Genomic DNA, 57,671 nt, shown 5'->3' with positions numbered 1-57,671 from the left:
TCTTGCTCGTTATCCAAAATATAGTCTTCAACCTGTTTGACCGATTCAAGGGTACGCCCAGCTGTCGCGCCTGGCGGCGTGCTTACTAGCACCATCATACGGCCTTGGTCTTCATCAGGTAAAAAGGCACCCGGCAATTGATTAAAAATCACAACCATACCGCCCACAAGTAACCCGTATACCACAAAGTAACGCTTCAAGCGGCCAGCCATATGTGTTGTGGTGCGCTGATACGCATCTCGACCTTTGTTGAAATTGCGATTAAACCATCCAAAGAAACCTTTGTTTTTGTCATGATCTTCTGGATGTTTCTTTAGCAGTGTTGCGCAAAGTGAAGGTGAGAGCACAATAGCAACCAATACCGAAAACCCCATTGCTGAGACTATGGTGATAGAAAACTGTCGATAAATAGCCCCTGCCGAGCCGCTAAAAAATGCCATCGGAATAAACACAGTAGACAGCACAGCGGCTATACCGACTAATGCCCCGGTTATTTGGCTCATCGACTTTTTGGTCGCTTCAGCAGGCGATAACCCCTCTTCTTCCATGATGCGTTCGACGTTTTCAACCACCACAATCGCATCATCTACCAACAGGCCAATGGCAAGCACCATGGCAAACATGGTTAACACATTAATACTAAAACCAAAGGCGAGCAGTACTGCGAATGTACCCAGCAGTACTACAGGAACAGCGATGGTAGGAATAAGTGTTGCGCGCCAATTCTGTAAGAACAGCAGCATAACTAAAAATACCAATACGACCGCTTCAATAAGCGTATGTACAACCGACTCTATCGACAGCTCAATAAAGGGGGAGCTATCTAGCGGATAGACAACTTTTACGCTGTCGGGCAAGTTTGCTCGGAGCTCTTCTACCCGCGCTTTTACTGCCTCAATGGTGTCCAATGCATTTGCACCTGAGGCCAAACTAACCGCCATACCCGACGCAGGATTTCTGTCGTAGCGAACTATGACATCGTAACTTTCAGCACCAAGCTCTACACGTGCCACGTCGCGTACACGCACCTGCGAACCGTCAGTATTTACCCGCAATACAATGCTTTCAAAGTCGTCTACAGTCTGAAGCCTACTTTGCGCCTGAATGGTTGCGTTTATTTGCTGGTTTTCTATTGCCGGCATACCACCTAACTGACCCGCCGACACGTCGGTGTTTTGCACTTGAACCGCAGCTTGTACGTCATTAGGTGTCAGGTTATAGCTATACAATTTATCGGGGTCTAACCAAATACGCATTGAACGCTGCGCACCGAATACCCTTACGTTGCCAACGCCATTCACACGGGAAATGGGATCCCTAAATTGTGATATCAGCATGTCGCTCAAATCGTATTGAGTCATAGTGTCATCTTCAGAATAAAAGCCAATTACCAGCGCAAACGCACTGTTTGACTTAGTTACCGTGACACCTTGTTGCTGAACTTGATTAGGTAACAGAGGTAATGCGCCTTGTACTTTATTTTGCGTTTGTACCTGCGCAATGTCCGGGTCTGTCCCAGGTTCAAAGGTCAAATTAATCGACATACTGCTGTTGGAGCTACTTGCTGAAAAGTAGCGCAGGTTGTCAATACCTGACAGGTTCTGCTCGATAACTTGTGTTACTGAATTTTCGACGGTCTCGGCGGATGCACCTGGGTAGGCGGCGCTGATACTCACCGTTGGCGGTGCAACCTTAGGATATTGCTCAATAGGCAAAGTGGAGATGGCGAGCACGCCTGCCATCATGGTAATAATTGCCAGTACCCATGCAAACACGGGCCTGTCTATAAAAAAACGAGCCATAATACGTAATTCCTTGTTTGCTTAGCGAGAACCGCGTGATGAAGGTTGCCAATCTGAAGGGTTCACTTTTGCCCCCGGTTTCACTTTTTGATAGCCGGTAACAATTACGCGTTCGCCCTCACTCACGCCGCCTTTTACCACGTATTTATCACGGTAAATTTTTCCAATATCTAGCGTGCGACCTTCCACTTCATTGTTTTGATTAACCACGTAAACCGATAGTGAACCGTCAGGCTGACGGGTTGTAGCGCGCTGCGGAACTAACAGCGCGTTTTCTCGCCCCGTAATCACATGCCCTTTTACAAACAAGCCTGGTAATAGCACATCGTCGGGGTTTGGCATTTCTGCGCGCAACGTCACCGAGCCGGTAGTTTCATCGACGGTAACTTCAGAAAACTTAACACTACCTGTTTGCCCGTAACGCTCACCAGTGGCTTCATCGACGGTAAGCTCAACGTCCATGGCACCTTGCTTGCTCATTGCTTGACGTAACGTCAAAATTGCAGAGCCAGACTCCTGCATATCAATGAAAACAGGGTCGAGTTGCGTTATGGTTGCCAACTGTTGAGCTTGATTGGTGGTTACAAGCGTACCCTCGGTTACAAATGAACGACTAATACGCCCACTAATAGGCGCATACACCTTGGTGTAGCCCATATTAACCTTTGCAACATCAACCGCTGCTTCAGCAACACTAATAGCGGCTTGCGCTTGGTCTTTTTGTGCTATCACATCGTCATATTCTTGCTTACTCACCGCATTTTGTGCCACAAGGTCGTCATAGCGACGCGCCTTTGCTTCTAGTGTTTTCAAATTAGCTTGCGCACTTTTTAAGTCCGCTCTTGTGCTATTGAGCTGTGCTAGATAACGCGCCTCGTCAATCTGATAAAGCTGCTGACCCTTTTCAACATAGGCACCTTCTTCAAACAAGCGCTCTGTGATAACACCATCTACTTGCGGCCTAACTTGAGATTGTCGAGATGGACTTACTCGACCTGGCAATATCATTTCATGCACTACAGGTTGCTTTGTGAGTGTAACAACCGACACCGCAGGTGCAGGCATGCCTTGCGGCGCCTCTTGCGCTTGCTCGCTTTCATTAGAACAAGCGGCTAAACCAAACAGCGCAACAAATGCTGCAGTGACATAAACTATGCGACTCATAGACTTTCTATTTCCCAATAACGAATGACAGCAGGAAGCGTTGCCTCCTGCCTACCTAAGAATAATGTGCTTTTAGCTACGCGCTTCCAATGCCCTAACATGCGTTTTGTCGGTAAAACCCGATAACGAAATAGGTAATGATAAGATTGAGTAAACGCCAACTGCTTATACGCTTTACATCGTATATAGCTCATATTGTGCGCATATCTTTACACTAATGATAGTGAAGCTAGCCGAAGTTGCGTAACTTATCGGTCAGTAACGGTTAACGGTAAAAATGGTGCTTAAAATATACGAATAGACAGGAGTACCTAATGCGTTCTTATCCTATTTTTACGAATAGTGCTGCCTGAGTGTTTGAAATGCGCGAATAATGGATTGTGCTTCAGCTTGACTCCCACCTTTGTCAGGATGAGCCTGTAACAATGCTTTCTTGTAATGCTTTTTTAGTGTGGGTAATGGCATATCGCCATTTTCAACAGAAGGCAACTGCAACAGTGTATGCGCCTCTTCTATATCCTGCGGTGAGAACACACAGGCACTACCTTTTGCCATACTCTGCCAAAAATCATCAAGCAAGCTTTCTACTTCATTGCGATTTGTTTGCTGAAAGTTGTCCCAGTTAAGGTAATACTCAGCAAGTTTGTCTTTGTTTTGAAGCCCACTTGCGCCATGCGATGCGTGTGATATCTCGTGCAGTTGTATATTAAGCGTATGTATATCTAGATTGCCTGTTCCCGTTTGCTGCCAATGCGCCTTTAAACGATAAAGCGCATGAAAGAGTACAAAATGGGTTTTAAACAGCATGAGGGGGTCGCGCAGTGCGTCGTCGTCAAAAAAGTAGTAAGGGGGTTGTTTCAGACGGCTAATAAGTGAAAATTCGCTGGTGCCAGCAGCGAATGCTTCACGCATAGTAGAGAGTATATCTATTAACAGTTCGACATTAAGTTCATACCCCTTTATGGCTTCACTGTTGTTATTCAAAGACATTACTCCATGTTATTCGCGTTCAACTATTCAATGCGCTATGTTAAAGGTGCAATCAAACACTATCAATGTAGGATAGTAAGTTGAGATGGTAGCTCATGTTTATTGCCAAGGTGGCGATAGCATTTTTTATCATGCAAAAGTAAACCAAAAGTCATTTTAGACTGTTAAAGTAGCACCTTTACTAACGACAACAATAAATTTGGAGTTCTCTTGAAAGCACTCATTGCCCTTGCCAGTATTCTTGGCTTCTTTATGGTCGTTTTGCCCGGCCCACTTTATCAATATGCAGGTGTTAGCCTTGGCACTGCTTTCACATCATTACGTTTTGGTGTGTATGTAGGTGGCGCAGCGCTTATTCTTATTATCTTGCAAGTACTCATTAATCGTAAAAACGTTAATTGGGGTAGCACATTGGTGTACGCCATTCTCGCGCTCGTTGCGGTTGGCATGCCAGTAAGCATGATGAGTAAAGCAAGCGCAGTGCCGCGTATTCATGACATTACCACCGATGTAACCAATCCACCTGAGTTTGTGGCTATTGCACCACTTCGCGAGGGTGCACCAAACCCTGTGAGCTACAAGGGCGGAGAAGTCACTAAGCAGCAATTAGAGGCGTACCCAGAAATTAAAACCCAATTGCTCCCTCAGAAGCCTGAAGAAGTGTTTGCAGCAGCTGAAAAAGCCATTGAAGCTATGGGTTGGGAGCGGGTAACGCAAGGCGCGCTTCCCAATACACTAGAGGCGACTGATACAACGGCATGGTTTGGCTTTAAAGACGACGTAGTTATTCGCTTAACCGCTAAAAACGACGACACCTTGGTCGATGTGCGCAGTAAATCTCGCGTCGGTGAAAGCGACTTGGGTAAAAACGCTGAACGCATAAACGCCTTTATGGCAGAGCTACGCAAACAATTGGGCTACAACTAGCGCCTGAATAAAAATACGCAAAAGCCCGCTTTACGCGGGCTTTTTAAGCAAATGAGCTGTCTACTTTACGCAAGGCTAGCTAGGGCGTAATTACAAGCTGGCTAATTGCAGACTTACCATCCCCAATACCGCCGCATTCAGGCGATTGAACCAACGCCAGAAATTAGGACGCTGCATATGATGCGCAAAACGAGCCGTAAGCGTACTCAAACCGACAAACCACACAACCGAAGCACCAATGGCACCGCCCACGAACCACCACTTGTTTTCTTGCCACTGACTGGCCAAGTTGCCCATTAACAACAGCGTATCAAGGTAAAAATGCGGGTTAAGCCATGTTACTGCCAAAGCGATAAGAAAGGCTTTTTTAAACGATAATTGCTTTTTTGCCATCTCTAACACTAAGGCATCGTTTGCCATCGAAGACTTAATTTTGTTGTAGGCAATCCAAAGTAAAAAGGCGACACCTGCCCACTTGGTAATTGTCACTAGCGTCGGGTACTCCTGTAGCAACAACCCAAAGCCCATTGCACCTAGGCTTATTGAAATGGCATCGCTAAGAATAAACAACAATACAAATAGGGTTGTCCATTGTCGCTTCATCGATTGCTCTATTAGAAAGCTATTTTGCGCTCCTACCGCAATAATTAGGGTACCGCCCATTACAAAACCGCTTGTTGCCGCCGCCAACATAACCTACGCCTCACACACTCTATATTTACAATTTATGTTAGCCCGCTCTCTGAAATGCAAACGGCTAACACCAAGCTTTTCTCTACAACTGACTTGATTTTATACAGCTTTTGAAACTAAATTAAATTAATGATATTTGTTTTTAATTAACAAAATTAATAGTTATAACGGTTTTTTCACAGAGGCTTGAATATGCTGGACTACGATGCATTGCGTTGCTTTCACGAGGTATTGCGTTATGGCGGTTTCGAAAAAGGTGCGCAAGCGCTAAGTCTTACTCAGTCTGCCGTTTCTCAAAAAATTAAGCGCTTAGAGCAGAGTGTTGGCGGGCCAGTATTAGTGCGCACCAAGCCACTACGCCCAACACCTCTGGGCAACGAGCTACTTGCCCACATTCAGAAAGTCAGTGTGTTGGAAGAAGCATTAAATATACAAAGTGGTTTAACCGCGAGCGCAGCGCCGCTTAGTGTCGCTGTGAACAATGATGTGTTGGCTACGTGGTTTTCGCAAGTTCTGGCGAAGTTTAGCGACACTCGGGCAAACCCCGTGCATATCGTTAATGCCGACCAAACACAAACCCGCGACATACTACAGCAAGGCCGTGTTATGGCGTGCATAAGCCAAACTGGAACACCTGTTACGGGCGGTCAATCACTTCGCTTGGGAACAATGAAGTATCAACTTTATGCTTCCCCCCGTTTTATTGAGCGTTACCTTTCAAAAGGCATTGACGCTGAAGCGGTAATGCAAACCCCTGGCTTATTGTACGACGAATACGATGTCACCCTACTGACCGACTATCAACGAGAATGCTTAAACATGGCGCCGTCGTTTACCACCTGCCATTGGTACCCGTCATCACACGGCTTTGTCAAAATGGCGCTAGATGGCGTGGTTTGGGCGCTACTTCCTACACTACAAGTGACCCAAGAAGTGAATGAAGGCAGCCTCGTTTCCCTCTTCCCAGACAAAGAATTAGGCGTACCGCTTTTCTGGCACTGGATAACATTAGATTCTGCGGCTTTAGGCGACCTCACCAAAGCCGTAAAACACGTTGCCAAGCAACAACTGAAATAAGCCAATGATTGATGCTTCAAAGAGTGATGCGGGAGGTCGCTATTACGCAGTGCTTCATCGCAGACCGATTGACCGAGCAAAAAACACACTACACTATGTAGATTGTTGTAGTTAAAACGAAATCAAATTAAAAAAACAACAAGGAAACACACATGCAATCTATGAAAAAGTGGTTTTTACTACTGCTGAGCGTCGTGGTTTTACCCGCCCACTCCGCAGTATTAATGAAACCTATCGACGACCCAGACTTAGCGTATTCTGGCGAACTCTTGTCGGGTAGCTACAATAGCCAAATAACCCATCCAGATACGTTACTTGGCTTTCCAATAGGTTCTAGAGTTGCCACACCAGAGCAAATCCATAACGCGGTGGTTACATGGGCATCGCAGTCAGATAAATTACACGTTGTAGAATACGCACGCACACACGAAGGCCGCCCATTGCTTGCGGTCTTTATTTCAACACCAAGTCGCTTAGCATCGCTTGATGAGGTTCATGCTGATATTCAAAAGCTTGCCGACCCACTTTCAACAAATGACACCCAGGCGAAGGCAATTATTGATAGACTCCCTGCCGTTGCGTGGATGGCTTATTCAATTCACGGCAATGAAACCTCTGGCGCAGACGCCGCGCTTACCGCTATTTATCATTTAATTGCCAGTGAAAGTGGCGAAGTCGATGCGCTACTTGATGACATGATTGTTGTTATCGACCCTATGATGAACCCTGATGGCAGAGCGCGCTTTGCCAAGTCGCTAGAGCAATATCGCGGTACTGCACCAAATGTTGATGATCAGTCGTTATTGCACCGAGGTGACTGGCCTTACGGTAGAACAAATCATTACTTTTTTGACTTAAATCGCGACTTTTTCTATCTCACACAACCCGAAACGGTAGGACGCGTTGGCCTGATTAATCAGTGGCGACCACAGCTAATGATTGATGGTCATGAAATGGGTAGTCAAGATACCTATTTGATGGGTCCGCCACGCCAACCATTAAACCACAACATCGACCCTAACTTACAAAAATGGGCACGTACCTTCGCAAAAGACCAGTCTTCAGCGTTTGATGAAAAGGGCTGGCGTTACTACACCGGAGAATGGTTTGAAAACTGGTACCCCGGTTACTCCAACTATGCCGAGTATCGCGGCACCATGCATATTTTGTATGAACAATCTCGCATGGCAGAAGATGGCGTTAGACGTCCAGAAGGCACGGTTCAAACGTATATCGAGTCAGTACACCACCAATTCGTATCGACTATCGCCAACCTTAAGACACTCGATAAACACAGCAAAGCGATGTATCAAGACTACTGGCAAGGCAGAAAGAATAATGTTGCCGCAAAGGGTAAGTTTGCTAACCGTACCTATGTGATCCTTGCAAACGATAATGTGGGTAGAACTAATAATTTGGTAGCCAAGCTACTCGCACAAGATATTCAAGTTTATGTTGCCGATAAAGCCATTAAGGTAAGTAAGGCCGTTACGCAACAAGGCACAACCGAAAAGGATTTTGTGATCCCTAAAGGCAGTATTGTCGTGCCTAACCGTCAACCCGAAGCGCCTTTAATTGCCGCTATATTAGAGTTTGACGCTGGAGTAAATGATGCTGTGCTACTTGAAGAGCGTCAACGCACGCTGCGTGATGGTTCATCGCTAATGTACGACACAACAGCATGGAACCTAACTATGATGTACGGCTTAGAAAGCGTTACCGTACCTGAGGACTTAACGCGAAATCTAACACCATACTCTACGTCAACACCACAAAGTCAGTTAAACGACAACGCCATTGCATGGTTAGTCGATGGTGCAGACGACCGCTCTGTCGCCTTCGCAGCGCGATTAATGGAGCGTGGCGTTTATGTGCGATTTGTTGATGAAGTCTCAGAGTATGAAGGGAAACGATTTAATAGAGGCTCTATTGCCGTTACTGTCACCGACAACCCAAGGGTTGATGATTTAGCCGGCGCTATCGCGCAAACCGCTGCCGAGTTAAATATCGCCGTTTATTCAACGGCTACCGGATTTGGTGAAGGTGATTTACCTGAATGGGGCGGTGAGCATTTCGCGCTACTTGCAAGGCCACAAGTCGCTCTTTTGAGTCATGGAAACGTGTCAAGCTACGACGTAGGTGCTACGTGGCACAGCATTGACTCTCACTTGGGTATTCGCCATAGCCAACTTGATATTAATGCGCTAAACCGCACCGACTTGCGACGTTACAATGTACTTGTGCTACCTACCAGCTACGGGGCTCTAGATAAAAAGGCTCAAGCCACGCTCAAGGACTGGGTAAATGACGGCGGAACATTAATTGCTCACAGCCGAAGTGCCGCTGCCTTGGCCGGTAAAGACGGCATAGCAAAGGTTAAAACGCTTGAAAACAGTTTCGATAAAGCCTTTGACTACGATGTATCTTTAATGCGCGAAATGATGGCCCTTGATAATGAGGTGGCCACCAAAGCAACCATGTCACATACATTGGATACCGAATTTAACTTCCCATGGGATAACGCCCCTAAGCCGTTAAGTGAAGAAGCGCTTAAACGCAGAGACAAATGGTTGAAAATCTTTATGCCAAGCGGTGCTTTTGTCGCTGGCCGCACAGATCAAAAGCATTGGTTAACGGCAGGTACGCCTGACGTGTTACCGCTGCTATATAGTAGCCAGCCTTTGCTTATGTCAGGCGATGACAGCCAAGCTATAGTGCGCGCAGGAGTATACACAGATGCGCCAAAGGCAAAAGAAGACGATAAGAAAACCGCCTCGCATTGGTTCAGCTTGCCAGAAGGTAAGACGCTTAACGTGAGAATGAGTGGTTTGCTGTGGCCTGAAGCGCAGCAGCGCGTGGCCAACACAGCGTATCTCACCCGTGAACAACACGGAAAAGGGCAGATCATTCTGTTTTCAGGTCAGCCTAATTTTAGAGGTGCTGCCCATGGTACTAACCGATTGCTGCTTAATGCCATTGTGTACGGGCCAGGCCTAGGCAGTCGAGCACGTATCTCGCTTTAGCACTTTATCAGGTAGTGGCGTTTCACGCGCCACTACACACCTAAAAGGTTCCTTGAATACCTTCTGTAACCAATGTTTTTTTGTGCCTTGCTTTGGTGACATACATAAGGGCATCAGCCTTGTCCAATAGCTCATCAACACTTTTACACTTTTCGTTAGTAATATAGGTACCAACACTTGCGGTGATAGGAATGGAATAGTTATCTGTGCGTATGTCGCGTTCCAGCAAACTGTCTTCGATGCGCTCGGCAAGGCGCTTTGCTTGCTTTTCGCTGTAACAGTGACTTAATACTACAAACTCATCACCGCCTAAGCGTCCAACTACATCTTGGTCTCGACACCGACTTTTAAGTATTTTGGCAATGACTCTTAAAATGTCGTCGCCTGTAGCATGACCATAAGCATCGTTGACAGCCTTAAAGTCATCAAGATCGATGAAAAGCAGTGTTAGAAAACCGCCTTCTTTATTGAATGTATCCAATACATTGCGCGCTACCCCTTCCCAACCACTGCGATTAAGCACTGCGCACAAAGCATCGGTAGATGCCCGTTTAAACGCGGCCAGCCTATCGTCGTCTAGCTTCTTCACTTTTCTTGAAGTGGCAACCGCAAAAATAAACGCTTCCAACGTAATACCGATGATAAGCCCGTATCGATATAGGAACACAGACGTTTCACCCAAAATTAAACGAAACGACATGGCACTAACCATGATGGCAATGCCACTCATTACCAAATAAGAGCAGTGCACCTTTCTTACGCACGCGTAAACGCAACTTGAGAAAGTACACACCATAGTAATAAGGGTTATCAGGCTAAGTAATTCATTTACTTTCATGGCATTTGCCGATGATAAAAACACCTGCAAGAAAGCCAAAAACATCGCAAGATAAGCCATACTAATAATGAAATTTCGTTGCCAATGGCGCAGCAATGCTTTGAAGTCCAATAGCTTGTCTAGAAAATTCACCGCAGCAAAAACGGTTATACCAGCAAAGAATAAGTGGAACTGAAAGTCGTTGAAGAAGTTAACGCTTGGGAAAACGATATTCATCAGCCCTTCTTGAAGCAAAAAGAAGATAGCCGCGTTTAGCACGTAAAAGCTGTAAGAGTAAAAACCGTTATTTTTTATGCTGTTCCCTAAAATACCCACGTAGACGGTAAGCGCAAGGCAAAAGCCAATGAATACACTCAGAGTTAAGGTGTGCACCGACACCAATTTTTGATATTCAAAAAGCGAACTTACTTTGATGTTAAGCGGTACACTTACTTGAGCGCTAACGTCTAGCACAAAGGTGTGCTGACCTTGGGGAATAACGAAGCTTGCTCTACTGCTTCGTAGCGATTGTACCTGCTGCATTTTGTCGTCGTATAGCTGAGCAAATGCAATGTAATTGCGTTCGAAGTGAAGAATAGAAGGCTGAGAAACATTACATGATAAGGAAATACGCTGAAGGCCTTCGGCCAATACTAGTCGGTCGACAGGTGTTTCAACGGTTTCTGGTGCTAATTCATTGGACGTTAAAAGGCAATCTGCAAACACGGTGGAGCTTGCCACGAGCAAGGCCACTGAAAACCAAAAACGAATCAAATGCCGCGTTACTTGCACTGTCATAGATTTGCCTTGTCATTACCACCATACCAAATCCGTCTGACACATCTCTCCTTTCAAATTATTGCCATATACCTTGCCGTATTGACGAGAAAGGCGGAAACACGATTACTAAAGGGTAGTCCAAAATTGTAGATTCAGAGAACTAATCAATCGTTATCGATGAATTCTCACTTCCGTTATTTTATAAAACTTTGTTCACCCTATATTCACTTTCAGTCTATTAACCTTTGCGCTGTTCTCAACCTAATACGGACATTGTTATGAAAAAGTTATTAATTCTTCCAGCGCTACTTAGCGTTCCTTTATGCTTTAGCGCTAGCACGTTTGGCCAAACCACGCCGCTATCCTACGATTACGTGCAACTTGGTGCTGTGCAAACCGATTTTGCTGACATTCCTGAATTTGATGCTAAAGGATTTCAGCTAAAGGCAAGCAAAGAGTTGGGCTACAACCTTTTTGCAGAAGCTATGTATTTTGACGCTAGTGACGACGCGAGTAACGCAGAGTTTGATTTCGATTTTGATGTAGAGAAGTGGGAGGTCTCACTAGGCTATATCCACCGCTTTTCTGCCGCTACTGCTCTTGATGCACAAGTTGGTTATGGTGATATTGAGCTGGGCTTAAGCAATGGACAGGAGTCTGCATCAACAGGTACGAATTACTATATGTTAGAAACCAATATTCGCCATATGGTAATGAAAAACTGGGAGCTTTTCGCCGGCCTTGAATGGCAATTCTGGGACGAAGGAAGCGACCAAAAGGCATACAACCTTGGTACTCAGTATTCATGGAGCAACCTTGCGGTTGGTGCAGAATATACGAAATACTCAGATTCAGAAGTATTCGGCATTTATGCCCGCTATCAGTTTTAGGAGTCTTTTTGCACAAAAGGGGGCTCGCCCTCTTTTGTGCGCTTTATCAAATACCTAAGGAAAATAGCTGGCAAATTGAAGAGGCAGTTCAACCAAGCACTTTGCACTATGGTTTAATTTTGATGACTAAAAGGTAAGCATAGTTGAATATTTTCACCTACGATTATAAGAGTCATAACAAAACTGAATACGTGCTATATTAACAGTGTTAACTCGCTATGCTTAAAAGTGTAAGTATTTTTGCCACCTTTAGTCTTCTACTTGGATATCATGCACATTCTAAGGCAACGCCCCATGATTGGCATGATTCACCACACCATGTTTCAGTGTTACTGGCATCGACGGATGTAGATGAAGCTGGCAGCGCATTTACGGTTGGTTTTGACTATGAATACCGCGTGAGTGATTTCTTAGGACTTGGCGTAGTGGCGGAATATGCGTTTGAAGATATTGACGCCTATACGTATCTACTTGTTGCCGATTTACACATTACTAATAGCTTTATCGCCCAAATAGGTCTAGGTATAGAGTTTCATGGCGGCGATAAAATAGAAGTGGCACGTTTAGGCTTACTCTACGAGTTTGAAATATCTGGTCTCACCCTTTCACCACAGCTTCATTACGATTACCACAAAGACCATGCCGACGCGATTGTGGCAGGCGTCGCCATTGGCTTTGCTTTTTAGAGCGTATCACTATCACCCTTGTTGGCTATAAGAAACTTAGCCAATGCATGATAAGCAGGCAGTGAGGTTGGGTCGATATAGCCGTTTTTCGCCTTGGGATGAGATGCGAATCTCACAAGAACCATATTGGCTGTAGGATCGATATAGATGGTTTGCCCATGAACACCTCGTGCGGCAAACGCATTGTGTTCATTGTGAAAAACCCACCACTGGCTTTTATAACTGGCCCCAGGAAGCGTAGGAAATGCATTGGTGAATTTTGCGCGGTCCCCGCCTTTTTTTATGCTTTGCACTACCTGTGAAGGAAATACTTGCTTAGCGTTTATCGCACCTTCATTAAGTACTAATAATCCCAGCCGCCCTAAATCACGTAAACCCGCTGATATACCTCCACCAGCAAAAGCCACACCTTTTCCATCAACAGTTTGATACGCACTTTGCTCTGCCCCCATGGGCTGCCAAAGCAACTCGCTGGTTAGTTCAGTGACAGAGCGCTTAGCAACTTTACTAATGATCCAACCCAACATATCTGAATTTATTGTTTTATAGTGAAAGTATTCACCGTGTTTGCCCTCTACTTGAACCGTTTGTAAGTATTCCCAATAGCCGTTCGGACCTTTGTACTCTTTAGCTTTAGGCAACGGGCTAGCAGCACGAGAATAAGTCCAAATTGCTGCGTTAGGATCAGCATAGTCTTCAGAAAACGCTACGCCAGTGGTCATATCCATTACTTGTCTTACAGTTGCGTTAGCAAATGCACTACCGGCAATTTCAGGCACGACCTCTTTGACTCGCATTTGGTCATCTAATTCGCCGTTAGCGACCAGTATTTCTGCCAGTAAACCTGTAACTGATTTTGTCATCGACATAGCTGCATGCTGACCATATTCGTCTAAACAACCAAAATAGCGTTCATACACTACGCGCCCTTCGTGAATCACCAATATGCCGTCGGTGTAGTTAGCAAAAAGTGACTCTTCCCATGTCATCGATTGGTCACTGTTCAACGGCGTAAACGACAACGAATTGATTTTTTGAGCCATGTCATCTAGGTCATTTTCAGATAGATAGTTAAGAGATAAAGCGTTACCTAACCCTCTACTTATCTCGCGTGTAGGCAAAAACTCCCGTAAATGACACACTGACCAACGAAGCTTTGGAAAACTAAAATAGTTACTGTCTGGCTGGGTAATTAACTTTTCATCTGATGGGGGGAAGCCTTGCATCCACCCCATTACATTAGGGTCGGATGACTTAGCATCAAGCGGCACATGATCACTGCCGTAGGCACTGGTAGTCGTTAACAAAATACTGGTAAATACAATCCGCATCAATCTGGCTGGTCGTCGCATAACACATGTTCTTGTTTTTATTTAATGAAAGCGTAGCGCGATACCCAAAGACTGCCAGTTTTTACACGCGTATTAGTATGCTTCCCGCGCTTTAGATGAACTAACGATAAAAAAGCAACGCAACAAAAGAGCACTTGTATGTTGAGCAAAGTATCTGGCACTGATATTGTTTTGAGATACGTTTTAACAAGGAAGTATTAATGAAGTATGTACTATTTGCGCTGTTGGCTATCGGCATTTTCACTGCAGGCTTTTTTGCGGGTGAATACAAGGCGTCTTCTACAATAGAGGACACCGCATTAAATAAAAGATCTGCGCAAAATGGTGCGCACAACGACATCGCTAGCGACATGTCAAAAGACACTAACATTGCAGGCTCTCACCACTGTGATGATGTCATGCCTTCCTCACATTACGCTCAACATCAACGCAACGAGCAGGATGCGTCGATTTCGAATATTGCGGTAGAAATTGCTTCACCAGAAATTTCACTAGATGGTGTAGCGAGTAACGAAGTGAAATACCCGTTGGCGCAACAAGAATTAGTACAGTGGGCCAAGCGCCATAAAGCCGAGCTGAAACGCGCGATGACTGAGCATATGGGAGAACAAAGCGCAGAAATGATGTTCGAACAAATTTTAAAGAATAATGACTTTTTAAATGCTCCTATAGCCGAGCATTCTATTGAAAAGGATTTGGGAACACGCCAAGACATAGAGCAAGCAATTGAAGACTATTTGATAGTGAATAGCAGTGATCCAGAAATGACTATTCTTGACGTTATTTGTATGCAGGGGCGTTGTGAAATAACCCTTGCGGCGCAAGACCAAATTGCACTTGTTAGATTGCATATGTCACTAACCAATAACGGCGTTCCTGGTGTAAGTGGTACAAGCGCACCAACCATTTTCATGATGCCAGAAGGTGGCGTATGGGCGTATATGCTGGTGCAGTATCATTAGACTATATGGCAGGTTTACACCACCTGCCCTGCAGCCCAACCACTGCTCCATGCCCACTGGAAGTTAAAGCCTCCAAGCCAGCCTGTAACATCAACAACTTCACCAATGAAATAAAGGCCGTCTACGTTCTTCGCCATCATGGTTTTTGATGACAATTCATTGGTATCAACCCCGCCAATGGTTACCTCTGCAGTGCGATAACCTTCTGTGCCGTTAGGTTTTATTTGCCAATTTTCAAGTGTATTTGCTATGGCGTCACACTCACCGTGAGTGAGTTGCTTAACAGGTACGTTGCGCCATTCGTTGTATTCAATAAAGCTCTGTACCATTCGCTTTGGAAACACTTTACTTAAACACGTGGCAAGCAGTGCATCGGGTGTTTTTTCCCGCGCGGCGTTAATCAACGCGTGAGTGTCCTCATTGGGCAGTGTATTAATACTTAATGTATCGCCCGCTTCCCAATAGCTAGAAATTTGCAGCATTGCTGGGCCGCTTAGGCCCCGATGAGTAAATAACATAGCCTCTTTGAACGTGGTATCGTTGCAGCTTGCGTACACATCGACCGCTATACCACTTAGCTCAGCCAATGTATCTTTGTCTTTATCGTGCAAGGTAAAGGGCACTAGCGCAGCACGTGTAGGCAGCACATTCAAACCAAATTGTTCGGCAATTTTATATCCAAATGGCGTTGCCCCGAGTTTGGGCATGCTCAAACCACCTGTGGCAATAACTAATGATTCACACTGATAATCGCCGTTTGACGTAGACAGTAAGTACCCACTTTCACTTTTTTCAACCGACAATATTTCGCAACGAGTGGTAATTGTCACCCCCGCCTTAGTGCATTCATTCAGTAATAAATCAACAATGTCTTTGGCGCTATCGTCGCAAAATAATTGGCCCAGTGTTTTTTCATGATAGGCGATTCCGTGCTCGGCAACGAGACCGATAAAATCCCACTGGGTATAGCGGCTAAGGGCTGACTTACAAAAATGGGGATTTTGGGAAAGAAAGTTTTCAGGGCTTGCGTACATATTGGTGAAATTGCAACGCCCCCCGCCAGACATCAGAATTTTTCGCCCCACCTTCTTGGCATGATCGAGCACTTCAACGCTGCGGCCGCGAGCCCCTGCTTGAGCGGCACAAAAAAGCCCTGCAGCCCCTGCACCAATAATTATAACGTCGCGTTTTATCACAATTTAGTCTCGAGGAAATACAGCCAGTGGGTGTGTAGTAATAAGTGCCATGTGCGCACGAGTACCGGGCTTAATCGCATTTTCGTGGCTAACTCGAACCTTAAGCTGACTACCATTATCTAGCGTTACCGCATATAAACGGCTTTCGCCTTCATAGCGCACCCAATCAACAATCCCATTGGGTTGTGGGTGCGTTGCACTTAAGCTTAGATCATCAGGGCGTACCAACAAGTCAACATTGCCATTTGCACCTTGAAGCGGTGTCCCAGGCACATTGCCGATATCGGTAATAACCACATTGTCGGGATTATTTGCGCTGTTATTGAAAGTGGCCTTTAGAAAGCTGGCTTCCCCCATAAAGCGTGCAACAAAACGACTAGCAGGCATGGAATAGCAGGCTTCAGGTGTATCAAGTTGCTCCAGTACCCCTTTATTCAAAATACCCACGCGGTCGCCAACGCTCAGCGCTTCGTCCTGATCGTGGGTGACCCAAATAGCGGGGACACCGGCTTTTTTAAGCGCATCGCGGATTTCCCAACGCAGACTGTCTTTAAGCGCTGCATCTAGGTTAGAAAGAGGTTCGTCTAATAATACAAAAGCGGGTTCATGCGCCAGCGTTCGCGCCAATGCAACCCGTTGTTTTTGACCGCCAGAAAGACGAGCAGGCTTGGCATCGCGAAAAGCGTCTAATCCAAGTAGGTTCAGCCAGTGGTCGGCCAATGCTGTGTCTTTTAAACGAAAGCAGACGTTTTGTTGAACCGTTAAGTGTGGAAACAGTGCAAAGTCTTGAAACACCATTCCCACATTACGTTTTTCTGGTGGTACGTGTTTATTTGCCGTACTTTCCCAACTCCCAAGGCGCATGCTGCCCTCTGAAATTGGAATAAGCCCTGCTAATGCTTGAAGAATGGTAGTTTTGCCACATCCTGTCGGTCCCACTAACATCAGAATTTCGTCTTGCCCAAGTTCTACATTTAACTTGTCGACTACGCGGGTAGACCCATAATTCACTGACAAATTACTTACACTTAGCATTACGAACGTTCTTCCTCAGTAACGGTAAATTGCGCTTTGCGCTCGCCTGATAGCATAAGGACAAGCCCTACACCTGACAGCAACACAAGCAACAACCCAGGTACGGCAGCACGGCCAAAATAGCCGGCTTCATAAACACGCCACATGTAGGTGGCCAGCGTTTCAAAACCCGTTGGTCCAAGCATCAGTGTGGCTGGTAGCTCGCGCATGGCTTCTAAAAATACCAATGCCGCACCTGCAATCATACCACGAAGCGTGAGAGGAAGCGTAATACGCATAAACGCCTCGCGGGGGCTTGCACCTAACACGCGCGCCGCTTTAACTAAACCCGAGTCGATATTTTCAGATGTGGTTCTGACACTGCCCACCGCAAGAGGGATAAAACGCAGTACATAAGCCATTACTAGCAAACTCAAGGTTTGGTATAGCGCGGGCAATTGAAGGCCAACATACACAAGGGCCGTGCCCATTACGATACCTGGAACACCAAAACCAAAGTAGGTAATACGCTCCATAAAGCGTCCAGCTTTGCCTGCAATCGCGGCATTCGCAACAGGGATTGCTAATAGCACTGCCACAAGCGCAGCAATAAATGAAGCATGCGCAGAATTCCACGCATAACTAAGCTCAAAGCCCCCTGTACCCTCGCGCACTAGCCATAAAATGAACACGGCAAGTGGCAAGACAATGGCCATGAAAACCACGGGAAAAGCAGCAAGTAGCATTGTGCTGTACTGCCAGCGGGCTGGAAATAACATCAAATGCTTACCGGGGCGTTCTTTTGCACCACCAATACGGCTTTCAACAAATAAAATAAGACCCACGATCACCATTAACTGAAGACTGAGCATGGCAGCTTGGCTAAGACCAAATGCGTTGTACTCAACAAAGATAACTCGGGTAAAAGTATCTAAGCCCATAATGGCTGGCGTACCAAAATCTGAAAGTGCATACAATGCCGCAAGTAGTGCCCCAGCGGCCACACTATTAACTACGCGCGGCAGTACCACGCGCCATAGGCTCGCTGTCAGGGACAATCCCAATGTGCGCGCCGCGTTCACTAAACTAGCATCAAGGCTCAGTAAGCTTGCACGCGTCGTCATCATTACGAAGGGGTAGGTGTATAAACTCATCACCAAGGCAGAGCCCCACAATCCACTGATAGGGGGTGTAGTTATGCCCAAAACATTTTCTATTTCACCGCCGCGCCCGAAAGAAAAATACATCGCAAATGCACCAATATAACTCGGTAAGGCGAGTGGCGCTGCCAGCAAAATCAGCCAAAACCGTTTAAATGGCATGTGGACATAAGCGGTAAAAAACGCGAGGGGCACGCCAATTAACACAGCCCCAATAATGGTTAATACAACTAAAGAAAGGGTATTGCCCAATACGCGTAAGTTGTGGGTATCGAACAGTTGCGCGCTATCTTGGGCAAGAGAAAACAAAACGCCGACGGGCAGTAAAGCCATCAGCGCTATTAATAATGCCAGTGGATACGACTTTGGCCAATTTGTCACAGTACGCCTACTTCCCTCATCATATTAAGAGTAGGTCGTAAGTCGGCCAGTTTGCGTAAGTCCATATCAGGTGGCGACAGCGTACTTAAACTTGCTAATCCTTGAGGCTGCTCAACGCCTTGTACGAGTGGAATTTCATAGGCTTCGCGCGCTAAGTAAGACTGTACTTCTTGACTTAACAGGTAACGAATAAAGTTAACTGGCAAACTGCCTTCACTTAACGCCACGATACCCGACGCATTCACCAAACAACCTGCGTCATTGTTGGTGTAGGCCAACGCCACATTGGCGTCAGGCTTACCCGACTTCAGTCGCAATGTGTAGTAGTGGTTAGCAAAGCCAATATCAACTTCACCGCGTTCAACACCCATGACTACGCCTAACTCGCCTGCATACTTTTTGGCGTTGCGGTTAATGCCTTTTAGCCATGTTTTGGTGGCTTTTTCACCCTCTAAGATACGCATAGCGGTTACAAACGACTGAAATGAAGAATAGGCTGGCGCCCAACCAATCTTTAAGTCGCTATCGGCTAATGCCATTACGCTATCGGGTATTTGCTCGGGCGAAACACGTTGCGTATTGTACGGCAAGGTGCGCACGCGCCCGGTAACCGGCGACCAGCTTGGATACTGAAATCCGTCTTTAAGCTGTGCAGTAATATCGTTAGGCAGCGGTTTTGCTGCACCAGCGTCAGTCACTACGCCAATAGAACCAGTATCTACAGCCCAAAACAAGTCGGCGCGTTTCACACCCGCTTTTGTTTCAGCCACAATGGTATTGGCTAATGCGGCTGACCCACCGCGGCGTACTTTTAGGTTTAGCTTTGGGTTGCGCTTTTCAATTGCTTTAAGAACATTCTCATAAAGACCACCTTCACCACGGCCTAGGTATAAGGTTAAATCGCCTTCTAACTTGGGAAGCGACTCAACCGATACGCTGGAAGTTTGAGTAAGTGCTTGAACCGTGCCCAGCGGCAAACTGCCCAATGCACCAGCTGCAACTAAGCCTTGTAAGAATGTTCTTCTTTGCATAAAGCTTCCTTAAAATACGTCTTTGCGGCTTTTTTCTGCTTCAACAAGCAAAACACGCGCACGGTCTAACTTCGTTTGCATGGTTTCAACCACTTTTCGCACGCTATCAACGCCTTTATCTTTTGAAATAGCTTGAGGCAATGTGACATTGAAGTCTTTTTCTAAGTCTTCAACCAGTGCAGCATCTTGTGCAATCAAATCGCCTTCTACACCTTCAAAACGTTGCAGATACGTGTCGTGCACTAATGTGGTCGCTACTTCGTGTAGTTGCTCTGCATACTTAGCAACAACGCGATCTAAACGAGTTTTGATATCGTCAATAACTTCAGGCCCCGTAGTTGGCTCTTTCTCAGTTGTTTTAACTGCGTCAACTAGGCCTTTCTTCTGATATTGGGACGCAAGTTTAACCGCGCCTAGCGCTTGCCACAAGGCATGATTTAGCTTCTCTTGCTCTTCGCGAACCACTTGAATAGGCTTATTGCCATCAATGGCCATTTTTACACCATAAATGCCTTGCCAAATCGAGGCATAAATTGGCACGTATTGGGTTTCGATTGCAGAGTGAAAATCCACTTCTTCCCAATATTCAATAAGGGCGTCAGTTTTAAGCGCTTTATCTTTCTCTTCATACGCATCAACAACACTGCCAAACTTGCTCTCTAGCCAATGTACTTCCTCTGTATACTCACCGATATGAGCATGCAAGTTATTCACGTGATCGCCAATTTCACCATTTGCCATTGCCTTGCCAGACACCATTGCCAATGTCACAGCAGACGCTAAAACCAACGCACCCATTTTCTTCAGTGTTGTTGTCATGATAATTCCTAAAACGTTGTCTTTTCGCGAAAATGATACTTATTATCATTAAGCAAGTAAAGGTAACTAACTCAGCCAATCTACCGATTAACTTATTGGCCTTCGTATATACGCAGGGGTATTATACCTAGTCACTGGCCGCTCTTATATAAACATACTGATATATAACGCGTTTTGTTGTGCGCAAGATCATAACAACTACACAAAAAGAAAGGACATCGCCTCATGAGACTGTATTATTAGCTGCCAAATAAAAAAGCCCGTAACCGAGGCTACGAGCTTTAGCGATATGAACCTGTTATGCCGTAGAGCTTATAGGCTATCTAGCATACTCTGTGCATCGCTTACGTCGAAGCGACCTGGGTCTTCAACGTTAAGCTTTTTCACTTCACCGTCTTCAACAAGCATTGAATAACGCAGTGAACGCATACCGCCAAAATTACCGGTATTCATGTCTAAACCAATTTGCTTGGTGAAAAAGCCATTACCATCTGCAAGCATAATAATTTCTTCGGCGTTATTTGCTTTTCCCCATGCATCCATTACGAAAGCATCGTTCACGCTTAAACAAATAATATGGTCAATGCCTTTGGCTTTAATTTTGTCGGCAAGGGCCACATAGCCAGGCAAATGCGCTTGAGAACAGGTTGGTGTGAATGCACCAGGAACTGCAAACAAAACAACACGTTTTTCTGTAAAAAGTTCATTCGTACCCGGGTTAGTTACTTCACCATTTTCTAAAAGGCTAAAGTCCACCTCAGGTAGAGTGCTACCAACTTGTATCATGATGTTCTCCTAGTTGTTCTGACACAAATACACGTCAAATCGATGTTTTTTACTTTCTATTGCCATTGATGGCTTTTGTCCGGCCAGCACGTCTGCACTGTTAGGGCGCTTTACTACCACTCGGTGCGTAGCTAGCTTTAGTGCTGGCGGTAACAGCGAATCTGCGTCAGGATCGTGTCCTAACAATTGCTGAAACAGCCGCATTTCCTTTTTCACCAAGGCTGATTTCTTTTTGTGTGGAAACATTGGGTCTAAGTAAATAGCGTCCACGCTCTCACCATTGAAGTATTGCATTACCTCAGCACTATTTCCATGCTGAAGTGACATTCTTGCCGCAAGCTCAGGGTAGTCCACGTTAAGGCGTCTAATTCCGTCCTCTAATAATGCAGCAACAATCGGTGAGCGCTCAATCATAGTCACATGGCATCCCACACTCACCAGCACAAAGGCATCGCGCCCTAGCCCTGGCGTTGCGTCTACAACATGCCATTGTTCGTTACCTTTTAAGCCGACGGCTTTCACGATGGGCTCTTTACGGCCACCACCATGTTGCTTTCGGTACAAACTCGCTGGCGACGCAAAATCAACTTCAACCGGTAACACCTTTTTTTCACTCGCGTCGCTTAACCCCAGCACGTTGTTATTAACTTGCAAATAAAAGCCGTCCTCAGGCGGCTGATTAGACTCGCTATACGTAAAGCCCCACTTGTCACCAATAACTTTCGCAAGGTGAGTATCAGTATCAAAACACGCATCTGCAGGGGCGCTGGTTACTACTAATGGCAGTGTGTTAAGCATGGCCATACTGCTCCTTATGCCCAATCCAGCGGTTAATAATAGCTTGCGCGTGAGACGGGTATTTGTCCCACAATGTGTAAGCAATTTCTTGGACTTTAGGGATGAGCGCGGCGTCGCGCACCAAGTCGGCAATCTTAAGCTCGGCCATCCCCGTTTGTTTTGTGCCCATGAATTCTCCAGGTCCGCGGATCTCTAAGTCACGTTGAGCAATATAAAATCCATCGTTAGACTCGCGCAATACACCCAAGCGTTGTGTGGCTGTTTTAGACAGTGGACTTTGGTACATGAGTACACACTGACTTTCTACGGCACCCCGCCCTACGCGACCGCGCAACTGATGCAACTGAGCTAACCCAAGTCGCTCTGGGTTTTCAATAATCATAATGCTGGCATTAGGCACATCTACGCCGACTTCAATTACGGTTGTGGCAACAAGTAAGTCTAATTTACCGTCTTTAAAATCTGCCATTACTTGCGCTTTTTCAGCAGGTTTTAAACGCCCGTGTACCAAGCCGACCTGTAAGTCCGGCAGCGCTGTGCGCAAGGTTACCGCCGCGTCTTCAGCCGCTTGACACTCAAGCACTTCAGACTCATCAATTAACGTACAAACCCAGTATGCCTGCCTGCCATTTTCTTTACATGCTTGGCGCACACGCTCAATGACATCGGCGCGGCGCGTATCAGGCAACACTACCGTTTGTACCGGTGTACGCCCCGGCGGCAGTTCATCAATAATCGAGGTATCTAAATCGGCATACGCGGTCATCGCGAGCGTTCTTGGAATAGGCGTGGCTGTCATTATCAACTGATGAGGATAGCGCCCTTGCTGCTGACCTTTGTCACGCAATGCCAAACGCTGATGCACACCAAAACGGTGCTGTTCGTCTACAATAACGAGAGCCAGCTGCTGATAGTTTACACTTTCTTGGAAAATAGCGTGGGTTCCCACGAGCATTTGAATATCGCCCGCCTCTAATCGCGCGAGTACTTCATTACGCGCTTTGCCTTTTAGTTTGCCGGCAAGCCAACCTACTTCGATGCCTAGAGGCGCTAGCCAATCTCTGAAGTTATTAGCATGTTGCTCAGCAAGCAGCTCTGTGGGCGCCATTAAGGCAACCTGGTGGCCAGCACCAATAGCTGATAGCGCCGCAAGTGCAGCAACCAGCGTTTTACCCGAGCCCACATCACCTTGCACTAAGCGCATCATGGGGCGAGCATGCTGCATGTCTTTTTGAATATCTGCTACTACTCGCGCCTGCGCCCCTGTTGGAGAAAATGGCAGCTGAGAGAGCATTTTATCGATAAGCACCTGATTGACTTCAATAGGAATACCCGGCTGTGCATCAGAGAGCTTACGCACTTTAAGCACGCTTAAATGGTGTGACAGTAGCTCTTCTAAAATAAGTCGGTACTGCGCAGGGTGCAGACCTTCTTCCATTTCGTGAACGTCGACATCTGGTGGTGGCCTATGCACTAAATGCAATGCCTCGTTTAAGCTGATTTGCTCATCGTAAATGCCGTCTGGCAACAGGTCAGCGAGCGCACCTTTATCTAGCAATGCCAGTGCTTGCTCAGTTAAGTTTCGTAAAGTTAGTTGCTTCACGCCATCCGTGGTGGGATAGACAGGTGTGAGTGATTCTTCAGTTGGCGGCGCATCCTCATCTACCAATTTAAACTCAGGGTGCATCATTTCAATGCCCCACTTGCCCGTTCGTACCTCACCAAAACAGCGTACCGTATTCCCTGGTGTCATCATTGAACGCTGCACTGCGCCAAAGTGAAAAAAGCGCAGTGTAATAGTGCCTGTACCGTCGCTTAACTTCACCACCAGCATACGTTTTTTACCGTACTGGATATCTGCGCTCATCACTTCGCCTTGCACACTCACATGAGTAAAAGGGCGGCATTCAGCCACACTGTATATGCGTGTTCTATCTTCATAACGATGAGGCAGGTGAAACAAAATATCTTGAAGGGTAAATAAGCCAATTTTGTTGAGCTTTTCTGCCACCTTTGCGCCTACGCCTTTAAGCGCAGTAATCGGTGTAGTGGCCAGTGCTTGCATTGGTCGAAGTCCTTCTTCTATAACATTGATGCTGGCGCTAAGCGCCTAAATTTAAACGAAGTGTAAAGGATTGCGACTAGGTTGGCGAGTACGCTTTAGGCCAGTTTTTGAAGAACCATGAACAAAATAGGAAAAGCACAAAGAAAACTGAACTCAAAAACTTTGGTTGCTATTGTTTTCAGTAACTTATAACGTGCAATGTGTTTATCTTCCACCGTTGTTTGCAGCATGATCACTTTGACACACTTGGAAATAGTGGATTTAGCCCTTCGCTTGGCAGCAAGTGGCCAGTTAGCCCTATTGATTTACTGGTTCGGTCAATACAAACCTAAGACGCAAAAGCGAGCCTACCAATTTTTTGTAATGTGCATCATTAGCTACATACTGCTAACCACCCCAATTGCCAATGAAGACTACGGCTGGTTGCGCGCACCTTTGCTGCTACTGACCGACCTTACCGCCTTCTCTATTTGGTACTTAGTGTTAAAAATATTCAAACCGCAGCGGTCATTAATGGACTACCCCAAATGGCTAACTGTACCTGTAGGGCTTTGGTGTGTTTGGCTGGCCTATTTTTTCTTATTTACACCAGGAAAAGGCGTGTTGCACGACGCAAGCCATGTCATCGGTTTTGTTGTTCTTGGTTATGTGATTTATCGATGCTTGCACGGCTATTTTGACGATCTCGTAGATGAACGACGTAGTGCACGACTTATCATAGTGACTGGATGCGGCATTTACATGGCTGTGTTGACCTTTTTTGAATTAGCTTTTCGCTTCGTAAAAGACCTTTCTCTGTTTAGCTTATTAAACGCACTCACCATTGCCTTGCTCTCCTTCATATTTAGCGCCAAGTACATCAAACCCAGCGCAGGCGATAGGTCAGTAAGTGAAAAAACCACGTCACCAGCTATTAAAGAAACCTCTTCGAGTAAACCACCGCGCTCAGTGAATGCAGAAAAACTGTATGAATTGATGGAGTCAGGTATTTATCGACAGCCTGACTTTTCAGTTGGAGCATTGTCTGAGGCTGTAGGTATACCCCAACATCAGCTGCGTAAACTCATAAACCAAGAACTTGGTTTTACCAATTTCTCACACTACCTCAATAGTTATCGCATTCCTGAGGTGTGTCGTCAGTTAGAAAATACACAGAAACAACATATCCCTATACTCACGTTGGCCCTAGAAGCGGGATTTAATTCAATAGCACCGTTTAATCGCGCGTTTAAACATCATATGGGCATGACGCCGAAGCAATACCGCGAACGTTTTCAATAATGATCATGTTTTTTTAAAAAACGATTAGAAAAAGTTTTGTATTTTCAATTAACTAGAGCTTGCTAATTCTTGTGGAGTACTCGTTAATGAAATACAAAAAAACGGTAGCGGTTACCGTTCTTATTGGTATGTTCTTTTATTTTACTTACCCAATTTATCAGTTTTATACCCATAAACATAAAGCCCCAATGTTAACGCCATGGGGATATGAATCTTTGCCTCAAAGCGCGCCGCAAAACAGCAAGGTCTATCAACCACATTTCACAAACACTGCCGAAAAAGCACTGCGACGTATTGGTCAACATAGAGCAGCAATTAATGCCCCAGGTATTTCTATTGCGGTGGCGATAGATCAAGAGCTAGTTTGGGCTGGGGCGTCAGGATGGGCTGATTTAGCAAGTAATAGCCCCATGACACCTGACACTATTGTTCGCATTGGAAGTACGTCCAAAGCACTAACGGCTGCTGGCTTAGCACGTATGGTGCAAGCGCAAGCCATCTCACTTGATAAGCCTTTAAGTACCATATTCACTGAATTACCAAACCAAGCATGGGCCGATATCACACCTCGTCAACTCGCGTCTCACAGTGCAGGCATGCCTCACTACAAGGAAAATACCGATTATTATGGGCTGCTAAAGTCGATCACCTTGAACAGTCACTATGAGGATGTTGATGATGCCGTTATGTTATTTGATGGCAGCGAAACCTTGTCTGCGCCAGGCGAGAAGTTTTATTACTCAAGCCTTGGCACTGTGCTGTTAAGTGCCGCTATGCAAAGCAGTGTCGCGACAACGTACCAACAATGGATGCAAGAACAGGTTTTAACTCCCCTTGCCATGCACAGTACCTTATCAGAACAGAGCCTTTCTTCGTCACAGCATACTCAAGAAGACCAACAGTTAGCCACTTTCTATTGGCAAGAAAAAGGCGAGCAACGCCGTGTACGCGTATGGAGAGACGTAGACTTAAGCCATAGACTTGCCGGAGGTGGATGGCTTTCAACATCAAAAGATCTGGTAAAGTTGGGCCAAGGCTTCATTGACAACAACTTTATTGCCACTTCCATAAAAGATGAGTTTTGGACACCCCAAAGACTAAATAGCGGCAAAGCCAACCACCAAAATTACGGCATTGGCTGGCGCATACACACGTTGTCTTTAAGCGATGAAGAGGAGGTCACTTATGCTCACCACGGGGGTGTTTCTAGAGGTGCACAGAGCTTTCTTGTTGTAGTGCCTAAATACAAGCTGTCTCTTGCGTTGAATATCAATAGTAATACCGAAGAGTTTCATGATTTCGGCAGTATTGTTGGTGAGATAATCCGGCTTTTTATTGCCGAAAGGAAAACACAGATAAAAGAGAATGAAGAAGAAGTTTAGGTATCGCACGCCAATTGTGACTGATACTAAGTTAGCGCTATAACAGCGTTATCATGACGCCGTTATAGCTAACATTTCTTTTTTGCCACTAGCTGGCGTCTAGTGCATTGGCTTCTTCTTTCGTGATTTGCATTTCTTTCCACCAGCTATCGGTGGCATCTACTTCACCTAATGCATTAATAGGTGGAAGCGGTAACCCTTTGCGCTGGCAAAGCTTAAATAAACGCGGATAACCATTTTCAAAAGCAAGTGCCTGGCACTCTTCTTCTGGCAAATGTTGCGTGTTGTACATACCCGCAATCGTGCGTTGACGTTGTGCTTCGTACAACACAAGCGCAGCAGCTACCGACACATTCAGCGATTGCACCATGCCCATCATGGGAATAACAATGTCCTGATCAGCCATTGCAATAGCTTCATCAGTGGCACCGTACTTTTCTTGGCCAAACAAAATGGCAGTAGGTTTAGTGTAATCAATATCGCGAAAATCCACTGCGCTGTCAGACAAGTGCGTTACAAGCACTTGCATACCCTGCCCTTTCAATGCAGACATGGCATCGCTGATATTATCGTGGTTGGTTTGACGCACCCATTGCTGACTGCCCATCGCCGTGCCACGACGAAACTGATATTTCTGTTCCCACACGGTGTGAACGCGATGAATACCCACCGCGTCGCAGGTGCGCACAACGGCCGATACATTATGTGGCTTGTGCACATTTTCAAGACAAACCGTTAAATCGGTTTGTCTTCTTTCCAGCACATCTCTAATTCGCTGGTAACGCTCAGGTGACATGACTTACTCCGGCAATTCCATCACGCCATCGATTTCAATTTGCGCGCCTTTTGGCAGTGCAGAAACCTGAACAGCAGCACGTGCAGGATAAGGCTTGTTGAAGTAGCGGCTCATTATTTCATTTACCGTGGTAAAGTGACCTAAATCGGTTAAAAAGATGTTCACTTTCACCAAGTCATTTGTTGTTCCGCCCGCAGCAGCACATACCGCTTTGATGTTTTCAAAAACCTGAACAGCTTGCGCTTCGAATTCGTCTGAAACCATTTCCATGGTTTCAGGCACCAAAGGAATTTGGCCAGAAAGATATACTGTAGTGCCCGCTTTAGCCGCTTGGCTGTATGTACCAATAGCAGCAGGTGCCTTATCGGTCTGAATAATAGACTTAGACATAATAGTTCCTAAAAATGGTTAAACTTAGTGTCGAGACTGACTATGACGAGACACTTTTTGAACCTCTGGCATGGTGCGAATTTTTTTCATTACACGGGCCAAGTGCACACGGTTATGCGTGGTCAGCTCTAGGTCAATAAAGTAGATATTACTCTCTTTTTCTTCAGTTTGCAGACCAATGATATTGGAATCGCACCCTGAAATAGTGTTCGTTAATGTTGCCAGTGTTCCTTGGTGATTAATCAATTCAATGCGAAGCGACGCTTTGAACTCGCCTTGTGGCTCATCATCCCACTGCATAGGCAGCACGCGTTGGGGTTCTTCTCTGGCAAGCTTGCGAATATTGTTACAGCCGGTTTGATGAATAGTCATACCGCGCCCTGGGCTAAGTACCGCCACAATTTCGTCGTCAGGTATTGGGTGACAACAACGTGAGTAGTGCACCAACAAGCCCTCTGTGCCACGAATAGCCACATTGCCTTTTTTGTCTGACAAGTCTGTTGTGCTTTCACCTAGTAGGCGGCGTGCTACGATAGCGCTTAGCTCATTACCAAGCCCAATATCTACTAATAAATCATCAAAGCTATCGTGTTTAGTTTCTGCTACAACGCGGTCGATATCGTCTTGTGGTATATCGTCTAGCTTCACGGCACCCAGTGCATGACGCAATAGGCGATTACCCATGTTCACCGCTTCTTGAGAATGCTGTTTGCGCAGATACTGGCGAATACGTGTTCGCGCCCGTGCGCTCACCACAAAGTTAAGCCAGTTAGCATTTGGCTTAGCTTTCGGTGACGTAATAATTTCTACCGTTTGACCATTTTCTAGTGGCTTACTCAAGCTAAAGTTTCTGCGCTCTACGCGCACGCCCACACAGGTATTGCCCACATCAGAGTGAACAGCATAAGCAAAATCAACGGCCGTGGCGCCCATTGGCAGTTCAATAATACGGCCATCTGGCGTAAACACATAAATTTCGTCAGGGAACAGGTCGGTTTTAACCGATTCGATAAATTCAAACGATGAACTGGCCGACTGCTGCAGTTCCAATAAGCTTTGCATCCACTTACGCGCGCGTAATTGTGCGGTAGTGCCGTTATCACCAGGTTCTTTATACAACCAGTGTGCCGCAACGCCTTTGTCCGCCATTTGATCCATTTCCTGCGTACGAATTTGAATTTCAACAGGGATACCGTGTGGACCAATCAATGAAGTGTGAAGCGACTGATAGCCGTTGGTACGTGGAATGGCAATATAGTCTTTAAAACGGTTTTCGATAGGCTTGTACAGGCCGTGCATCGCGCCCAATGCGCGGTAGCAGTTATCAACTGATGACACCACAATGCGAAACGCGTATATATCCATTACCTCATTGAACATCAGTTCTTTGTTTTTCATTTTACGGTAAATGGAATACAGGTGCTTTTCGCGGCCAAGCACGTTTGATTCAATTTCGTAGGCTTCAAGGCGTGTATTCAGTTCTTGCCTAATGTTTTCGATAATCTCTTTTCGATTACCGCGAGCCTGGCGCACCGCTGATTTTAGTGCACGGTGACGCATGGGGTACATGGCTTGAAAACCTAGGTCTTCCAGCTCGTTTTTAATATCGTGAATACCCAAACGGTGTGCAATGGGCGCGTATATTTCCAGCGTTTCAAGGGCAATACGACGGCGTTTATCGGGGCGAAGCGAACCCAACGTGCGCATATTGTGCGTACGGTCGGCCAGCTTGATCAAGATAACGCGAATATCTTGCACCATGGCCATCATCATTTTACGGAAGTTTTCAGCCTGCGCCTCTTGCTTAGTGCTAAACGCTAACTTATCGAGCTTACTTACCCCTTCCACAAGCTCGGCAACAGTATCGCCAAACGCCTCAGCTAAGTCGTCTTTGTCGTAGTGGGTATCTTCAATAACATCGTGAAGTAACGCAGCCATGATAGTTTCATGGTCTAAATGCATATCGGCGAGAATACCCGCCACCGCAACAGGGTGTGTAATATAGGGGTCACCACTTGAACGCATTTGGCCGTCGTGGGCTTCTTGCGCCAAAACAAAAGCATCTTGTACCAGCTGAACCCGTTCGGCTGGTAAATACTCAACAACTTTCTGCTTTAAACCTTCAAACAAATACACAGTGCAGCGTGACCCTTATATAACGTTACAACCCTAAGAATACGTTTTATTGTGCTATAAGCCAATACGCCAAAAGTAAAGCGCCAGTGCTTTTTTCAAAGCACTGGCGCTAAATTACTCGTAAACAGCCCTAAAGGGCATGTTTTACTGATCAGATAGAATATTTGCTACTGACGCAAATTCAGCATGTTCTTGCTGTTCTTGTGCTTGAAGCTCTGCTTGCTCAAGCGTAGCAGCAGTCACTAAGCCTTCTTCGATTTCGCGAAGTGCAGTTACAGTTGGCTTATCGTTTTGAACGTCAACCATAGGATCTTTGCCTTCAGTGGCAATTTGACGTGCACGGCGTGCAGCAACAAGCACTAGGTCAAAGCGGTTACCAATTTTATCTACGGCATCTTCTACAGTTACGCGAGCCATGTATTTCTCCGAAAATTAGGTTGAGCAAGTTATTCAAAAAACGGCCGCGTAGTATACATGGTTGTACCTCGCGATCCTAGCGTTTTGTGTGAAATTAACACAGCGCGATCGCACTGATCGCACGCTATTGGTTTAAAACACGTATTTGCTATTGCAAGCTTACGCGCTACCGAGCAATTCGTCCAATAAAGGCTGATGACGCATTTGTTGTTTAACGGTTCTTAGTCGCTGAGCTGTTACGATGGCTTCAAGATCGCTAAGCGCAGTGGCAAAGTCATCATTGACAATCACATGGTCAAACTCGTTAAAGTGTGACATTTCCGCTACCGCTTGTGACATTCTGCCCGCAATCACCTCATCGCTATCTTGGCCGCGATTATTTAAACGCTGCTCTAGAACATCTAGCGAGGGGGGCAAAATAAAAATACCACATGTATCTGGCATCAGTTCTTTCACTTGGCGCGCGCCTTGCCAATCAATGTCTAAAAATACATCAATACCACGGTGTAGCGTTTGTTCAATTGTAACGCGCGACGTACCGTAGTAATTGCCAAATACTTCAGCATACTCGAAGAAAACTCCCTGCTCGATAAGGGCTTCAAACTGTTCACGACTTACAAAGTGATAGTGTACGCCGTCTTCCTCGCCCGGACGAGGTTGACGCGTAGTATGAGACACAGACACCTGCATTGGCGAGGTAGTACTGCCCTCGTACTTTTCCATTAACGCTTTAATAAGACTAGATTTGCCAGCACCGGAAGGTGCAGCAAGAATGAACAAATTACCGAGTAGTGAAGCCATAGGGTATTAAAATTCTGTCAAAGTATGGTGATTTCAAACCGCAATGATAGCATAGGTAAGCGCACTGCAGTAATAACGATTGTATTAAGCGACATAAGCGCTCAAACGCGACACTAGATTGCGTAATAGTGTTTAGCTACAAATACACATTCACTGTAATGTGACAATAAAGATAATAATAAACCTTACAGCGCTTTTGCGCTTATGCGCTCTAGCCAACAAGCAACAAGACCAAACAGGATATACTAGAATGACCCAGCAACTTCTGCCGTGCGTAGAAATAAACCCCGCGGCTACGCCTGATGCCTGCGTTATCTGGCTACATGGGCTTGGTGACTCTGGTCACGGATTTGCCCCTATCGTCCCTGAACTTCGCTTACCTGATAGTATGGCGGTTAAATTTATTTTCCCCCATGCCCCGGAGCGACCTATCACCATCAATAATGGTATGCGCATGCGAGCGTGGTATGACATTAAGTCACTCGACTTTAACAGTCGTGCCGATTTAACGGGCGTGAAAGAATCAGCAGACCAAGTAGAGCAATTAATTCAAGCGCAAATTGATAGTGGCATTCCAGCAAACCGAATTGTACTCGCTGGCTTCTCTCAAGGCGGCGTGATTGCGTTGCATCTTGCCCCGCGCTTTTCACAACAGTTCGCTGGCGTACTGGCACTGTCAACATACATGTGTGAACCGTCATTGCTTGCGAGCGAAGCAACTGACACTAACCGTGCCACGCCTATAATGATGGCACACGGCGATCAAGATGAAGTGGTACCAGTATTTATGGGTAACGCTGCATTTAAAACGCTGTCAGATAATGGATTTAATGCTACATGGCAAACCTACACCATGCAGCATAACGTGTGTATGCAAGAGTTAAACGACATTAGCGCCTGGTTACAGAAAGTACTCGCAAGTTAGTGTCTGTTATTCCACAACTTTGTTTCTGCCGCTATTTTTAGCGGCATAAAGGTTGTCATCTGCCTGCTTTAATGTCGCATGAATGTTGTTATCTGTTAGGGCAGTGGCAACACCAAAACTAGCTGTAATGGCGTGGTGAATATCCCCTTTTTCAAAGGGGTTCTCTTCAATAGTTTCTCGCATCTTTTCGGCTAACTTTACTGCCTGGCTTAAACTGGCTTTAGGAAATAGCACTAAAAACTCTTCGCCACCCGTTCGGGCTACCACATCCGTATTGCGTACAGCTTGTTTCATTAGGGCGCAGAAATGAATGAGCACTTCATCGCCGATATCATGGCCGTATTTATCGTTTATGCGCTTAAAGTGATCAATATCTACCGCAACCGTACTGAGTGGAAAATAGCTGCCAGGGTCTTGCATGGCCCGTTCGAAAAACACCGCTTCGAGAAAGCGTCTATTGGGAAGCTTTGTAAGAGGATCAGTATTCGCCTGACGCATGCGCTCAAGGTTTTCTTTGAGCATTTCACGACGACTCTGATGCCAGAAGTATTCACCGATAAAAGCCACACATACAAAACAAAAGGTCGCTATAAGAAAACGCGATACATGCTCTGGTGCATACTCTGCTGCGATTTTATCTTGGTTGTACAGCATTAAAATAGCCAGCCCGAGCGTAATGGCCACGTACAAGATGGCGGGTTTATACCTCACAACAATAATTTGAATAAACAAAAGTGGGAAAATAAAGTACAACCCCGTGTTGTTTAATCCGCCGGTATATACCAATGCGTTTATGGTAAAGCAAACGATAATGCCTGCTACATAGTAGAAAAGATCGTGTCGGGGAAAAACATGAGACAGTACTACGTTGGCATAAATAACAGCAGCAGAACCTGCGAGCGAGCCCACGAGCAACATATCGCCGCCATTGATGTTAATCCACGCCATAATTGCCATTATGGTGCCGCCAACATACGATATGAAATACAGCGTTAAACGTCTGCGTTTCGCTTCCGCCTCATTTTGCTGTGTACCCCGTAACAACTGCCTTACCGATGAGTGTTCCATTACAACACCTGCTCCCCAATATCACGCCTGCTTAACACATTGTCTTTGTTCAGAATAAACCGAGCCTTAGTCATTCACTAATTTGCCACCACAGCATAGACTGATTTGCGACGTATCTCCAAACAGAAAACTATGGGTATTTTCAAACATTAAGCCTTAGAATGGGTATACTAGTGCGAAGTTAGTGCATAACGTTTTTGCAACCCAAAGCAACACGCTCTAGCATACACACAACTGTTAAATTTAATTTGTTTGGAATCACCATGAGTCACCTTAACACTACCCGTACCATTCGCATTGCAACAAGAAAAAGTGCACTGGCACTTTGGCAAGCTGAATATGTGAAAGCGAAGCTTATAGAGCATTACCCTTCGCTAACGGTAGAGTTGGTGCCAATGAGTACTCAGGGCGATAAAATTTTAGATACACCATTGGCCAAAATTGGCGGCAAAGGGCTATTTATTAAAGAGCTTGAAATTGCCATGCTTGAAGGGCGAGCGGATATTGCTGTGCACTCTATGAAAGATGTTCCAGTGGCATTTCCTGATGGGTTTGGGTTGCATGCCATTTGTGAGCGCGAAAACCCATTTGACGCTTTTGTCTCGAATAATTTCGATAGCATAGATGCACTTCCTCAAGGGGCCGTTGTGGGCACATCAAGCTTGCGCCGTCAGTGTCAAATTAGTAAATACCGCCCTGATTTAGTGATTAAAGACTTGCGCGGCAACGTGAATACACGACTCGCCAAGTTGGATGCGGGTGAATACGATGCCATTATTCTCGCTTCTGCGGGCCTAATTCGTCTTGAAATGGAAACGCGTATTCGCATGCCACTGCCTGCCGATATTTCGTTGCCAGCGGTAGGACAAGGCGCAGTGGGCATTGAGTGCCGCAACGACGATGATGAGCTTATCGCACTACTTCAAGCCTTAAACCACGACGACACCCATACACGTGTAACCGCTGAGCGCGCCATGAATGAACGTCTGGAAGGGGGATGTCAGGTTCCTATTGGTAGTTTTGCAACGCTAGATGGCGACGCGCTTACCTTAACAGGGATGGTGGGCAAACCCGATGGTTCAACGCTTTTATTTGCCTCTGCTACGGCATCAAGAGAACGCGCTAATGACATTGGTATTGAAGTCGCAGAGGCATTACTTGCCCAAGGTGCTGGTGAGATTTTAAAAGCGTTGTATAACTAGCGAACCTTTGATGCTACTTTTCACTCGCCCGTTGCCAAAATTAAAAACAAGTGCCCGTGCTTTTGAAGACGCGGGTATTGATGCGGTAGGCGTCGCCACATCAGATATCGTTTACATTCCTTCAGAAAGCCGTGCAGCGCGCGATTTCATTTCAACTACAGCGTTAGATGCCATAGTGGTAACCAGCGTGTATGCCGTAGAGGCTACCGTAGAAGGCATAAAGCAAAAAAGTAGCACTGATACTCATTTGACAACCTTGATTGCGGTGGGCGACGCAACCGCCAAGAAATTACACAAGGCTTTTAGTCACACGCCAAATGTGAAAATACTCACGCCTTGCGACCATACATCAGAAGGTATATTGGCAATGCAGCAACTCAATGAGCCAAATTGCCAACATGTAGGTATTATTAAAGGTGAAGGTGGGCGAGATGCCATTGCGCAAGGACTGGTGCAACGCGGCATCGAAGTGAGCAGCTTTTGTGTTTACAAGCGCGAGCAACTTACCCGTCCAGTTTACACAAAACGGTGGAAAATTAGCGACGTTAGCGGCATTATCGCTACAAGCGAAGCAATGGCGAACCAATTAATTACGCACTATGGCAATACACTTTTGACCCTGCCATGGTTAACCGTAAGTGAGCGCATTGCCAATTCATTGAAGAACATTGGGGTGGAACGCGTGTTTGTTTGTTCACGCGCTACCGATCAGGCCTTAACGGCTTGGGTAAAGGATAACTGGGAGTATTAAATGGCCAATAATAATGAGAGTCGTCCTCAAGGCGATGAGTTGGTAACGGTTAGCGCCGAAAAAGAGGTTATCGACTCAAAAACGGATACGCCTTCTTCGCCCAAGCAAGCCAAATCATCAGGTAACGGGCTACTTTGGTTTGTCGTTGTCATTCTGTTTTTGATATTACTTTCAATGGCCGGTGCAGGTTATTGGTACTACATGCAGCAACAAACTGCACAACAGCAAACGCTAAACGCCCAGCAAAAGAATGCCAGCGACCTTAACGCAATGGTACAAGAGCGCAACCAGTTGAATGCGAAACTGGATGAAATTACCAAGAGCAATAATGCGCTCAACAATGCACTCAATGCATTACAATCGGAAAATGAAACCCTTGCTCTGCAAGCAGAATCAGCCCTAGAGCAAATTAAGAATATGGAAGGTCGACGACCTGCAGATTGGCTTATTGCCGAAGCAGATTACCTCGTTCGTATGGCTGGTCGTAAGCTATGGTTGGAAAATGACGTCCGCACTGCCATTTTGTTGTTAGTAAATGCTGACAAACGCTTAAAATCTTTGGCCGACCCATCTGTGTTACCCGTTCGCGCTGCCCTTGCTGAAGATATTCAAACGCTTCAACAGCTAAATCCAGTGTCACCTAGCTCGGTAGCGCTCGCGCTAACAGGCATGGTTGCACAAATTGATAAACTACCATTAGATACTTTCGAAAAACCGCAAGATGTGGATGCCCAAGACAATACCTTGTCTGAATCTACCGATGATTGGAAAGCCAATTTAGCTAAAGTATGGGATAAGTTGGTAGGCGACCTATTTACCATTAAAACGATTGAGGGCCCGGTTGAGCCAGTATTGTCGCTGGAAGCACAGTTTTTACTCAAAGAGCAACTGCGCTTACAGTTAATGCATGCACAGTCGGCTGCGTTGAAGGGTGACGCAGGCCTTTACAATCAATCGCTACAATACGCTCAAACCCTGCTTATCGAAAAATTCGATATAGAGACTAGCCAAGTCACTGGTTTTGTTAACGCAATTCAGAATTTGCTTAATACCGACGTGTCTCGCCCTATTCCTTCAGAGTTAAAAGCACAAAAGCCGCTTGAAGGGTTACTTGATAACCGTGTAAAGCAAGTGTTTGGACAAGGAGCTAGCGCACTATGAGATGGTTAATGATTGCGTTAGCGGTCCTTGCCGCATTTATTATTACGCTGATTGTCGGGCCAATGATATTGGGCGATAAAGGCTATGTGCTTATTTCCCTTGGCAACAAGGGAATTGAGATGACGGTGATAAGCTTTAGCCTGTTTCTTATTATTGGTGTAGTAGGTGCTTATGCCTTGTTGCGTCTAGTCATGTGGGCATTAAGCTTATTTACAGGTTCACATAAATGGTTTGGTGCACTGGGAGAGCGCAAGCGAAAGCGTGCGTTTTACGATGGCTTGCATGCCATGGCAGCCGGTGACTTTGAAACTGCTAAAAAAGCATTGAGTAAAACCACCAACGGTGACTTTGAAGGCGTAAATTATTTAGCCTCTGCTCAAATTGCTTTCGCCAACAACGACTTCGACAAAGCGCGTTATTTCCTAGAACAAGCTAGCGAGTTTGCGAATGCAGCCCTTGCCGCTACCGTGATGCACGCACGTATCGACATGGTTGATGGCAAACACGAAGCTGCGCTTGCGAAATTAGATGAGCTTGATGACAAGTCTCGTGAGAACAGACAAGTTGTGCAATTAAAGGCGCAGATACTTGCAGCACTAGGACAGTGGCAAACATTACAAAATAACTTAGGTAGCTGGCGAAAAGCGCTATCAAAAGAAGATTACACTGCGTGGAGTCAGCGCATCGCAAAAGGGAAGTTTGCAGAGATTGCCAGCAAACAAGGTGCCGTTGAGCTTAAGACCTATTGGGACAATTTACCCCGTAAGCTTCGTCACGACGACGCTTATCGTGCGGCGTACATTCAGCAACTGCTCGACCAAGGTATGCACGCTGACGCTCAGCAGTTACTGGTTGATTGGCAAAAACGCGGCCTAAATAGTGCGTTGTTCCCACTTTTCACGCAACTGAACATTCCGGACTCGTCACCGTCACTACGCCTACTGGAAAGCTGGATAAAGCAAGACGAAGATAACGTGGCGTTATATTCAACACTTGGCCAAGTAGCATTTAACTCGGGTGACGACGTACTTGCAGAAAAAGCGTTGTTAAAAGCGACCAAAATGAAAGCACGAAAAGAAGATTTATTGCTGTTGTCAGCCATAAGCGAACGTAATCAAGACACAGCAACTGCCCTTCAGCTTTACAAAGAAGGGCAGCAAACAGCCGGTTAATACACCCCCCACATATCCAAGGGTTGTAAAAACTTACTTATTGGATATATAGTAAAAAACAAGTTACTTGTCGGAGTGCTTCACTGGATATCCAGTAAGCTGAGACCGCGAAAGCGGGATCCGTTGAACCTGATCAGGCTAATACCTGCGAAGGGAACAAGAAAATATAATGCTGAAGTAGAAATGTTGTTGTGCTGTTGTGGTTTTGTAATAGCACGCGTTGTCACTGTGGATTGGATGTCTTAGCATCTTGATGCCTTGGTGTTGCATAGCGCAAAAAGCCACGTACTGCGACAACCTTCTTGCTTCAATCCTGCGTTATATTCTCCTTCACTCCTGACAAGCATTTTTAAACCTAAACCTTTAAGGCCAAAATGCTATGTCGACACGACGCGAACAGCGCCAACAAGCGCAGCAATTTATCAATGAACTAGCGGGCGAAGCGTACCCTAACTCCACACGCCACTACGAAACCGGCAGCCGCGATGATATTAAAGTGGCTATGCGCCTTATCCACCAGCACGACAGTTTGGTAGGTGGCACAGAAGAAAACCCACTCTTTGAACCTAACCCAGCCATTCCTGTTTATGACACATCCGGGCCGTATGGCGACCCAGCGCAAACCATTGATGTTCACAAGGGCTTGTCACCACTTCGCCAAGCATGGATTGCAGAGCGAGACGACACATTTGCACTGGATGGCGTGTCATCATCATTCGCTAAAGAACGAGAAAATGACATCTTCACCGAAGATTTCCGCTTTATTCGTGAGCGTAAACCACTGAAAGCCAAGCAAGGCAAGAATGTTACGCAGTTGCATTATGCTCGCCAAGGTATTGTGACCCCCGAAATGGAATACATTGCCATTCGAGAGAATATGAGCCGACAGGCCATTAAAGAAGCAGAGCTAACGCAACAGCACAAAGGCGAACACTTTGGCGCCAACTTACCAGAGACTATTACCCCTGAATTTGTGCGAGATGAAGTCGCCGCGGGCCGTGCCATTATTCCATGCAACATTAATCACCCTGAACTTGAGCCAATGATCATCGGGCGCAATTTTTTGGTGAAAATTAACGCCAACATTGGCAACTCCGCGGTGACCTCATCGATTGAAGAAGAAGTGGAAAAGCTGGTGTGGTCAACCCGCTGGGGTGCAGACACCATTATGGATTTGTCTACCGGCCGTAACATTCACGAAACCCGTGAATGGCTATTGCGTAACAGCCCCGTGCCACTTGGCACAGTCCCTATCTATCAAGCGCTAGAGAAAGTGAATGGCGTAGCAGAAGACTTAACTTGGGAAATGTTTAAAGACACACTTATTGAACAGTCAGAGCAGGGCGTAGACTACTTTACTATTCACGCGGGCGTTCTGCTTGAGTATGTGCACCTTACCGCCAAACGCGTAACGGGCATTGTGTCGCGTGGCGGTTCTATTATGGCTAAGTGGTGCTTGAGCCATCACAAACAAAGCTTTTTGTATGAACATTTTCGCGAAATTTGTGAGATTTGTGCGCAGTACGACGTGTCGCTATCTCTTGGCGATGGCCTTCGCCCTGGCAGCGTGGCGGATGCAAACGATGATGCACAGTTTTCAGAACTGCGCACGTTAGGCGAGCTAACCAAAATTGCATGGGAATACGATGTTCAAGTAATGATTGAAGGCCCAGGGCATGTGCCAATGCACATGATTAAAGCGAACATGGAAGAGCAGTTAACGCACTGCCACGAGGCACCGTTTTATACCCTTGGCCCACTTACCACAGACATCGCGCCGGGTTACGATCATTTCACGTCAGGCATTGGTGCTGCCATGATTGGATGGTATGGCTGCGCCATGCTGTGCTACGTCACGCCAAAAGAGCACTTGGGGTTGCCAAACAAAGAAGACGTCAAGCAAGGCTTAATTACCTACAAAATTGCGGCTCACGCAGCAGACTTAGCAAAAGGCCATCCTGGCGCGCAAATACGGGACAACGCCATGTCAAAAGCGCGCTTCGAGTTTCGCTGGGAAGACCAATTTAACTTGTCTCTGGACCCCCACACTGCCCGCGCTTATCACGATGAAACGCTTCCTCAGGCATCTGGCAAAGTTGCGCATTTTTGCTCAATGTGCGGCCCCAAGTTTTGCAGCATGAAAATTTCGCAAGAAGTGCGTGATGTAGCAAAACAAGCTGAGGAGAAACAGCAAGGTATGCAGGATATGGCTAAGGCGTTTAATCAATCGGGCGCAGCGCTTTACCATGCGGCAGATACTAAGGTGAACTTGCCATGACACAGTCGGTAATGAAAAAGCGGGTTGTGTGGTGTGTTGGTGGGATTGATTCTAGTGGCGGTGCGGGCATCTCTCGCGACGCTATTACACTGGCAGACCTTGATGTACACGCCTGCTTACTGACAACTCAGCTTACCGTACAGTCAAATACAGTGATGCTAAGTCGCGATCTAACAAAAGTATCTGCTTTGAATGCACAGTGGCAAGTGTTGGCACAGGATGCCTTGCCCAGTGCAATAAAAATTGGGGCTATTGCCAATGACGAGCAAGCACAACTATTGTGTACTCGTATACAAGCCCTTGGCGCAGCACGCCCTTTTGTCGTTTGGGATCCGGTATTTAGCAGTTCGTCGGGCGGTCAATTAAGTGAGCTAAGTACCCATGCAATAATGCAGTTGCTGCAAACTGTCGATGTCGTTACCCCTAATACTCAAGAGCTTGGCCTGCTTGCACAACATACTGACGACATTACCTGTGTGGAAGATGCCCTGACGTGCGCTAAGCAGCTCATCACTTTCGGCGCTCATGCAGTTCTTGTAAAAGGTGGGCACCTAACCGAGCCATTAGGTGCTACTTTAAATAGCACTCAGGTGTTCGATATATTTGTCACTACCAATTACACGCGAACATTTGCGCTCAAGCGCAATAGCAATGGCGAGTTGCGCGGTACAGGGTGCATGCTTGCCAGTGCACTGTGTGGGTTTGTTGTGCGCCATTATGATTTGCTTGATGCACTCACCCTCGCTATTGCGTACGTAAATCATGTACGTCAGTATTGTGCACAAATTCCTGGACTTACCTTCAACGCGCGCACTATCGGGTTTCCTCAATGTCCAAGTGCTTTTCCCGATGTGTACGCTGATACTAATCACACGGCCAGTGCGCTTTCACAGATTAGTAAGTCGTCTTCCCTTTTACCCTTTGCGCCACTTATAGAACGCGAAATGGGTATTTACCCTGTGGTTGATAGTGTCGAATGGCTAAAAGAGCTACTGCCTACAGGTGTTAAAATAATACAGCTGCGAGTAAAGCACGGCCCGCCGGATGCCATTCGCGACCAAATCAAACAAGCCATTGATATGACGAGTAATACGTCATGTCAGCTGTTCATCAACGACCATTGGGAATGGGCCATTGCGTTGGGCGCTTATGGCGTACATTTGGGCCAAGAAGATTTAGAAAATGCCAATCTGCATGCCATTCAACAAGCAGGGTTGCGCTTAGGTATTTCTACCCATGGCTATGAAGAAATTCAACGCATCAAACGCTTAAAACCCTCTTACATTGCATTAGGTCATATATTTCCTACCACCACGAAGGATATGCCCTCAAGCCCTCAGGGCGTATCTCGACTTGCGAATTACGTTTCACTTTGCGAAGACATTCCAACCGTGGCAATAGGGGGTATTACACGCGCCCGCATTAACGCTGTTGCTCAAACTCACGTAAACGGCATTGCTGTCGTCACGGCAATTACACAAGCCGACAATCCTAAAGACGCATTTCACGCATTGGCGCGGGAGGCAGGCTTTGCTTACTAAACAGGACATAAAGCGCTACAGCAGACAACTCGGGCTTAGCGAAATTGAAGAGCAGGGGCAGCAAAACATTATGCAGTCTCACGTGGTGGTCATTGGTCTTGGTGGATTAGGTACGCTTGCCTCACGCTACTTGGTAGGCGCTGGTGTAGGTAAAATTACATTAATTGATGGTGATGTTGTCGACATGAGCAACCTACAACGACAAATTGCCTACAACGAAATGCACTTGGGCGAGCTTAAAGCCAAAGCGCTTTGCAATGAACTCAAAAAAGTTAACCCACACACAACCTGCAATTATAAAAGCTTATTTGTTGATAGTAACAACTTACCAACCTTACTAAGCAATGCGACTTGCGTACTTGATTGCACCGACTCAGTTGCCACGCGCCAGCAAATAAACCATGCCTGTATAGCGTCTTCAATCCCGTTATTTACGGCAAGTGCTAGCGGTGTAACGTGGCAAGCAATAAACATCTCATCACAGGTTAAAAACACAGGCTGTTATGCCTGCTTAGTCGAGCATATTACTCTTCAAGAGGATTGCATCAGCCAAGGAGTGCTTGGACCTGCGGTAGGTATGGCCGCCTGCCATCAAGCTGCGCAAGCGTTACTTTTTCTGTCTAAACGCTACGGTGCGGATATCCAATGGGGACGCTACCTCAACTGTCATGTTGCACAAGGCAGCATGCAGTCGTTTTCGCTTTTACCTTCATCACATTGCGAGGTTTGCCAGTGACTCAAATACATATCAGCGTTAATAGTCAGGCCATGAATGTTATTGCGCCTATATCTTTAAGCGAGCTTATCGCATTGAAATCACTCGACAGCGTAGGTACAGCCGTTGCGGTAAACAGCACCATTGTCAGTAAACGAGAGTGGTCAACAACCCACTTAAATTGTGGTGACACCATCGATATATTCACACTTGTAGCCGGAGGCTGAGATCATGTTAACGCTTGCCAACCATTCTTTTTCCTCTCGATTGCTTACTGGTACAGGAAAATTCAGTGATCCCGATACAATGCAAGATGCCCTTAGTGCCTCGCAAAGCGCTATTGTGACACTGGCGATGAAACGCGTAGCCAGCAATACATGTACAGACATGACACTGAGTGTTTTACGCAATCTTGGAGTCACCCTATTGCCAAATACCTCTGGGGCTAAAACTGCACAAGAAGCGATATTTGCTGCAGAACTCGCCTATGAAGCAATTGGCAGTCAGTGGATAAAGTTAGAAATACATCCTGACCAACGGTATTTGCTTCCCGACCCCATTGAAACCCTTAAAGCCGCTGAAGTATTGGTTAAAAAAGGTTTTCATGTTTTGCCCTATTGCGGCGCCGACCCCGTACTTTGTAAACGATTAGAGGAAGTCGGCTGCGCTGCCGTTATGCCATTAGCTGCGCCAATTGGTAGTAACCAAGGCCTTCAAACTAAACCCTTCTTAAACATTATTGTTGAGCAGGCGACAGTGCCTGTCATTGTAGACGCAGGCATAGGAAAACCCAGCGATGCCATGGCGGCCATGGAAATGGGTGTAGATGCCGTGTTGGTCAATACTGCCATTGCCACAGCGCGCAATCCCGTTGCCATGGCCAATGCCTTTGCCAGTGCGGTAGAAACCGGCCGGCAAGCGTTTGAAGCCGGGCTTGGTACAACACACCGTACAGCGCAAGCATCTAGCCCGCTAACGGCTTTTTTAGACCGCGCGCTAACGTAATGTGGGAGTGCACAGTATGAAAGTAGCCGACGCTTTGCTACAACAAGATTTGTCTCATATTGCCCTAACGCTTCACAGTAAAACGCGCAATGATGTGGAACACGCCCTTAGCAAAGAGAAACTCGAGCTTGATGACTTTATGGCGCTCATCTCACCTGCTGGCGCAAACTATTTAGAGGCTATGGCAAGCCGTGCTTACCACCTTACCCGCCATCGCTTTGGTAACACAATGCAGTTATTTGTGCCGTTATACCTCTCGAACCTATGTGCCAATGAATGCACCTATTGCGGGTTCACCATGAGCAACAAAATTAAGCGCACCATATTGTCAATTAGCGATACGCTATCCGAGGTTGCTGCAATTAACGCAATGGGGTTTTCGCAATTACTGCTTGTCACGGGTGAACACGAAACCAAAGTAGGCATGGAATATTTCGAGCGCACCATTGACGCTATTCGCGACAAAGTAAGTTATCTAATGATGGAGGTTCAGCCGCTTACGCTAAATCACTACAAAACATTAAAAGAAAAAGGGTTAGACGCGGTGTTGGTTTACCAGGAGACCTATTCCCCCCAGCATTACGCCAAAGTACACACGCGAGGTAAAAAGCAGGATTTTTTGTGGCGACTAGAAGCCAGTGATCGCATTGGCCAAGCGGGTATAGACAAAATTGGTATAGGTGCCCTACTCGGCCTTGGCGACTGGCGTGTAGACAGCGTAATGACCGCCTTGCATGGCCGACTAATTCAAAAACATTATTGGCAAAGTCGAGTCTCTATTTCGTTTCCCCGATTGCGCGCATGCGAAGGAAACCGAGATGGTGCACAGCACTCTCGACACTTGCCAGATGAAAAGCAATTACTTCAATTAATATGTGCACACAGGTTGTTTAACCCGCATGCAGAACTTTCTTTATCAACCCGCGAGTCGGCAGCTTTTAGAGATGGCGCTGCCCCCTTGGGAATTACGTCGATGAGCGCGGCATCGCAAACGCAACCGGGTGGCTACAGCACACCAACCACAGCACTAAATCAATTTGATATAGACGATAATAGACCTGTCGATAAGGTAGTCAAAGCTCTCGCCGTAAATGGTTTAGAGCCTGTATGGAAAGACTGGATGCCCTTTGGTTAGTGAAGACAAACATTCGAACACATATAAATTGACAGCAAAGACTCAGTTTGAAACAGTAGTAACGCTATTTAGAAAGGACAAATAGCGTTTTTATTCAAATACGGATGAATATACCTATGGAAAAATGGATTTCAGTAGTAGGCAGCGTGGTGTTTTTGGTTGCACTACTCATCACCCAAGGCGCCTCTGCGCAAAATTATCAAGCCATAATTTGCAACAACTGTGACGAGACCGAAGCAAAAGCATTTACACTTCTTGGTGAGTTCAACGTCAAGCATGCGTGTAGGGGAAAGCCCCCTTCTAAGGCCGACCACGCGCAAGCCTGTGCCGCTAAGTCCAATCCAATATTAGTTGCCAACGCATCAACAGAAAAAATCTGGGGCTTTCACGTATTTTACGCCGGCCTAGACGATATACGCTTAAGCGCACAACCTTTCACTGTGAACAACAAAACCCAAAAGGTAATGAAAGAGATTGTCAAAACCTACGCACAGCTAGACGAGGTAATTCAGTCGGTCAACCATAAGCTTACAACCCCATCAAGCGTGTTAGAAACAGTACAGTCAGCGCCTTCAAGAAACTGCGGTAACAATTTGCCCATTGCCTCTGCAATAGGAGCCGCATTCTCCCCACGCACAAACAGCAAATTATTAGAGCTTGTCCAAGACACCTACCTGCATAAATACCCTGATCAGGGAGCGCGGTTTTCGAACAGTCATTTCACCGGCAGCCACTTTTCGGTTAGCACCGATAACATCAATATTGAGGGCACAAGGGAGGTAATAAACAAACATAGATTAATGGTGGCAGACTTTTCGGATGCTAAGACAAGTACGACGTTAAACCGCATTGCATACAACGTTTATTTGCAAAACCATGTTCTCGGTATCTCGGTTAACGAAAATGCCTCTAGAATAGATGGTATTGCGATTAGCGCCCTAAGTGCAGGTGCCTTAACGAATACTAACCCGTGCATGCTCGAACACCTCAATAAGTATTGGGAAGCGAGCGTACAATCAAGTGCTTCGGGCGGTGATTTTGGAGATAGCGGCTTAACAGATTACGGTAGAGGCTTTAACTTTATTCCTCAACCAAGTAATGGCGGTGGTGATGAAAGTGAAATCTGTACGTGGCGTTTTTATAACCCTCAAGGCGAACCTACATTTACTATGCAAGGGGCGTGTCCTTAGCAACAAATAAAAGGTTTTAAAAACATACAACTACACCTTTAGCGCGGAAATAACACCATCTGAAAAAGCATTAGTTTTTCTTACGCAAAATAAGAAAAAATATGTTTTGATTTCCGCGCAAACCCTCCGTACAATCCGCGCAAATTTTAGCCAGACATACCAGTGTGTTCGTCTGGCTTTTTTATTATATTTAACCCATATTAGGGTTGTCATAGCCGTTTTATGTTTGAAGGACAGTGCGTTGGATACCGTTGAATTTATTCAAATTCGTAGATTTATCGTGAAGCTTGGAAAAATGCTGCACAAGTACGGTACGCCTGCGTTTCGTTTAGAAGCCTATTTAGGCGAGGTAGCAAAGTACTTGGGCGTACACGCTTCGTTTATTTCTACACCGACGTCGCTCACGTTTGTGATTTGGAGCGATCGCCACGAAGACGAATATAATCACGCCGCGCGCCTTCTACCTGGCGACCTTGATATGAACGCGCTGTCGTTAACCGATGAACTGGCCAGTGAATTATTGGCGGGAAAATTATCACTTAGCGAAGCTGATAAACGCTTAAATGAAATTGACGCAATGGGCAGCCCCTATGGCAAATTCGTAACGGGTGTTGCGTTTGCCATGGCGACAGGTGCGTTCGCCATGCTAATGGGAGCAAGCTGGAGCGAAATTGGCTGGTCTGGCGCGCTAGGTATTGTGGCTTACCTTTGGACACTTTGGGCACAAAAGTCGAAGCGGGTTAACCTTATGCTTGAACCCGTTACGGCCTTTGTTGGCGGCATTTTAGCCTGTGCTGTGGGCAGCTATATTGACCCAGGTATTAACATTCCGTTAGTGGTACTGTCGTCAGTCATTGTATTTGTACCTGGTCTTGCACTCACCATGGGGCTTGCCGAATTGTCGTCGCGCAATATGGTATCAGGTACAGCCCGTACCATGGATGCCATCATGCAACTATTTAAGTTGTATTTTGGTGCGTTTCTTGGTGTATCAGTTGGGTTTAGTGCATTTGGCGAAAACATTTATACGCCTGCAGAATCACTGCCTTACTGGGCGACGTGGTTGGCGGTATTTTTATTGTGTTTTGCACTTGTTGCGATATTCCGAACACGCTTGAAACATATTCCGTGGGCGCTTGCCGCAGCATTTATCGCGTACAGTGCTACCGCATTCAGTTCAGATTATATGAGCCCGGGATTAGGGGCTTTCGTGGGTGCTTTTGCCTTGGGTATCTTTGCTAATGCGTTTACCCGAATTGCCAATCAACCGGCCACTATTGTGGCTATGCACGGATTAATTGTGTTGGTACCTGGCTCTAAGACATACATTGGTTTGAACTCATTTATGACAGGGCAAGACTTTGTTAAAGCCGATCACCTTGGCCAAGAAGTGTTTTTGATCTTCATGTCATTAGTGGCTGGACTTATTTTTGCCAACGTTGTTATGCCAACTAAAAAAGCGCTTTAACTGCTGGTAGATTGGCTACTTAAGCAGTTTTATAAGCGCTCGTCCTAGCCTTGCGTTTAGCGCGCCTGCGGCAATGGCTTCGGCTGAATTTTCCATAAATTTAGCCGACAAACTGCCACCAATTTGATTGGCCACTTCATCTGTGGCTAAGTCAAACACGCCTTGTGCTGCAATGTTTTGAGCAAGCACTTTAAGTAACTTCCAGTTGCCCACTGTACTGGGGCGAAGCCCGTAAACTCTTGCCAAACGCCGAATGGTTCTAAAGCTTATCCAAATTACCGCGAACGTTTGAATGAGATTATTGGGGCTAATAAATGCCAGGCTCCCCGCGGTCACAGATTCCTTGTTTAATACTTTGTGCGCTTTGGCTTGCACTTGTATTAGTACGGTATCTTCATATAACCCTAAATACTCGGCCGATGTCATGTCGCTTTGCAATTGCTGCTGATAGCGCTCAAAGCAGTGTGCAGCGTAAGACCCTTTACTAAATCGCTTACCATGATGTAGTAACACACTTTGCACTTTCTGCGGCGAGGTTTCACTGCCTTTGCTCGCAAGCAACTCGCGAATAGCACCCGCATCATCCATTGCGGTATTCACTTGCTTATAGCCTCGCCACTCTCGAAAACTTAAAAAACTAAAGCAACTGACAAAGCCCGCTAACATAACGCCTAATACACTTGCCCCGATGGGGTGCTCGGCCATATTTGCCATTAATGTGGTGTAGGCTTCAAAAACAAAAAAGCCTAACAATGACACTACACCAAAGCCCAATGTTGCCGTACCCAACGACACGCCTTTTTCTTTAGCGTCTACTTCCCATACATCTTGTGCCACCTGCTGCGGCAGTTTTGTCTCGGGCTGAGCAATATCTAAAGTCTGTGTAGTTACTTTCGTTTTATATTGTGGTTTTTCGTTCATGCTAATACCTTCATAAGCGCGTGTGCGTTATTGCCTAGCAGCACGTCGGCCTGTTTACGCTTGGCGCTTTTGTGTTTAAGCCCAACACGCTCTAAATCTCTTCTTTCCCGAGTAGAAATTGCAGTAATCTGTCTATGCCTTTTCCTGCCAGAATGCGCGCCTTAAAGTCGGAAGGCACGGTTACGTGTGGCACGGGAAAATGACTGCCCTCTTCCATCTCTTTCAATTTACGTGGCACCGGCTCAAATGTGGATTCTACATACTGCCCTTCGCTATTTTTGTAGCGTATAGCGTTATCGCTTCCCCCTTCGTCAGTAACCTGCATAGCTGATACCAAAAAGTGTTCAAATTGAATAGGCTTATCGGTAAATCGAGCCCGTGCCCCTTCTGTTATCTGAGTGAGTAAACTCAACAGATTATCTCGTTGACTATGAGGAATAAGATCAGCTTTAGTGGCAACAAATGCGACTCGGCCAATTTGTTCTTTTTTCAAAATAGTGCGCGAGAACCACCCGCTTTGCCCATAGACGAAGGTATCGGCTAAATGACTTAGCGTTTCTTTGAGCTGATATAGGTGCTGTCTACTGTGATTTAGCCCTTCAAACAAATCGATAAGAATGATTTGTTTGTCAGTTTCTTTGAAAATGGACTGCTTCAATGGCGTGAGCCATTTCGTTTGAAATGTTGAAAAGTGCTTGTTAAACGCAATAAACCAAGGGTGTGACACGTCGCTCGTTATACTTGAAGGCAGTGGCGTAAAACCAAATTCACGCCAATTAAAGTCACTGGACTCCAGCAAAAAACTTCCCGGTTGCAACAGCGATATGCCATTGGCTTTTGCCTCTACCAAATAACTTCGATAGGCATCAAGTAGTTGTGTTATGCGCTCAGGGGTAGGTGCTTGCTCAAAATCGAACTGATTAACAACGGCCTTCCACGCATTCGCGTAATATTGTTGAGGACCACTGCTAAGTTGAGCCCACGCCGAGTCTGACCACTGTGCGTAGGTTTTACTTAACATAGGAATGTCGGTTATCCACTCTCCGGGATAATCAATAAATTCAAACACCACGTCGGTGTGTGGCAATACGTGGCGCTTAAGCGACGCGGTTTGCTTAAGCCGAACAATTAACTTAAAACCATAAGCTTCTTCGGTAGCATCAGGCCAAATACCTTGCTCTAGTGCTTCTATGTTGTCTAGATGAGGAAAGGGTTTATAGCCCTCGATGGGCGCTATTTGCATGTCTAACACTTGTGAAGGCGGGAGATAACGCAGTAATGGCAAGCAGGCATAGCCCTCTTCACTTCGACTTTTCAGCATAGTGATAAGACTGGTAAACAGCATAGACTTGCCACTGCGACTAAGCCCTGTAATGGTAAATCGGTGCGTTTCTTTGCTAAACACATCAGCCAGTTTGTCGCCAGTTAACGACGCCACAGCCCGTGTTTTATCAAACAGCGTAGCGATATTTTTTTGCATACAGCCCGCATTACTCCTTTTAATTACCTTGCTGTGCCCTCTACTGAGCGGCACCTGCTGCGTATTTCGCAGTTGCCCCTACGTGACACTGTGCATAGTTTAAATGTGGTTGTAAAGCGGGTAAAAGCAAGGGTAATGCCACGTAAAACCCTTCGGTAATGCGTTTACGGCAAGTTTGTTTTAGTGTTCTCGAGTAAGGCCAAACAACTTTTTCTTGATGCGGTTTTTGCTGGAATGCCAGTGATTCTTGGGCTTTCGCGGTGCATTTTCTATAACGTGTTCAAAGTCGATATCGTCTTTCTTTGTTGGCTCAACGTGCGCACAAAAGAATGTATCAATTTGTGACTGAGCTAGCTTGGTTAAGCTGTCTCTGTATTGATTAGGATGGCAAAGAGGATATGGCGGTACTAATTCGCCTTTTACTTTCACTAACACGTCAGCAATATAAGCCTGCTGGCTTGGTACGTGAACAACAGATAAATCATGGTCAGTGTGACCTGGTGTGTACATTATCTGCCAATTAGCGAAACCAGGTAGCCGCTGTCCGTCTTGTAATAATAGATCTGGCGTTAGAACAGGGTTATACCACACTGGCATTTTGGGTTTTCCAATGCGGCTTGCCACCCACAAGGTAAGCAACAAATCGATACTATGGGCCACACGCCCGGTAACCCCACTATACCAGTGAGGCGCTTTAGGATGTGCGGCCACTTGCGCCCCTGTTCGCTCGCGAAGACGTATCGCGCCCCCGGCGTGATCAGGGTGCATGTGCGTGACCACCACTAACGCTAAGTCACTCAGCGGCCGCCCAAGGGTTTGAGTAATATAAGCACATACCTTATTCACATCTGCACGACTACACCCATCTAGCAACAGTAGTTTATTATCCTCTTCAACAAGATAAATGTGCTGTATATAGCCAGGTAACGTGTGGATCTTCATAGATATACTCAATCAAATAATGCGCGCATGCTATCAAACATTACTTACCATGACCAGATTCAGCGAAAAGATGTAACATTAAATCTTTCAACCACATTAAGCCGGGCTCCCCCTCATGCTGACTATGCCAGTATAAGTGCGTTTCAAGTGCAGGAAGCCCGTAAGGTAGCTTTGTACTTATCACGTTGTCGTCAGCCACTGCATCAACTACCGAGCCGGGAAGCGTGAGCAGCGCGTGAGTACTTGAAACCACATCAGCAGCAGCACGGTAGTTTTGGCAGCGCCATAATGAGGGTCTACTCACACCCAATTGTTGTAGCGCAATTTCTTCAACTGAGGCCCCCTTTGCACGGTTCGACACCGTAATATGACGCGCTGCAAGATATCGGCGTTTATCCAGTGTGGTCACTAGAGGGTTGTTTTTATTCATCAACACTCTGTAGGTATCGCGGCGTAACAGAGAATGCGAGATGGGAGAGGCAACAGCCCGTCCGATATCAATCACTAAGTGCAAACTGCGATTGCTTAAGTCACTGAGCATAGTGTCGCGGTGAAGACGAGTGCTGACTACTTCAACGTTTGGCGCTTCTTTTTCTAACCTTGCCAATAGCGTAGGTAGCACACCCAGTTCAAGTGACTCTTGCATCGCAATCACAAAACGCTGATGGCTATGGGCTGGATTAAAGTTTGAAAACTCACCCAATGCTTTTCGAATGTTGCTAAGCGCTTGCAAGATGGTCGGCGCAAGACGCTCGCAAGCAGCGGTTGGCAGCATACTTTGCTTTTCTTTAACAAATAAAGGGTCGCCTAGTATATCGCGAAACCGTCGCATAGCGTGGCTAACAGCAGAAGGTGTAATATGCAGCGCTTCGGCTACTCGCGTCATGTTTTTGTGCTGCCATAAGGCTTCGAACACCTTGAGTAAATTGAGATCGAGTTTTTCAAACTGCCGCTGCTCACTCATTTCTTGCCCCTGTCCACTACTTAGTTGTTTGCATTATCTGCTTGGCATCTTGCGATATGCCAACAGCCTAGCACCATGAACAAAATTCACAACAATAGAGGATTATATTTCATTTCATTCACTCAGTAACTTTCACTACTATAGGTCAAAACGCAACCAATTTGATTAGGTGCCCTATGGACTTTTCGCATAACGATAAAACCAAAGCCTTACTTGAGAAACTCGACGCTTTCATCGCAGAGCATATTGAGCCTATTGAGAATGAGGTATACGACTTTCACCACAAAGAAAACAACCACGGCGACTGGAAAAACTGGAAACTTCACCCTGGCACTGAAGCACTAAAAGCGAAAGCGCGAGAAGCAGGGTTAGCGAACTTGTTTTTGCCCGACGCCAAGCTTGGGCAAGGGCTTACAACATTAGAGTATGCGCCCATGGCGGAGCGCATGGGTAAATACCTTTTTGCGCCAGAAATATTTAACTGTAATGCCCCAGATACAGGCAATATGGAAGTGCTTTATCATTTTGGTAACGACGCGCAAAAAGATAAATGGCTAACGCCTTTATTGGCAGGTGAGATTCGCTCTGTATTTGGTATGACCGAACCTGATGTGGCATCGTCAGACGCAACGAATATGGCCGCAACCATTATTGAAGATGGTGACGATGTTGTGATTAATGGCAAGAAATGGTGGTCTACGGGCTTAGGGCACCCTAACGCAGCAATTACGATTTTTATGGGGCTATCTAACCCTGAAAACGATAAACATAGCCGTCATAGTATGGTCGTTGTGCCACTTGATACACCAGGGATCACCATTAAGCGTATGCTTGACGCCTATGGCGATTATGATGCCCCTTACGGTCACGGTGAAATGCACTTTGACAACGTACGAGTAAGTAAAGACAACCTTATTATGGGCCTAGGCAAAGGGTTTGCCATTGCACAAGGTCGCTTAGGGCCAGGGCGTATTCATCACTGTATGCGCGCCATTGGTATGGCTGAAAAAGCCCTAGAACTTGCCCTTGAGCGCGGTCATGAACGCGTTGCCTTTGGTAAGCCTATTATTCGCTTGGGTGGCAACCTTGAACGCGTTGCCGATGCACGAATGGCAATAGAACAAGCGCGCTTACTAACTCTTCACGCTGCGTGGAAAATTGACAACTTGGGCGTAAAACACGCTATGACAGAGATTTCCGCTATCAAGGTAGTGGTACCCAATATGCTGCAAAGTGTAGTAGATATGGCTCTACAAATTCATGGTGGTGCAGGCATGTGTAGCGACTTCCCACTTGCGCGATTTGCCGCAGGCGCTCGAGCACTTCGTCTTGCTGATGGTCCAGATGAAGTACATAAAGGTATGGTATCGAGACTGGAACTTAAGAAGTACCAATAGTTAATCAAGCAGATAAAACGCGACGAATGTCGCGTTTTATTTTTTCCATATCTACTTTTCAGCACTTTGAGCGCGCTAATGGTTATTAGCAGTGCTTGATTCATTGGGGGTGAGCGTAAAGTCTGTGCCGTAAACTTCGTTATAGTAACGCAGCATTTCTTGTTTAAACGATGCAGGCATAGCAGACAAATGCACGTCTAAATAGGCACGCTGTTTTGTAACTTCTCGAAGTTGCCTTGAAATAGCCTTTATTGCCTTTTCGCCTTCATCGCTTTTAGAACACAACACATAACCAACGCCATATTCGGGAATATCTTTTAAAGAAACGGCGTGAATAGCAGTATCGATAGCGTTTTTCTCGCGTACTTTTTCAAATACTGGCGGATACTCAAGTAGCGCATCAATGCGTTTAGAGCCTAACATGTCGATAACGCCTTCCCCCATATCACTACCACTTCGTTGCCATAAACGCAGTTTATGCGCATCTTTTACAAGCTCATCATCAATCGCCTTGCCGTAGGAACGCCCTGCGACTGTACCTAATCGAAAGTGAGGATACCGCGTTAAAAGATCTGAAAGTGTAAGCTGCGCTAGGTCTACAGGTGCAATATTGTATTTTTTAATAAACGCGTCGAGTACATAAAGCTTAATGCCTGGCACAACAACCTGAGGCTGGGTGCTCGCCAAACTGTATTGTGCTCGCTCTTTGTTGTAGATGCGGTCGCTTACGCACACATTACGACTTTCTTGAAGACGAATAAGTGCGCGCTTCGATGTAGTTTGCTCAAGGGTAAAGGTAATATCTTGGATGCCATCAAGGATTAGATCACGCGTTTGTTCATCCATAGTGAGAACCTTGTTATCAGACGCGTGCCATTGTGATAACCATAACGCAGACGTCGCCAAGGTTAACGATGGATACAAAGTGAGTATTGCGCCCAATGAAAAGACGCAGTAGCGCATGGCAACACTTGTCAACAAAGACCTCTCCCTCACGTCTAAAAAATCGTCGGCACTGTATAGCAAGGCGCCTAGCATTGCTACTTTTTCGTACAACGCAACTGGTCAGACTGTGAACCAATAATGACAGTTTTTGTAAACTCTATTGTGTATATGCCGAGCTTGTTAGCCAAGTTAAAAGCAAAAAGGAGCCATTACAGGCCCCTTTACTTATAAGCTTACCATTACCAAAGTATCTTAAATACTATTGGTTAGAAGGTATAAACGGCACTTAACTGCGCATTAATTCCCGCACCGTAAAAACCGATTGTATGTAAGCTATTGATGTACTTTTTATCAAAGATATTATTGATATTCATACGGACAGTAAGGTTGTCAGTAAATGCTTGTGATGCATACACGTTACCTAAGAAATAGGCGCCTTGCTTTACATTATAGTCAACATTGCTGATCTCAGACTGCCAACGACCACCTACACCTAGCTCAATTTCTGGCGCTTGAGGCACGGTATAACCCAGCTGAAAAGTAACAACATCTCTTGGCGCCCATAAGTTGGCGTCGTTACCCTGTTCGTCTTCAACATCAATATTGGTATAAGACGCATTCGCGCGCAGTGCCTCGGTAATTTGCCCTGCCACCTCAAATTCAAAACCTGTCGACTCTACCGACACACCTTTGTAGTAATACATTAGCGTATCTGGGTTAGTGCCGGCATAAGCCGCTAGGTTATTTTGCTTAGCAGTAAAATACGCAAACGTAGTTAATAACCTGTCGTCAAACCATTGTGCTTTAAAGCCCGTTTCAAAGTTTTTGCCTTTGGTCGGCGCTAGGTATTGACCGTTAATGTCGTACTGTTCTTGTGGTTGATACACATCAGAATAACTCACATAGGCATTTACTCTGTCAGTAACGGCGTAAGTGGCGCCAACATAAGGACTTATCTCTCTTTCTTCGTTGTCGATAACAGCGCCCGCATTTTCCCCGCTGCGCTCAAAATCTATCGCGTTAAACCCGGCAATAACAAATAGGGCGTCGTTTACTGCTATCTTTGTTGAGCCGAAGTAACGCGTAAGCGTTTGTTCTATATTGGAATATTCTGACTGCACCAACCATTCTGGCTCTGCAATGGCATCAAGACCGTAAGGAAAAGCTGGAGTTGGGCCAAATGCAGGTGTTGTCGCGTAATCAAAGGCATGTACAAACGACACATCATCACTGGTGGCATGGCTCACGCCGACATTAAACTCGTGTTCACGACCAAATAACGCATACTCGCCAAATAAGCGTCCTTCTACCAAATGCGAATCACGCTCAGAGTCGTAACGCCCCGGCCAGCCCGTTAAGCCTAGACCAGTCTCTTTATCAATGGCGCCATAGGCGTAAAATAGCTTACTTTGATCTTCAAAGCCGCGGTAGTTATAGCTAAGTAGTAGTTGCCAGTCATTGTCGAAAACGTAATCAAGCTCGGCAAAGGCGTTTGTGGTTTGGGTATCCCACTTCGTCCATTCTTGTGTTGTGGTATCACTTACATCCCACTCGGCTTGCGTACCATCAGTATAGTTAAACACTAAACCGCCCCACGTATTGCCATCTGTGTTGGCATCTTGATGGGATAACCCAAATGTGACCGTGGCATTATCGGTTAGCTGCCCATCAACTACACCGTAAAGAAATGTACGGTCGTTCTTCAGCCCGTCGATGTGGCCTTCTTTGTCTTCTATACTTCCCACAACGCGTGCCGCCCAGCGGCCATCTTCAGTGAGTAGAACTGAATAGTCAGCCTGCGCGCGCTTAAAGTCGAACGAGCCAAAGCTAGCGCCCACTTCTCCGCCAGTTTCATTAGTTGGACGCTTTCTTACGTAGTTAATTGTACCTGATGCATTACCTACGCCAGTAAGTAAGCCGTTTGCACCACGAATGATTTCAATTTTTTCATACCCGTAGGCATCAACAGCGCCCGTTACAATACCCCAATCGTTGGGCAAGCCGACGCCGTCAATTTGCGTGTTTTTTATCTCGAAGCCGCGAGCGGTGTAGTTTGTGCGATTAGTCTCCCACTCCTCAACATTTATACCCGGAGCAAGTTTAAGTGCGTCGTTAATGTTAAATGCGCCAAAAGACTGCATAAGATCTTCTGACAAAATACTAATTGATTGCGGCGTTTCGCTAATTTCCATCGACAAACCTGTTGCACCGCGACTTACCCGATTTTGACGTACACCGACAATGCGGATCTCCTCTACATCAATATCTTGTGCTGCTTGAGTATCGTTTGATACGTCTTGAGCATGCACTGAAAAGGCCAGAGCTAAGGGCGATAAAGCAAATAAAGAAAGTCGTTTCATGGTGTTCTCAGCGTTGTAATGATTTTGTGTGGCTGAGGATTATACCGATACAGCACAATTATACAAATGATAATTATTATCATTAGCTTTACTAAAAACAGTTTATAAAGTAAGTACGATCACCACGTGATTAACGTTATTTTTAATGGTCGCCTAGCCCAGATTATTGCTCTCGTTACATTCTGTAACACTAAGCTAATGAAAATTGATGATTTCTATCTCATTTCCTCTTACATTCTTGGCGTTGCCTATTATTGGTCTCCCAACCAATAGCTTTTACAATAAGGAAATATCAATGAAAAAACTTGCACTCGCTGTAGCACTGAGTGTTGCATCTGCAGGCGCGTTTGCCGCTGCACCTGCGTGGGATTTCGTTCAAGGTAGTTACGTTATTACTGACTTTGACGAGTCTGACTTTTCTTACGAGCCAGATGGCTTCGCGTTCTCAGGATCAAAGCTAGTTACAGACGACGTATTTGTAACGGCTGAGTACTCAATGCAAGAAGACGACATTCTTGGCATCGACGTTGACCTAGATATGCTAACGATTGGCCTTGGCTATCGCTATGCATGGTCTGAAAAAACTGACCTATTCGGTATTGTTAGCTACGAAGATGTAGAGCTTTCTGGCTCTGGTCAATCTGCTGATGAAGATGGTTTTGGTTTAACAGCGGGTGTGCGCTCAATGGTTACTGACAACATTGAAGTACGTGGTGCGGTTAAATATATCGACCTAGATGAAGACGATGATACGTCTGTACTTGTTGGCGCAGACTACTTCCTAAGCCCAATGTTTGCTGTAGGTCTAAGCTATGAAACGTCTGACGACCTAAGCACTTTTGGCATCAATGCACGTTATAACTTCTAAAGCGTAATCACTTTCGTCGACGAGTTATAATAAGAACAAAGCCGCATTCACTCAGTGAAAGCGGCTTTTTAGTTTGTAGGCCAATAATGCGGTATTTATGCCCCGCTACTTCCTCGTTATTGCGTTACTGTCTATAAGCAGTGTATTAATTTCGTCTTTTTGGTAACGGTTAGTCACCGACAAAGCAAGTGATTCAAGGGCCAAGATATAGGCTTTTTCCAAAGCATTGTCTTCACTTATCAAAATATCTGGCTGAACACCACGGCCTTCCCAATTGCTTTTAGTGATAGGATTGATGGCCTGCGTAGTCGGCACCCCTATTCGAAAATCCCCCTCTAACGCAAACCATCTCCATGGATTAGCGCCGCCTTTGCTCGGCATACCTACAATAGTTGCTCTACCTAAGTGCTTTAAGTTGTAGGCAAATTCCTCTGCGGCTGAAAACGTATCAGGACCAATAAGAATATATAGCGGTACTGATGCTAATTGCGCGTTCGTAATAGTCGGCTCTGTATAAAATGGGTTTAGTGCGTCGCTGTAGCGAGTATAGAACGAATTTAAATGCAC

General features: G+C 45.9%; 50 protein-coding genes and 1 riboswitch (2 of these 51 running past the window's edge). Of the genes, 23 read left to right on the top strand and 27 right to left on the bottom strand.

Annotation, left to right across the window (positions count from 1 at the left end; genetic code table 11):
• The 3 genes from JN178_RS00775 to JN178_RS00765 form a co-directional block, all read right to left on the bottom strand.
• Positions 1-1,802, bottom strand: the 5' portion of a protein-coding gene (locus tag JN178_RS00775) for an efflux RND transporter permease subunit (protein ID WP_202263158.1). It extends 1,300 nt beyond the left edge of the window; only the first 1,802 of its 3,102 coding nucleotides appear in the window; its start codon is at positions 1,800-1,802; its stop codon lies beyond the left edge, outside the window.
• 21 nt (positions 1,803-1,823) lie between these two features.
• Positions 1,824-2,966 carry an efflux RND transporter periplasmic adaptor subunit gene (locus JN178_RS00770; protein WP_202263157.1) on the bottom strand — a complete coding sequence of 381 codons (1,143 nt, stop codon included), beginning with the start codon at positions 2,964-2,966 and terminating at the stop codon, positions 1,824-1,826.
• Between the two features lie 333 nt (positions 2,967-3,299).
• Positions 3,300-3,950 carry a DNA-J related domain-containing protein gene (locus JN178_RS00765; protein WP_202263156.1) on the bottom strand — a complete coding sequence of 217 codons (651 nt, stop codon included), beginning with the start codon at positions 3,948-3,950 and terminating at the stop codon, positions 3,300-3,302.
• A gap of 216 nt (positions 3,951-4,166) precedes the next feature.
• On the opposite strand from JN178_RS00765, the gene JN178_RS00760 reads away from it, so the two are divergent.
• Positions 4,167-4,883, top strand: coding sequence for a DUF1499 domain-containing protein (locus tag JN178_RS00760; protein WP_202263155.1), 717 nt, complete (start codon positions 4,167-4,169; stop codon positions 4,881-4,883).
• A 90-nt stretch (positions 4,884-4,973) separates the two neighbouring features.
• Here JN178_RS00760 and JN178_RS00755 read toward each other — a convergent pair whose 3' ends face one another.
• On the bottom strand, positions 4,974-5,576 hold the full coding sequence (locus JN178_RS00755; protein ID WP_202263154.1) for a LysE/ArgO family amino acid transporter: 603 nt from the start codon (positions 5,574-5,576) through the stop codon (positions 4,974-4,976).
• 192 nt (positions 5,577-5,768) lie between these two features.
• Here JN178_RS00755 and JN178_RS00750 point away from each other — a divergent pair, with 192 nt between their 5' ends.
• Positions 5,769-6,653: an ArgP/LysG family DNA-binding transcriptional regulator gene (locus JN178_RS00750; protein WP_202263153.1), complete on the top strand. Its 885-nt coding sequence runs from the start codon at positions 5,769-5,771 to the stop codon at positions 6,651-6,653.
• Between the two features lie 152 nt (positions 6,654-6,805).
• The gene (locus JN178_RS00745) at positions 6,806-9,676 is read left to right on the top strand and encodes a M14 family metallopeptidase (protein WP_202263152.1); all 2,871 of its coding nucleotides are present in this window, start codon (positions 6,806-6,808) and stop codon (positions 9,674-9,676) included.
• A gap of 40 nt (positions 9,677-9,716) precedes the next feature.
• On the opposite strand, the gene JN178_RS00740 is transcribed toward JN178_RS00745, so the two are convergent.
• On the bottom strand, positions 9,717-11,291 hold the full coding sequence (locus tag JN178_RS00740) for a diguanylate cyclase (RefSeq protein ID WP_202263151.1): 1,575 nt from the start codon (positions 11,289-11,291) through the stop codon (positions 9,717-9,719).
• Between the two features lie 260 nt (positions 11,292-11,551).
• Between JN178_RS00740 and JN178_RS00735 the strand changes: the two genes are divergently transcribed.
• Together JN178_RS00735 and JN178_RS00730 are read left to right on the top strand one after the other, a co-directional pair.
• Positions 11,552-12,163 carry a hypothetical protein gene (locus tag JN178_RS00735; RefSeq protein ID WP_202263150.1) on the top strand — a complete coding sequence of 204 codons (612 nt, stop codon included), beginning with the start codon at positions 11,552-11,554 and terminating at the stop codon, positions 12,161-12,163.
• Positions 12,164-12,381: 218 nt separating this feature from the next.
• Positions 12,382-12,849, top strand: a complete 468-nt coding sequence (locus tag JN178_RS00730) for a hypothetical protein (RefSeq protein ID WP_202263149.1) — start codon at positions 12,382-12,384, stop codon at positions 12,847-12,849.
• Here JN178_RS00730 and JN178_RS00725 read toward each other — a convergent pair.
• Positions 12,846-14,201 (bottom strand): serine hydrolase domain-containing protein, encoded by a 1,356-nt coding sequence (locus JN178_RS00725; RefSeq protein WP_232369653.1) that lies wholly within the window; start codon positions 14,199-14,201, stop codon positions 12,846-12,848. The two genes, JN178_RS00730 and JN178_RS00725, sit on opposite strands and share 4 nt — an antisense overlap.
• A gap of 200 nt (positions 14,202-14,401) precedes the next feature.
• Between JN178_RS00725 and JN178_RS00720 the strand changes: the two genes are divergently transcribed.
• Positions 14,402-15,163, top strand: a complete 762-nt coding sequence (locus JN178_RS00720) for a hypothetical protein (RefSeq protein ID WP_202263148.1) — start codon at positions 14,402-14,404, stop codon at positions 15,161-15,163.
• Between the two features lie 14 nt (positions 15,164-15,177).
• On the opposite strand, the gene JN178_RS00715 is transcribed toward JN178_RS00720, so the two are convergent.
• From JN178_RS00715 to recG, 8 genes are all read right to left on the bottom strand, one after another.
• Positions 15,178-16,359, bottom strand: coding sequence for an NAD(P)/FAD-dependent oxidoreductase (locus tag JN178_RS00715; protein ID WP_202263147.1), 1,182 nt, complete (start codon positions 16,357-16,359; stop codon positions 15,178-15,180).
• Positions 16,360-16,362: 3 nt separating this feature from the next.
• Entirely contained in the window at positions 16,363-17,394 is a 1,032-nt protein-coding gene (locus tag JN178_RS00710) for an ABC transporter ATP-binding protein (protein WP_202263146.1), read from the bottom strand.
• On the bottom strand, positions 17,394-18,914 hold the full coding sequence (locus JN178_RS00705) for an ABC transporter permease (RefSeq protein WP_202263145.1): 1,521 nt from the start codon (positions 18,912-18,914) through the stop codon (positions 17,394-17,396). Before JN178_RS00705 ends, JN178_RS00710 begins: the two co-directional genes overlap by 1 nt.
• Positions 18,911-19,945 carry an extracellular solute-binding protein gene (locus JN178_RS00700; protein ID WP_202263144.1) on the bottom strand — a complete coding sequence of 345 codons (1,035 nt, stop codon included), beginning with the start codon at positions 19,943-19,945 and terminating at the stop codon, positions 18,911-18,913. The genes JN178_RS00705 and JN178_RS00700 overlap by 4 nt, the downstream gene beginning before the upstream one ends.
• Before the next feature lie 9 nt (positions 19,946-19,954).
• Complete coding sequence (locus tag JN178_RS00695) at positions 19,955-20,764, bottom strand: hypothetical protein (protein WP_202263143.1); 810 nt, start codon at positions 20,762-20,764, stop codon at positions 19,955-19,957.
• A gap of 312 nt (positions 20,765-21,076) precedes the next feature.
• Positions 21,077-21,550 (bottom strand): peroxiredoxin, encoded by a 474-nt coding sequence (locus JN178_RS00690; protein ID WP_202263142.1) that lies wholly within the window; start codon positions 21,548-21,550, stop codon positions 21,077-21,079.
• A gap of 9 nt (positions 21,551-21,559) precedes the next feature.
• The gene (locus tag JN178_RS00685; protein WP_202265832.1) at positions 21,560-22,348 is read right to left on the bottom strand and encodes a class I SAM-dependent methyltransferase; all 789 of its coding nucleotides are present in this window, start codon (positions 22,346-22,348) and stop codon (positions 21,560-21,562) included.
• Complete coding sequence (recG, locus tag JN178_RS00680; protein WP_202263141.1) at positions 22,341-24,413, bottom strand: ATP-dependent DNA helicase RecG; 2,073 nt, start codon at positions 24,411-24,413, stop codon at positions 22,341-22,343. Before recG ends, JN178_RS00685 begins: the two co-directional genes overlap by 8 nt.
• Positions 24,414-24,641: 228 nt before the next feature.
• Here recG and JN178_RS00675 point away from each other — a divergent pair, with 228 nt between their 5' ends.
• Both JN178_RS00675 and JN178_RS00670 read left to right on the top strand, forming a co-directional pair.
• On the top strand, positions 24,642-25,694 hold the full coding sequence (locus tag JN178_RS00675) for an AraC family transcriptional regulator (RefSeq protein WP_202263140.1): 1,053 nt from the start codon (positions 24,642-24,644) through the stop codon (positions 25,692-25,694).
• Between the two features lie 86 nt (positions 25,695-25,780).
• Positions 25,781-27,076, top strand: coding sequence for a serine hydrolase domain-containing protein (locus JN178_RS00670; RefSeq protein WP_202263139.1), 1,296 nt, complete (start codon positions 25,781-25,783; stop codon positions 27,074-27,076).
• An 88-nt stretch (positions 27,077-27,164) separates the two neighbouring features.
• On the opposite strand, the gene trmH is transcribed toward JN178_RS00670, so the two are convergent.
• From trmH to gmk, 5 genes are all read right to left on the bottom strand, one after another.
• A complete protein-coding gene (gene trmH / locus JN178_RS00665) occupies positions 27,165-27,872 on the bottom strand; it encodes a tRNA (guanosine(18)-2'-O)-methyltransferase TrmH (RefSeq protein WP_202263138.1) in 708 nt (235 codons plus the stop codon).
• 3 nt (positions 27,873-27,875) lie between these two features.
• Positions 27,876-28,262, bottom strand: a complete 387-nt coding sequence (locus tag JN178_RS00660) for a RidA family protein (RefSeq protein WP_202263137.1) — start codon at positions 28,260-28,262, stop codon at positions 27,876-27,878.
• Between the two features lie 24 nt (positions 28,263-28,286).
• Entirely contained in the window at positions 28,287-30,398 is a 2,112-nt protein-coding gene (spoT, locus tag JN178_RS00655; RefSeq protein WP_202263136.1) for a bifunctional GTP diphosphokinase/guanosine-3',5'-bis pyrophosphate 3'-pyrophosphohydrolase, read from the bottom strand.
• A gap of 144 nt (positions 30,399-30,542) precedes the next feature.
• Entirely contained in the window at positions 30,543-30,815 is a 273-nt protein-coding gene (gene rpoZ / locus JN178_RS00650; RefSeq protein ID WP_014947805.1) for a DNA-directed RNA polymerase subunit omega, read from the bottom strand.
• Between the two features lie 159 nt (positions 30,816-30,974).
• Positions 30,975-31,616 (bottom strand): guanylate kinase, encoded by a 642-nt coding sequence (gene gmk / locus JN178_RS00645; protein ID WP_202263135.1) that lies wholly within the window; start codon positions 31,614-31,616, stop codon positions 30,975-30,977.
• Positions 31,617-31,866: 250 nt separating this feature from the next.
• Here gmk and JN178_RS00640 point away from each other — a divergent pair, with 250 nt between their 5' ends.
• Complete coding sequence (locus JN178_RS00640; protein WP_202263134.1) at positions 31,867-32,541, top strand: alpha/beta hydrolase; 675 nt, start codon at positions 31,867-31,869, stop codon at positions 32,539-32,541.
• Positions 32,542-32,547: 6 nt separating this feature from the next.
• On the opposite strand, the gene JN178_RS00635 is transcribed toward JN178_RS00640, so the two are convergent.
• Positions 32,548-33,609 (bottom strand): GGDEF domain-containing protein, encoded by a 1,062-nt coding sequence (locus tag JN178_RS00635; RefSeq protein ID WP_202263133.1) that lies wholly within the window; start codon positions 33,607-33,609, stop codon positions 32,548-32,550.
• 263 nt (positions 33,610-33,872) lie between these two features.
• Here JN178_RS00635 and hemC point away from each other — a divergent pair, with 263 nt between their 5' ends.
• The 12 genes from hemC to JN178_RS00575 all read left to right on the top strand — a co-directional run bounded on the left by hemC (position 33,873) and on the right by JN178_RS00575 (position 47,227).
• The gene (hemC, locus tag JN178_RS00630) at positions 33,873-34,811 is read left to right on the top strand and encodes a hydroxymethylbilane synthase (RefSeq protein WP_202263132.1); all 939 of its coding nucleotides are present in this window, start codon (positions 33,873-33,875) and stop codon (positions 34,809-34,811) included.
• 10 nt (positions 34,812-34,821) lie between these two features.
• Positions 34,822-35,562: a uroporphyrinogen-III synthase gene (locus tag JN178_RS00625; RefSeq protein WP_202263131.1), complete on the top strand. Its 741-nt coding sequence runs from the start codon at positions 34,822-34,824 to the stop codon at positions 35,560-35,562.
• Positions 35,563-36,723: a uroporphyrinogen-III C-methyltransferase gene (locus JN178_RS00620; protein ID WP_202263130.1), complete on the top strand. Its 1,161-nt coding sequence runs from the start codon at positions 35,563-35,565 to the stop codon at positions 36,721-36,723.
• A complete protein-coding gene (locus JN178_RS00615) occupies positions 36,720-37,895 on the top strand; it encodes a heme biosynthesis HemY N-terminal domain-containing protein (RefSeq protein ID WP_202263129.1) in 1,176 nt (391 codons plus the stop codon). Before JN178_RS00620 ends, JN178_RS00615 begins: the two co-directional genes overlap by 4 nt.
• A gap of 61 nt (positions 37,896-37,956) precedes the next feature.
• Positions 37,957-38,068: riboswitch (TPP riboswitch) on the top strand.
• Between the two features lie 206 nt (positions 38,069-38,274).
• Positions 38,275-40,173: a phosphomethylpyrimidine synthase ThiC gene (gene thiC, locus JN178_RS00610; RefSeq protein WP_232369652.1), complete on the top strand. Its 1,899-nt coding sequence runs from the start codon at positions 38,275-38,277 to the stop codon at positions 40,171-40,173.
• Positions 40,170-41,714: a thiamine phosphate synthase gene (gene thiE, locus JN178_RS00605; protein WP_202263128.1), complete on the top strand. Its 1,545-nt coding sequence runs from the start codon at positions 40,170-40,172 to the stop codon at positions 41,712-41,714. The genes thiC and thiE overlap by 4 nt, the downstream gene beginning before the upstream one ends.
• Positions 41,704-42,450, top strand: a complete 747-nt coding sequence (locus tag JN178_RS00600; RefSeq protein ID WP_232369651.1) for a HesA/MoeB/ThiF family protein — start codon at positions 41,704-41,706, stop codon at positions 42,448-42,450. The genes thiE and JN178_RS00600 overlap by 11 nt, the downstream gene beginning before the upstream one ends.
• Complete coding sequence (gene thiS, locus JN178_RS00595) at positions 42,447-42,656, top strand: sulfur carrier protein ThiS (protein WP_202263127.1); 210 nt, start codon at positions 42,447-42,449, stop codon at positions 42,654-42,656. Before JN178_RS00600 ends, thiS begins: the two co-directional genes overlap by 4 nt.
• 4 nt (positions 42,657-42,660) lie before the next feature.
• Positions 42,661-43,434: a thiazole synthase gene (locus tag JN178_RS00590; RefSeq protein WP_202263126.1), complete on the top strand. Its 774-nt coding sequence runs from the start codon at positions 42,661-42,663 to the stop codon at positions 43,432-43,434.
• A 16-nt stretch (positions 43,435-43,450) separates the two neighbouring features.
• On the top strand, positions 43,451-44,569 hold the full coding sequence (gene thiH, locus JN178_RS00585) for a 2-iminoacetate synthase ThiH (RefSeq protein WP_202263125.1): 1,119 nt from the start codon (positions 43,451-43,453) through the stop codon (positions 44,567-44,569).
• 116 nt (positions 44,570-44,685) lie between these two features.
• A complete protein-coding gene (locus JN178_RS00580) occupies positions 44,686-45,759 on the top strand; it encodes a hypothetical protein (protein WP_202263124.1) in 1,074 nt (357 codons plus the stop codon).
• Between the two features lie 241 nt (positions 45,760-46,000).
• Positions 46,001-47,227 (top strand): threonine/serine ThrE exporter family protein, encoded by a 1,227-nt coding sequence (locus JN178_RS00575; RefSeq protein WP_202263123.1) that lies wholly within the window; start codon positions 46,001-46,003, stop codon positions 47,225-47,227.
• A gap of 15 nt (positions 47,228-47,242) precedes the next feature.
• On the opposite strand, the gene JN178_RS00570 is transcribed toward JN178_RS00575, so the two are convergent.
• The 4 genes from JN178_RS00570 to JN178_RS00555 all read right to left on the bottom strand — a co-directional run bounded on the left by JN178_RS00570 (position 47,243) and on the right by JN178_RS00555 (position 51,534).
• Positions 47,243-48,148, bottom strand: coding sequence for a YcjF family protein (locus JN178_RS00570; protein ID WP_202263122.1), 906 nt, complete (start codon positions 48,146-48,148; stop codon positions 47,243-47,245).
• Positions 48,149-48,239: 91 nt separating this feature from the next.
• Positions 48,240-49,628, bottom strand: coding sequence for a YcjX family protein (locus JN178_RS00565; RefSeq protein WP_202263121.1), 1,389 nt, complete (start codon positions 49,626-49,628; stop codon positions 48,240-48,242).
• A 180-nt stretch (positions 49,629-49,808) separates the two neighbouring features.
• The gene (locus JN178_RS00560; RefSeq protein ID WP_202263120.1) at positions 49,809-50,570 is read right to left on the bottom strand and encodes an MBL fold metallo-hydrolase; all 762 of its coding nucleotides are present in this window, start codon (positions 50,568-50,570) and stop codon (positions 49,809-49,811) included.
• A gap of 40 nt (positions 50,571-50,610) precedes the next feature.
• Complete coding sequence (locus tag JN178_RS00555; RefSeq protein WP_202263119.1) at positions 50,611-51,534, bottom strand: LysR family transcriptional regulator; 924 nt, start codon at positions 51,532-51,534, stop codon at positions 50,611-50,613.
• Between the two features lie 176 nt (positions 51,535-51,710).
• Here JN178_RS00555 and JN178_RS00550 point away from each other — a divergent pair, with 176 nt between their 5' ends.
• The gene (locus tag JN178_RS00550; protein ID WP_202263118.1) at positions 51,711-52,931 is read left to right on the top strand and encodes an acyl-CoA dehydrogenase family protein; all 1,221 of its coding nucleotides are present in this window, start codon (positions 51,711-51,713) and stop codon (positions 52,929-52,931) included.
• A 75-nt stretch (positions 52,932-53,006) separates the two neighbouring features.
• Here the strand turns inward: JN178_RS00550 and JN178_RS00545 are convergent, their stop codons facing one another.
• Together JN178_RS00545 and JN178_RS00540 are read right to left on the bottom strand one after the other, a co-directional pair.
• Positions 53,007-53,912: a hypothetical protein gene (locus JN178_RS00545; RefSeq protein ID WP_202263117.1), complete on the bottom strand. Its 906-nt coding sequence runs from the start codon at positions 53,910-53,912 to the stop codon at positions 53,007-53,009.
• Between the two features lie 230 nt (positions 53,913-54,142).
• Positions 54,143-56,236, bottom strand: a complete 2,094-nt coding sequence (locus JN178_RS00540) for a TonB-dependent siderophore receptor (protein WP_202263116.1) — start codon at positions 56,234-56,236, stop codon at positions 54,143-54,145.
• A 295-nt stretch (positions 56,237-56,531) separates the two neighbouring features.
• On the opposite strand from JN178_RS00540, the gene JN178_RS00535 reads away from it, so the two are divergent.
• Positions 56,532-57,104: an outer membrane beta-barrel protein gene (locus JN178_RS00535; RefSeq protein ID WP_232369650.1), complete on the top strand. Its 573-nt coding sequence runs from the start codon at positions 56,532-56,534 to the stop codon at positions 57,102-57,104.
• 105 nt (positions 57,105-57,209) lie between these two features.
• Here JN178_RS00535 and JN178_RS00530 read toward each other — a convergent pair whose 3' ends face one another.
• Positions 57,210-57,671, bottom strand: partial view of a S41 family peptidase gene (locus JN178_RS00530; RefSeq protein WP_202263115.1) — the 3' end only. 567 nt of this gene lie beyond the right edge of the window; only the last 462 of its 1,029 coding nucleotides appear in the window; its start codon lies beyond the right edge, outside the window; it ends in the stop codon at positions 57,210-57,212.

The organism is Alteromonas sp. KC3 (genome assembly GCF_016756315.1).
Classification (GTDB): Bacteria; Pseudomonadota; Gammaproteobacteria; order Enterobacterales; family Alteromonadaceae; genus Alteromonas.
This window is presented reverse-complemented; position numbering and strand designations above follow the sequence as displayed.

Coding starts and splice junctions, on each gene's coding strand:
- JN178_RS00770 (WP_202263157.1), bottom strand. CDS start 2,966: ATGAGTCGCATAGTTTATGTCACTGCAGCATTTGTTGCGCTGTTTGGT.
- JN178_RS00755 (WP_202263154.1), bottom strand. CDS start 5,576: ATGTTGGCGGCGGCAACAAGCGGTTTTGTAATGGGCGGTACCCTAATT.
- JN178_RS00750 (WP_202263153.1), top strand. CDS start 5,769: ATGCTGGACTACGATGCATTGCGTTGCTTTCACGAGGTATTGCGTTAT.
- JN178_RS00745 (WP_202263152.1), top strand. CDS start 6,806: ATGCAATCTATGAAAAAGTGGTTTTTACTACTGCTGAGCGTCGTGGTT.
- JN178_RS00740 (WP_202263151.1), bottom strand. CDS start 11,291: ATGACAGTGCAAGTAACGCGGCATTTGATTCGTTTTTGGTTTTCAGTG.
- JN178_RS00735 (WP_202263150.1), top strand. CDS start 11,552: ATGAAAAAGTTATTAATTCTTCCAGCGCTACTTAGCGTTCCTTTATGC.
- JN178_RS00730 (WP_202263149.1), top strand. CDS start 12,382: ATGCTTAAAAGTGTAAGTATTTTTGCCACCTTTAGTCTTCTACTTGGA.
- JN178_RS00725 (WP_232369653.1), bottom strand. CDS start 14,201: ATGCGACGACCAGCCAGATTGATGCGGATTGTATTTACCAGTATTTTG.
- JN178_RS00720 (WP_202263148.1), top strand. CDS start 14,402: ATGAAGTATGTACTATTTGCGCTGTTGGCTATCGGCATTTTCACTGCA.
- JN178_RS00710 (WP_202263146.1), bottom strand. CDS start 17,394: ATGCTAAGTGTAAGTAATTTGTCAGTGAATTATGGGTCTACCCGCGTA.
- JN178_RS00700 (WP_202263144.1), bottom strand. CDS start 19,945: ATGCAAAGAAGAACATTCTTACAAGGCTTAGTTGCAGCTGGTGCATTG.
- JN178_RS00695 (WP_202263143.1), bottom strand. CDS start 20,764: ATGACAACAACACTGAAGAAAATGGGTGCGTTGGTTTTAGCGTCTGCT.
- JN178_RS00690 (WP_202263142.1), bottom strand. CDS start 21,550: ATGATACAAGTTGGTAGCACTCTACCTGAGGTGGACTTTAGCCTTTTA.
- JN178_RS00685 (WP_202265832.1), bottom strand. CDS start 22,348: ATGCTTAACACACTGCCATTAGTAGTAACCAGCGCCCCTGCAGATGCG.
- recG (WP_202263141.1), bottom strand. CDS start 24,413: ATGCAAGCACTGGCCACTACACCGATTACTGCGCTTAAAGGCGTAGGC.
- JN178_RS00675 (WP_202263140.1), top strand. CDS start 24,642: ATGATCACTTTGACACACTTGGAAATAGTGGATTTAGCCCTTCGCTTG.
- JN178_RS00670 (WP_202263139.1), top strand. CDS start 25,781: ATGAAATACAAAAAAACGGTAGCGGTTACCGTTCTTATTGGTATGTTC.
- trmH (WP_202263138.1), bottom strand. CDS start 27,872: ATGTCACCTGAGCGTTACCAGCGAATTAGAGATGTGCTGGAAAGAAGA.
- JN178_RS00660 (WP_202263137.1), bottom strand. CDS start 28,262: ATGTCTAAGTCTATTATTCAGACCGATAAGGCACCTGCTGCTATTGGT.
- rpoZ (WP_014947805.1), bottom strand. CDS start 30,815: ATGGCTCGCGTAACTGTAGAAGATGCCGTAGATAAAATTGGTAACCGC.
- gmk (WP_202263135.1), bottom strand. CDS start 31,616: ATGGCTTCACTACTCGGTAATTTGTTCATTCTTGCTGCACCTTCCGGT.
- JN178_RS00640 (WP_202263134.1), top strand. CDS start 31,867: ATGACCCAGCAACTTCTGCCGTGCGTAGAAATAAACCCCGCGGCTACG.
- JN178_RS00635 (WP_202263133.1), bottom strand. CDS start 33,609: ATGGAACACTCATCGGTAAGGCAGTTGTTACGGGGTACACAGCAAAAT.
- hemC (WP_202263132.1), top strand. CDS start 33,873: ATGAGTCACCTTAACACTACCCGTACCATTCGCATTGCAACAAGAAAA.
- JN178_RS00625 (WP_202263131.1), top strand. CDS start 34,822: ATGCTACTTTTCACTCGCCCGTTGCCAAAATTAAAAACAAGTGCCCGT.
- JN178_RS00620 (WP_202263130.1), top strand. CDS start 35,563: ATGGCCAATAATAATGAGAGTCGTCCTCAAGGCGATGAGTTGGTAACG.
- JN178_RS00615 (WP_202263129.1), top strand. CDS start 36,720: ATGAGATGGTTAATGATTGCGTTAGCGGTCCTTGCCGCATTTATTATT.
- thiC (WP_232369652.1), top strand. CDS start 38,275: ATGTCGACACGACGCGAACAGCGCCAACAAGCGCAGCAATTTATCAAT.
- thiE (WP_202263128.1), top strand. CDS start 40,170: ATGACACAGTCGGTAATGAAAAAGCGGGTTGTGTGGTGTGTTGGTGGG.
- JN178_RS00590 (WP_202263126.1), top strand. CDS start 42,661: ATGTTAACGCTTGCCAACCATTCTTTTTCCTCTCGATTGCTTACTGGT.
- thiH (WP_202263125.1), top strand. CDS start 43,451: ATGAAAGTAGCCGACGCTTTGCTACAACAAGATTTGTCTCATATTGCC.
- JN178_RS00580 (WP_202263124.1), top strand. CDS start 44,686: ATGGAAAAATGGATTTCAGTAGTAGGCAGCGTGGTGTTTTTGGTTGCA.
- JN178_RS00570 (WP_202263122.1), bottom strand. CDS start 48,148: ATGAACGAAAAACCACAATATAAAACGAAAGTAACTACACAGACTTTA.
- JN178_RS00565 (WP_202263121.1), bottom strand. CDS start 49,628: ATGCAAAAAAATATCGCTACGCTGTTTGATAAAACACGGGCTGTGGCG.
- JN178_RS00560 (WP_202263120.1), bottom strand. CDS start 50,570: ATGAAGATCCACACGTTACCTGGCTATATACAGCACATTTATCTTGTT.
- JN178_RS00555 (WP_202263119.1), bottom strand. CDS start 51,534: ATGAGTGAGCAGCGGCAGTTTGAAAAACTCGATCTCAATTTACTCAAG.
- JN178_RS00550 (WP_202263118.1), top strand. CDS start 51,711: ATGGACTTTTCGCATAACGATAAAACCAAAGCCTTACTTGAGAAACTC.
- JN178_RS00540 (WP_202263116.1), bottom strand. CDS start 56,236: ATGAAACGACTTTCTTTATTTGCTTTATCGCCCTTAGCTCTGGCCTTT.
- JN178_RS00535 (WP_232369650.1), top strand. CDS start 56,532: ATGAAAAAACTTGCACTCGCTGTAGCACTGAGTGTTGCATCTGCAGGC.